This is a genomic window from Methylobacterium sp. CM6244, assembly GCF_054817885.1.
In genome coordinates this window covers 5,180,738-5,221,291 of sequence record NZ_CM139247.1, presented here as the reverse complement: position 1 = coordinate 5,221,291, position 40,554 = coordinate 5,180,738, and the positions used below count along the sequence as shown (strand labels likewise).

The 40,554-nt window shown below is 64.4% G+C and carries 36 protein-coding genes, 1 tRNA gene and 1 pseudogene (1 of these 38 running past the window's edge); 14 read left to right on the top strand and 24 right to left on the bottom strand.

What is annotated here, in order from left to right; all coding sequences use genetic code 11:
- Positions 1–199 precede the first annotated feature (199 nt).
- On the top strand, positions 200–910 hold the full coding sequence (locus ACYQML_RS24630) for a winged helix-turn-helix domain-containing protein (RefSeq protein WP_461235783.1): 711 nt from the start codon (positions 200–202) through the stop codon (positions 908–910).
- Positions 907–2,295, top strand: a complete 1,389-nt coding sequence (locus ACYQML_RS24625; RefSeq protein WP_461234334.1) for a HAMP domain-containing sensor histidine kinase — start codon at positions 907–909, stop codon at positions 2,293–2,295. The genes ACYQML_RS24630 and ACYQML_RS24625 overlap by 4 nt, the downstream gene beginning before the upstream one ends.
- A 330-nt stretch (positions 2,296–2,625) precedes the next feature.
- On the opposite strand, the gene ACYQML_RS24620 is transcribed toward ACYQML_RS24625, so the two are convergent.
- The gene (locus ACYQML_RS24620) at positions 2,626–3,585 is read right to left on the bottom strand and encodes a DMT family transporter (RefSeq protein WP_461234333.1); all 960 of its coding nucleotides are present in this window, start codon (positions 3,583–3,585) and stop codon (positions 2,626–2,628) included.
- Between the two features lie 406 nt (positions 3,586–3,991).
- Here ACYQML_RS24620 and ACYQML_RS24615 point away from each other — a divergent pair, with 406 nt between their 5' ends.
- A complete protein-coding gene (locus ACYQML_RS24615) occupies positions 3,992–6,850 on the top strand; it encodes a bifunctional [glutamine synthetase] adenylyltransferase/[glutamine synthetase]-adenylyl-L-tyrosine phosphorylase (protein ID WP_461235782.1) in 2,859 nt (952 codons plus the stop codon).
- A 111-nt stretch (positions 6,851–6,961) separates the two neighbouring features.
- Here ACYQML_RS24615 and ACYQML_RS24610 read toward each other — a convergent pair whose 3' ends face one another.
- The 3 genes from ACYQML_RS24610 to ACYQML_RS24600 form a co-directional block, all read right to left on the bottom strand.
- Positions 6,962–7,975 carry an adenosine kinase gene (locus ACYQML_RS24610; protein ID WP_461234332.1) on the bottom strand — a complete coding sequence of 338 codons (1,014 nt, stop codon included), beginning with the start codon at positions 7,973–7,975 and terminating at the stop codon, positions 6,962–6,964.
- A 97-nt stretch (positions 7,976–8,072) separates the two neighbouring features.
- The gene (locus ACYQML_RS24605; protein WP_461234331.1) at positions 8,073–8,393 is read right to left on the bottom strand and encodes a hypothetical protein; all 321 of its coding nucleotides are present in this window, start codon (positions 8,391–8,393) and stop codon (positions 8,073–8,075) included.
- 84 nt (positions 8,394–8,477) lie between these two features.
- Positions 8,478–9,371: a protein-methionine-sulfoxide reductase heme-binding subunit MsrQ gene (locus ACYQML_RS24600; RefSeq protein ID WP_461222435.1), complete on the bottom strand. Its 894-nt coding sequence runs from the start codon at positions 9,369–9,371 to the stop codon at positions 8,478–8,480.
- Between the two features lie 225 nt (positions 9,372–9,596).
- On the opposite strand from ACYQML_RS24600, the gene ligA reads away from it, so the two are divergent.
- Both ligA and ACYQML_RS24590 read left to right on the top strand, forming a co-directional pair.
- Positions 9,597–12,020, top strand: a complete 2,424-nt coding sequence (ligA, locus tag ACYQML_RS24595; protein WP_461234330.1) for an NAD-dependent DNA ligase LigA — start codon at positions 9,597–9,599, stop codon at positions 12,018–12,020.
- Complete coding sequence (locus ACYQML_RS24590) at positions 12,017–12,868, top strand: 3'-5' exonuclease (protein WP_461234329.1); 852 nt, start codon at positions 12,017–12,019, stop codon at positions 12,866–12,868. The genes ligA and ACYQML_RS24590 overlap by 4 nt, the downstream gene beginning before the upstream one ends.
- Positions 12,869–12,872: 4 nt before the next feature.
- Here the strand turns inward: ACYQML_RS24590 and ACYQML_RS24585 are convergent, their stop codons facing one another.
- Positions 12,873–13,355, bottom strand: a complete 483-nt coding sequence (locus ACYQML_RS24585; protein WP_056429647.1) for a peroxiredoxin — start codon at positions 13,353–13,355, stop codon at positions 12,873–12,875.
- A 532-nt stretch (positions 13,356–13,887) separates the two neighbouring features.
- Here ACYQML_RS24585 and ACYQML_RS24580 point away from each other — a divergent pair.
- Positions 13,888–14,484 (top strand): YqgE/AlgH family protein, encoded by a 597-nt coding sequence (locus ACYQML_RS24580; RefSeq protein WP_056429645.1) that lies wholly within the window; start codon positions 13,888–13,890, stop codon positions 14,482–14,484.
- Between the two features lie 20 nt (positions 14,485–14,504).
- On the opposite strand, the gene ACYQML_RS24575 is transcribed toward ACYQML_RS24580, so the two are convergent.
- On the bottom strand, positions 14,505–15,491 hold the full coding sequence (locus ACYQML_RS24575) for a hypothetical protein (protein WP_056429643.1): 987 nt from the start codon (positions 15,489–15,491) through the stop codon (positions 14,505–14,507).
- Positions 15,492–16,001: 510 nt separating this feature from the next.
- Between ACYQML_RS24575 and dnaK the strand changes: the two genes are divergently transcribed.
- The 3 genes from dnaK to ACYQML_RS24560 all read left to right on the top strand — a co-directional run bounded on the left by dnaK (position 16,002) and on the right by ACYQML_RS24560 (position 20,019).
- On the top strand, positions 16,002–17,918 hold the full coding sequence (gene dnaK, locus ACYQML_RS24570; RefSeq protein ID WP_056429641.1) for a molecular chaperone DnaK: 1,917 nt from the start codon (positions 16,002–16,004) through the stop codon (positions 17,916–17,918).
- Between the two features lie 117 nt (positions 17,919–18,035).
- Entirely contained in the window at positions 18,036–19,199 is a 1,164-nt protein-coding gene (gene dnaJ / locus ACYQML_RS24565) for a molecular chaperone DnaJ (RefSeq protein WP_056429639.1), read from the top strand.
- Positions 19,200–19,383: 184 nt separating this feature from the next.
- Positions 19,384–20,019, top strand: a complete 636-nt coding sequence (locus ACYQML_RS24560; protein WP_056429636.1) for a class I SAM-dependent methyltransferase — start codon at positions 19,384–19,386, stop codon at positions 20,017–20,019.
- A gap of 194 nt (positions 20,020–20,213) precedes the next feature.
- Here the strand turns inward: ACYQML_RS24560 and ACYQML_RS24555 are convergent, their stop codons facing one another.
- The 5 genes from ACYQML_RS24555 to ACYQML_RS24535 all read right to left on the bottom strand — a co-directional run bounded on the left by ACYQML_RS24555 (position 20,214) and on the right by ACYQML_RS24535 (position 23,998).
- Positions 20,214–20,411, bottom strand: coding sequence for a hypothetical protein (locus tag ACYQML_RS24555; protein WP_461234328.1), 198 nt, complete (start codon positions 20,409–20,411; stop codon positions 20,214–20,216).
- A 294-nt stretch (positions 20,412–20,705) separates the two neighbouring features.
- The gene (deoA, locus tag ACYQML_RS24550) at positions 20,706–22,007 is read right to left on the bottom strand and encodes a thymidine phosphorylase (RefSeq protein ID WP_461234327.1); all 1,302 of its coding nucleotides are present in this window, start codon (positions 22,005–22,007) and stop codon (positions 20,706–20,708) included.
- Entirely contained in the window at positions 22,004–22,750 is a 747-nt protein-coding gene (gene deoC, locus ACYQML_RS24545; RefSeq protein WP_461234326.1) for a deoxyribose-phosphate aldolase, read from the bottom strand. The genes deoA and deoC overlap by 4 nt, the downstream gene beginning before the upstream one ends.
- Before the next feature lie 8 nt (positions 22,751–22,758).
- The gene (locus ACYQML_RS24540) at positions 22,759–23,568 is read right to left on the bottom strand and encodes a purine-nucleoside phosphorylase (protein ID WP_461234325.1); all 810 of its coding nucleotides are present in this window, start codon (positions 23,566–23,568) and stop codon (positions 22,759–22,761) included.
- Positions 23,561–23,998 carry a cytidine deaminase gene (locus tag ACYQML_RS24535; RefSeq protein WP_461234324.1) on the bottom strand — a complete coding sequence of 146 codons (438 nt, stop codon included), beginning with the start codon at positions 23,996–23,998 and terminating at the stop codon, positions 23,561–23,563. The genes ACYQML_RS24540 and ACYQML_RS24535 overlap by 8 nt, the downstream gene beginning before the upstream one ends.
- Before the next feature lie 155 nt (positions 23,999–24,153).
- On the opposite strand from ACYQML_RS24535, the gene ACYQML_RS24530 reads away from it, so the two are divergent.
- Positions 24,154–24,378, top strand: coding sequence for a DUF2093 domain-containing protein (locus tag ACYQML_RS24530; protein WP_056429621.1), 225 nt, complete (start codon positions 24,154–24,156; stop codon positions 24,376–24,378).
- Here ACYQML_RS24530 and lpxK read toward each other — a convergent pair.
- From lpxK to ACYQML_RS24515, 3 genes are read right to left on the bottom strand one after another with little or no spacing between them, the layout of a single operon-like run.
- A complete protein-coding gene (lpxK, locus tag ACYQML_RS24525) occupies positions 24,323–25,354 on the bottom strand; it encodes a tetraacyldisaccharide 4'-kinase (RefSeq protein ID WP_461234323.1) in 1,032 nt (343 codons plus the stop codon). The genes ACYQML_RS24530 and lpxK overlap by 56 nt on opposite strands.
- Positions 25,354–26,658: a 3-deoxy-D-manno-octulosonic acid transferase gene (locus ACYQML_RS24520; protein ID WP_311276406.1), complete on the bottom strand. Its 1,305-nt coding sequence runs from the start codon at positions 26,656–26,658 to the stop codon at positions 25,354–25,356. Before ACYQML_RS24520 ends, lpxK begins: the two co-directional genes overlap by 1 nt.
- Positions 26,655–27,407 (bottom strand): lysophospholipid acyltransferase family protein, encoded by a 753-nt coding sequence (locus tag ACYQML_RS24515; RefSeq protein WP_461234322.1) that lies wholly within the window; start codon positions 27,405–27,407, stop codon positions 26,655–26,657. The genes ACYQML_RS24520 and ACYQML_RS24515 overlap by 4 nt, the downstream gene beginning before the upstream one ends.
- 369 nt (positions 27,408–27,776) lie before the next feature.
- Between ACYQML_RS24515 and ACYQML_RS24510 the strand changes: the two genes are divergently transcribed.
- Complete coding sequence (locus ACYQML_RS24510; protein ID WP_461234321.1) at positions 27,777–28,682, top strand: metallophosphoesterase family protein; 906 nt, start codon at positions 27,777–27,779, stop codon at positions 28,680–28,682.
- Positions 28,683–28,707: 25 nt separating this feature from the next.
- Here the strand turns inward: ACYQML_RS24510 and ACYQML_RS24505 are convergent, their stop codons facing one another.
- Positions 28,708–28,869 (bottom strand): hypothetical protein, encoded by a 162-nt coding sequence (locus ACYQML_RS24505; protein WP_200919205.1) that lies wholly within the window; start codon positions 28,867–28,869, stop codon positions 28,708–28,710.
- A 240-nt stretch (positions 28,870–29,109) separates the two neighbouring features.
- Between ACYQML_RS24505 and ACYQML_RS24500 the strand changes: the two genes are divergently transcribed.
- A complete protein-coding gene (locus ACYQML_RS24500) occupies positions 29,110–29,400 on the top strand; it encodes a hypothetical protein (RefSeq protein ID WP_461234320.1) in 291 nt (96 codons plus the stop codon).
- Here the strand turns inward: ACYQML_RS24500 and ACYQML_RS24495 are convergent.
- The 4 genes and pseudogenes from ACYQML_RS24495 to ACYQML_RS24480 form a co-directional block, all read right to left on the bottom strand.
- Complete coding sequence (locus ACYQML_RS24495) at positions 29,378–30,331, bottom strand: IS110 family RNA-guided transposase (RefSeq protein ID WP_461234319.1); 954 nt, start codon at positions 30,329–30,331, stop codon at positions 29,378–29,380. The two genes, ACYQML_RS24500 and ACYQML_RS24495, sit on opposite strands and share 23 nt — an antisense overlap.
- A 472-nt stretch (positions 30,332–30,803) precedes the next feature.
- A pseudogene (locus tag ACYQML_RS24490) lies at positions 30,804–30,980 on the bottom strand (IS630 family transposase); the annotation flags it as partial.
- Positions 30,981–31,123: 143 nt separating this feature from the next.
- Positions 31,124–31,798, bottom strand: coding sequence for a hypothetical protein (locus ACYQML_RS24485; protein WP_461234318.1), 675 nt, complete (start codon positions 31,796–31,798; stop codon positions 31,124–31,126).
- Positions 31,799–32,586: 788 nt separating this feature from the next.
- Positions 32,587–32,662 (bottom strand) — tRNA-Glu (locus ACYQML_RS24480).
- A 95-nt stretch (positions 32,663–32,757) separates the two neighbouring features.
- Here ACYQML_RS24480 and ACYQML_RS24475 point away from each other — a divergent pair.
- Complete coding sequence (locus ACYQML_RS24475) at positions 32,758–33,759, top strand: RluA family pseudouridine synthase (RefSeq protein ID WP_461234317.1); 1,002 nt, start codon at positions 32,758–32,760, stop codon at positions 33,757–33,759.
- Between the two features lie 297 nt (positions 33,760–34,056).
- Positions 34,057–34,947: an RNA polymerase sigma factor RpoH gene (rpoH, locus tag ACYQML_RS24470; RefSeq protein WP_056429316.1), complete on the top strand. Its 891-nt coding sequence runs from the start codon at positions 34,057–34,059 to the stop codon at positions 34,945–34,947.
- Between the two features lie 67 nt (positions 34,948–35,014).
- Here the strand turns inward: rpoH and ACYQML_RS24465 are convergent, their stop codons facing one another.
- The 5 genes from ACYQML_RS24465 to purB form a co-directional block, all read right to left on the bottom strand.
- Positions 35,015–36,583 carry a histidine kinase gene (locus tag ACYQML_RS24465; protein ID WP_461234316.1) on the bottom strand — a complete coding sequence of 523 codons (1,569 nt, stop codon included), beginning with the start codon at positions 36,581–36,583 and terminating at the stop codon, positions 35,015–35,017.
- A gap of 182 nt (positions 36,584–36,765) precedes the next feature.
- A complete protein-coding gene (locus ACYQML_RS24460; RefSeq protein ID WP_207411629.1) occupies positions 36,766–38,058 on the bottom strand; it encodes an adenylosuccinate synthase in 1,293 nt (430 codons plus the stop codon).
- Positions 38,059–38,195: 137 nt separating this feature from the next.
- Positions 38,196–38,534, bottom strand: a complete 339-nt coding sequence (locus tag ACYQML_RS24455) for a hypothetical protein (protein ID WP_461234315.1) — start codon at positions 38,532–38,534, stop codon at positions 38,196–38,198.
- Between the two features lie 91 nt (positions 38,535–38,625).
- On the bottom strand, positions 38,626–39,471 hold the full coding sequence (locus ACYQML_RS24450; RefSeq protein ID WP_461234314.1) for a D-amino-acid transaminase: 846 nt from the start codon (positions 39,469–39,471) through the stop codon (positions 38,626–38,628).
- 102 nt (positions 39,472–39,573) lie between these two features.
- Positions 39,574–40,554, bottom strand: the 3' portion of a protein-coding gene (gene purB / locus ACYQML_RS24445; protein ID WP_461234313.1) for an adenylosuccinate lyase. The gene runs 327 nt beyond the window's last position; 981 of the gene's 1,308 nt are visible here — the last part of the coding sequence; its start codon lies off the right edge, out of view — the gene reads right to left on this strand; the stop codon is at positions 39,574–39,576.

Here is a 40,554-nt window from a genome sequence, read left to right as displayed (position 1 = left end):
AAAACGCCCGCCTCATCCGAGGCGGGCGTTTTGCGTTCCAAAGTCGCTTTCCTTACCGGATGGTCATGATCCGGCCAAAGGGAGGTAAGGCGAGGCCCGGCACAGTCCCATCCTGTCTCAGAAGAGGGGAGGGGGCTTCGTGCCGATCCAAGCTCAAGCGGCTTTCCCGCGCATTCCCGACCACGTATCGTCCGGCCCCATGCGTCTTCTCATCATCGAGGACGACCGCGAGGCGGTCTCCTATCTCGTCAAGGCTTTCAAGGAAGCCGGTCACGTGCCGGACCATGCGGTCGATGGGCTGGATGGCTATGCAATGGCGCGGGAGGGCGATTACGATGTCCTCATCGTCGACCGCATGTTGCCGAAGCTCGACGGATTGTCGCTGGTTCGGTCCCTGCGCGAGCAGGAAGTCGCCACGCCGATCCTGATCCTCTCGGCGCTCGGGCAGGTCGACGACCGGGTGAAAGGCCTGCGGGCCGGTGGCGACGATTATCTGCCGAAACCCTATGCCTTCTCCGAGCTCCTCGCACGCGCCGAGGTGTTGGCACGGCGCCGTGCATCCACACCCGGCACCGCCGAGGCGACGTCCTATCATGTGGGGGACCTGCATCTCGATCGCCTGTCGCACCGCGTCACCCGCGGCGGTCATGAAATTCTGCTTCAACCCCGCGAATTTCGTCTGCTCGAATATCTCATGCGCCATGCCGGGCAGGTCGTGACCCGCACGATGCTGCTCGAACATGTCTGGGACTACCATTTCGACCCGCAGACCAACGTCATCGATGTCCATGTCTCACGCCTGCGGGCCAAGCTCGACAAGGATTTCGACACCGCCCTGATCCATACGATCCGCGGTGCCGGCTATATCCTGCGACCGGACGATTCCTCGCGCTCGTCCGACACGCCGTGAGCGAGGCCGACGGTCTGCCCGCGCGTATCCGGAACCTGTTCCGGACGACGGCCTTCAAGCTGTCCTTCGCCTATCTGGTCGTCTTCGCGACATTCGCCTTCCTGGCTTTGGGCTATGTCGCCTGGAATGCGAGCCGCGTGCTCGACGACCAGATGGTGTCGACCATCGAGGCCGAGATCAACGGCCTGTCCGAACAGTACAAGGCAGGAGGTTTGCGCCGGCTGATCTCCGTCGTCGAACGCCGGGCCGGCGAACCGGGAGCCTCCCTCTATCTGGTGACGACGGCGGCGGGAGAACGGGTCGTCGGCAATGTCGGAGCGCTCGCCGACGGAACCCTGGCCCAACCGGGCCAGACCGAGGCCGCCTATGCCCGAAGCGGTCAATCCGACGTGCTCGACCGCCACGCCATTCTGCAGGTCTTCGTTCTCCCCGGAGGGTTCCGTCTCGTCGTCGGACGCGACGTGGAGGAGCGTGACCGGCTGCGCTCCATCATCGCCACGACCTTCGGGTCCTCGGTGGCCCTGGTCGTCATCCTCGGGGTCGTCGGGGGATGGTTCGTGGCCAGCCGCGTTCTCCGGCGAGTCGATGCCATGACGGAGACGACGCGCCGGATCATGGCCGGCGACCTCGATGGGCGGCTCGCGGTGGCCGGAAATGGCGACGAACTCGATCGCTTGGCGAGCAATCTCAACGAGATGCTCGAGCGTATTGGCGAGTTGATGCGCGGCTTGCGCGAAGTCTCCGACAATATCGCCCACGATCTCAAGACCCCGCTCACCCGGCTGCGAAACCGCGCCGACGAAGCGCTTCACGGCGCCGATACGCCCGAGCAATTGCGTGCCGCCATGGAGGGCGTCATCGAGGAGAGCGACGGCCTGATCCGGGTCTTCAATGCCCTGCTGATGATCGCGCGGCTGGAGGCCGGAAACGCGCAGGAGATCATGGCCCGGTTCGATCTCGGCCTCGTGGCGCAGGGGGTGGGCGAACTCTATGAGGCACTGGCGTCCGAGCGGGGGATGGAACTGGCCATCGAGGCGCCCGAAGGGCTCATGATCCGTGGCAATCGCGAACTCGTGGGCCAGGCCCTCGCCAACCTCATCGACAATGCTGTGAAATATGGCGGCGCCGGCGGAACGGTGCGTGTCACCGCCGAAGAGCGCGGATCCGGCATTGCGGTCATCGTCTCCGACAATGGTCCGGGCATTCCCGAGGATGCGCGCGGGCGCGTCCTCGGCCGGTTCGTCCGCCTGGAGGAAGCGCGGTCGCTACCGGGATTCGGTCTAGGGCTCAGTCTCATCAATGCGGTGGTGCGCCTTCATCAGGGCACACTCGCGCTGGAAGACAATCAGCCGGGACTTCGCGTCGTCATGACCCTCCCGGCCTGAAACTGCCTTACAAAACTTACCGTCGCCGTCGTCTCTCGCTCACGGCACAACGGCGCAGCGGGAGTTGCTTTGAGAGATCCAAAGCAGGCCCGCGTTGGCGAGCCCATGCTCCATCTGGTGGTCGACATCCGACGGATGGAACCGACGGCCTGGGTCCGTCCCGACCCCCTTGTCGATTCTCGAAAGGTCGGCTCTCAGGCCGTCGAGGCAAAGGCCAACGACCGGGTCGAGGTGGGTTTGAAACGGCCTGCTTCCGGGCGACAGATGCATGAAAGCGGCCATCCCCCCCGCTCGCTTACGATCCTGAGAGGATGGTCCCGACCATGCCACTTAGATATCCCGCCCTTGATATACGTCGGGCGGAATGCGTCGCCGCCGCTGACTGAAGGTCAAGAGGCGGCCGTCGATGGCCGCAAGCCCGCAACCGATCAGCACCATGCCGATGAAGTGCTGCGGTTGCAGTCGCTCGCCCAGCACTGCTGCCCCCAGTATGATGGCTGATACTGGAATGAGGAAGGTGACGAGGAGTAGGTTCGTTGCCCCTGCCGTTGCTAGTATGCGGAAATACAGCACGTAGGCGAGCGCTGTAGACAAGGCGGCGATACCGAAGACCGCGCCCCACGCCGATGCATCCGGCAGCGGCAAGGTCCATGGTCGATCTACAACCATGGCGATGGGCACAAGCATGAGCGCGGACGCCGTCACTTGCCCTGTGGCTGTCGCGAGCGGTTGAACGCCCATCCGCAGGAAGCGCCGCCCAAAGATGCCAGCTAAGGCGTAGGACAAGGCCGCACTGAGTACAGCAAGCTGCGCCAGCAGGTCGGCCCCGAGGCCCGCCAGGACGGTTGGCCCGACCATCACCGCAACGCCAGCAAGACCTATGAACACGCCGACGAGCCGGTTGCCCGTCATCCTCTCGTCGGACGTGAAAACGTGGGCAGCAACGACGGTGAATAGTGGCGTGGCCGCATTCAGGATGGCAGCGAGCCCTGAAGCAATGTGGGTTTGGCCCCACACGATGAGGCAGAAGGGAACGGCGTTGTTGAGCAAGCCCATGCCGAGGAAGGCGGCCCAGATCCGCGCCTCGCGCGGCATTCTGAGGCCCGAGAGGGGCACGACGGTGTTGAGGATCAACGCTGCGAGCCCGACACGTAGGACGACGAGGGTGAACGGCGGCAGAGCGGAGAGCGCCACGCGCGTGAAGAAGAACGATCCACCCCAGAGCACCGAAAGGCTAAGCAACATCGCCCATTCGGGCGCAGACATTGTACGGTTCACGGCAGGGGGCATGACGGACCTCTCGCGGGTTCGCCTCTTGTTACGATCTCACCTGGGTGACGCGCGTCCGGTTTCTTGCGCTCGAATCCTCCGTTCCCTCACCACTCAGAGCCGGTTTACCGGCCGACGAATGGCCGCTTTTCGAAAACCTCGACGGCTTTCCATGCGGACCGACATGGGCCGAATACGGAACGTCCGATTCCGGGCGGAGAGCGAAAGCCCGCTTCTCACCCATCGCGGACGCCCAAGGCGGGTACCTTCCGTCAGATTTCCACCACGAGCTTGGGCTTTTGAAGTGTCGCGCGTTTTCTGACGTAGAACCAGTGCCCGCTTTTGCTGAACCCGCTGAGCCGGGAAAGGACAGCCCGTGACCGAGGAAGCGCCTTTGACCCAGCGCCTGACGAGGGCGCCCGTCCTGATGGATCCCGAGCGTGCGGCGGCACGGCTCAAGGAGGTCGAGGCCGCGTTCGCCCATCTCGATGAGGCGGGACGAGCGCTGCTTCTTGGCCTCGCCGACCATTCTCCCTTTCTATGGCAGCGTGTCGTCCGAGACCCCGGGCACGTCGCCGCGATGCTGGATCGATCGCCCGAACGCGTGGTGGCCGACCTCATCGCCCGGCAGCGCTCTGCCGCACGCCAGGAATCCGGAGAGGTCCGCGATCTCGACGCCGTCGCCGCCGAGCTTCGACGCAACCGCGGTGATCATGCCCTTCTGGTGGCCCTCGCCGATATCGGTGGGCTCTGGCCCCTGGCGACGGTGACCAAGGCGCTCTCCGATTTCGCCGATGCCTCCGTTCATGCGGCTGCCGAAGCTCTTTTGTTGCAGGCAGCCGAGGCCGGGCGGTTTTACCCCCATGACATCGCGAGCCCGCAGCTCAAATCCGGCCTCGTCATCCTCGGCCTTGGCAAGCTCGGGGCCGGCGAGCTCAACTATTCCAGCGACATCGACCTCGTCGTGTTCTTCGATCCCGATATCGCGCGGTTGAAGGAAGGACTGGCTCCGACGCCGTTCTTCTCCAAACTCGCGCAGGGGATCGCCAAGCTGCTGCAGGAGCGCACCGCCGAGGGTTACGTCCATCGCGTGGATTACCGCCTGCGCCCCGATCCCGGATCGACGCCGACGGCCATCTCGCTGAACTCGGCCTATCTCTACTACGAGAATCTCGGCCAGAACTGGGAGCGCGCCGCCTATATCAAGGCGCGCGCGATCGCCGGAGACATCGAGGCGGGCGAACACTTCCTGGCGGGCTTGCGGCCCTTCGTCTGGCGCAAGTATTTCGACTTCGCCTCCATCGCCGACGTCCATGCGATGAAGCGCCAGATCCATGCCGTGCGCGGGCACGACACGATCGCGGTCGCCGGGCACGACATCAAGCTCGGGCGCGGCGGCATCCGCGAGATCGAGTTCTTCGTCCAGACCCAGCAGCTCGTCTTCGGCGGGAGACGGCCGGACCTGCGCGGCCGCCGCACCATCGCGATGCTGGCGGCGCTCACCGAGGAAGGCTGGATCGACGGCACCGCGCGCGACGAGCTGGGCCAAGCCTACGATTTCCTGCGCACCATCGAGCACCGCCTGCAGATGGTGAATGACGAGCAGACGCAACGATTGCCGACCGAAGAGGCCGGCCTCGAGAGCTTCGCCCGTTTCGCCGGTTTCGCCGATGCCAAGGCCTTCGAGACGGAACTGCTCCATCACGCCCGGCGCGTGCAGGCGCATTATGCCCTGTTGTTCGAGGCGGAACCGGACCTGTCGGCTTCCGTGGGAAATCTCGTCTTCAGCGGGACGGACAACGATCCCGCGACCCTCGCCACCCTCCGGACCCTGGGCTTTGCCGATCCCGAGCGCGTGGCCGAGACGGTGCGCGGCTGGCATTTCGGTCGTCGCCCCGCTGTGCGCACGGCGCGTGCCCGCGAGGTTCTCACCGAGCTCGTCCCGGCCTTGATGCAGGCGCTCGGCGGCACGCCGAACCCCGATGTGGCCCTGGATACCCTCGACCGCGCCTTCGCGCGGATGCCGGCGGCGGTGGAACTCCTCACCATCCTGCGCTCGAACGATCGTCTGCGCCTGCTCTTCGCCGACCTGTTGGGAAGCGCTCCGCGCCTGGCCGAGACCGTCGCCTTCAGTCCCCATGTCCTCGACACGGTCATCGACCCGGCCTTCGTCGTGCCGAAGGTCGATGCCGAGGACATCGCCGCGCAGTATCACGGGCTGGTCGGCAAACCGGCGGCCTATGAGGATTTCCTCGACCGCAGCCGGGACGCCGCGCGGCAATTGCGCTTCGTCACCGGCGCGCGACTGCTCACGGGCATCCTCTCGCCGCAGGCGGCGGGGCGGGCCTATGCGGGCATCGCCGATGCCGTCGTGGCGGCAAGCCTCGATGCGGTCTCCCGCCAGTTCTTTGCCGAGCATGGGGAGGTGTCCGGCGGGCGCTGTGTCGTCCTCGGCCTCGGGCGGCTCGGGGCCAACCAGATGACGGCGGAATCCGACATCGACCTCGTCGTGCTCTACGATTTCGATGCGGAGAACCGGACGAGCCTCGGGCCGAAGTCCATCGATGCGGTCATGGCCTATAACCGGCTGACGCAACGCCTCGTCGCGGCGCTGACCGCACTGACCCGGCGCGGCGGTCTCTACGAGGTCGATCTTCGCCTGCGTCCCGGCGGCGGGCAGGGGCCCGTGGCGGTGCAGATGCGGAGTTTCCTCCCCTATCAGCAGGGGGAGGCCGATCTATGGGAGCACATGGCGCTCACCCGAGCCCGGGTCGTCGCCGGGGATCGAAGTCTCGGCGACGAGGTGATGGCGCAGGTCCAGATCATCGTCGGGCTGAAGCGCGAGACGGCGGAGGTCTTCCGCGCGGTTCGCGACATGCGCCAGATTGTGGCCAGTGAGAAAGGGTTTGCGGGGCCGCTCGATCTCAAGCTGGCGCCCGGAGGATTGCTCGATCTCGACTTCATGGCCCAGGCCCTGACCCTGGCCCATGCTGAGCGCCATCCCGGTCTCATCGGCCTCGATGCATCCTCCGTCTTCGCCGAGGCTGGTAATCGGGGCCTTCTGCCGGTGAACGAGGCGCGACGGCTCGGCGAGGCCTATCGCCTCTTCGACGACGTGCTCCATTGGCAACGTCTCATGGGCGAGGCGGAATCGAAGGCGGGCGCGTCGGTGGCGTTGACGCGGCTCGCCATCGCCATGGGCCTGCCGGATGCCGCGACCCTGGCGGCGGAACTCGATGAACGCCGCGCCGAGGTCAGATCGCTGTTTGAGCGCCTGCTCGGTTGAGCCTCGCAAGCCCGCTTTCGCGGGCCTCCCGCACCGGAATCGGACCCATCTACCGCTTCTTCGTAAATCGCGTCCGATGGCGGTCGAAAGGGGGGTGCTATGGCGGTGATTTCAGAGGAGGCCGCGCGCCTTGGCCAGGGCCACGAGGTCGTGCTGCGGCCGGGCGCCGATATGCTGGATCACCTCTGCCGCCGCCAAGGCTCCGAGCCGGGCGCTCGACACGTTGTCGAGGCCGCGGGCATGTCCGGCGAGGAAACCCGCCGCGAACAGGTCTCCGGCGCCGGTCGTATCCACCACTTCGGTCACCGGCGCGGCCTCGATGGCGCGGATCTCGCCGCCCTTGACCACGATCGCGCCCTCGGCGGAGCGGGTGACGAGGCCGAGGAGATGCATGCCGCGCTGGTTGCGCTCGTCGCGCAAAGCTTTGATGGCCGCTTCTTCGTTGTCCGTCTCGTAGAGGCTCTTCAGCTCGCCAATATTGGCGAACAGAATATCGATGCTGCCGTCACGGATGAGGCCCAGAAACTCCTCGCGGTAGCGGCCGACGCAGAACGCATCGGACAAAGTCATTGCGACGGCGTTGCCGGCATTGTGGGCGATCTTGGCGGCCTTGCGGAAAGCTTCCTTGGCCGCCGGCGGGTCCCACAGATAACCTTCGAGATAGACGGTGCGGGCACTCGCCACGGTGGCCTCGTCGACATCGGCCGGTGACAGACCCTGGCAGGCGCCGAGATAGGTGTTCATGGTGCGCTCGCCATCCGGCGTCACCAAAATGAAGCAGCGGGCGGTGGCGGGGCCTTCCGGAGCGGCCGGCACAGTGAAGGAGACGCCCGTCGCCTTGAGATCATGGGCGAAAAGGCCGCCGAGCTCGTCGTCGCGGACCTTGCCGATGAAGCCGGTCTTCGCGCCGAGGAGAGCCGCGCCCACCGCGGTGTTCGCGCCAGAACCGCCGGAAACGATGGTGGCCGGTCCCATCACCGAGAACAGGCTCTCCGCCCGGTCCTCGTCGATGAGCTGCATCGCGCCCTTGGCGACGCCCTGCTGTTCGAGAAATCCATCATCCGTCCGAGCGATCAGGTCGACGATGGCGTTGCCGAGGACGAGAAGGTCGAGGGGAGCGGACATCGGACATCCTGTCTGGCGCTGGCGATGCCGCAGGCTGTGGCATCGCACCCAAGGAGGGTCAAGCGAGGGAAGGCGTCACGGGTCCGCGAAGCCCCCACTATTGCAGCGATTTCACCTCACACTGCGCGTAGTCGCCGCTCGCTTTCACATAGGCATTCAGCGCCTTCACATAGGCCTCGGCCAGGGGACGATAGGCCGCGATCTGGAGATTGTAAGCCTTCACCGCGTCGTTGAACGTGTAGGCCTCCCAGCCGGGGCATCCTCCCTTGGCATCGAGGCAAGCCGGCTTGGCGGGGGCGGTCGGCTTCGTCGGGCGCGTCGCCGGGGCTGGCGGCACGGCCTTCGCGCATTCCGCCATGGCGAAGGACGGAAGAAGGACTGTCAGAACGAGAGCCGCTCCAAGAAGCCTGACACGCATCGCTGGAATTCCCTCACGTTCGAGACGCCCACTCACCCGGACGGTGCTGAGCTTGTGCGTGAGGGACTGCGCTGCAGCAAGCGCTCAGCTCGCCTGGACCGCTTCCCGCCCGGACTGGTGGGGGGCAGGTCTGCCCTTGCCGCCTCTAGTCATGGCGGGACGCATCACGTTGAGCAGGGGCAGCGCGATGCCGGTGACGAGCACCCACCAAGCCGGGCGCAGGCCATCGTAGAATTCGAGATTGGCTCCGAGCACCGCGCTGGCGGGTACGCCGCTCTTCACCCCATACCACGCCGCTTCCACCAGGGCGGTGACGAGGGAGGCCGCGATGGCGAGGCCGAGGAGGGTGATCGCGTTCATTGGCAGGCGGAAACGCTGCATTCCCCGCCATCCCATCAGCAGAAGAAACAGGCCCGTCCAGTAGACCGGCGCCGACACGTCGATCTTGGCCTGAAGGAAGTAGTGGAACAGGCCGAGCACCGCGATGACGTAGACGGTTTTATGCAGGCGCGGCCAGGCTTTGCCGAGACGGCGGATCATCCCGTCCGTGGAGGTGATCCCCAATACGGTGAGACCGAGCAGGGCCACGAAGCCGATCGTGAGATAGAACCGCGAGACGATCTCGCTCACCACCTTCGACAGGATGAAATTCTGGTCCACGACATAGAGACCTAGATGGACGACACCATAGGCGAGGACAGTGAGGCCGAGCATGCGTCGGACCAGGATCAGCTTCGGATAGTTCGCGATCCGCCGCAGCGGTGTCACTGCGAGCGACAGCAGCAGGAAGCGCACCGCCCACTCTCCTGTGCTGTGAATGAGGGCGGTGATCGGCTTCGGCCCAAGGGCGTCGAGCCCATAGGCGGCGGCGAGCCAGAGGCCGGGCGCCAGCGCGAACAGGAATGTCGCGAGTTTCAAGCCCGAGACACGGCCGGCGCGGTCACGCCAGGGAGCGGAGAAAGCGGGTGTGGCAGGCATGAAGGTCCGTCATCGGAAAAGTCTTCACCCTCAAATAGGCGAGCGTGGGGACGATATAGGGTGGCCAGTCACACGTTCGCGCGAGACTGCCTGTTCCATTCGTATGGCTTCCGCCGAAGGTTACCTCTCCACCGTGCCGCTGAGGCGCATCCGTGGGGCCTCCCGTCGCCGTGCCCGGTTGTGATAAACCCCGCGATGCCCCAGCCAAAGCCGCGAAACGTATTCATGCCAGCATCCGCCTTGTCCGACCCGATCGATGCCATGAGCGCCGAGGAGGCTCGGGCCGAGCACGCCGCATTGTCCGAGCAGATCGCGGAGGCAGACCGGCTCTATCACGGAGAGGACGCACCCGAGATCACGGATGCGGAATACGACGCCCTCCGGCGTCGCCTCGAGACGATCGAGACCCGCTTTCCGGATCTTGCCGGCACCGGACAGGCAAGCGCCTCCGTCGGCGCAAAGGCCTCGGAAAAATTCGCTAAAGTTCGGCATGCGGTGCCGATGCTGTCGCTGGGGAACGCCTTCGCGGATGAGGAGGTCCACGATTTCGTGGGCCGGGTCCGTCGCTTCCTTAACCTGCCCGATGAGCCGCTTGCCTTCACTGCCGAGCCCAAGATCGACGGCCTGTCCCTCTCCCTACGCTATGTCGAGGGTAAGCTTGTCACGGCGGCCACCCGCGGCGATGGCGAGGTCGGCGAGGATGTGACCGCGAATGCGAGAACCGTCTCGGGCATCCCGGAGGTGCTGGCTGGGACGGGTTGGCCGGAGATCTGCGAGGTACGTGGCGAGGTCTATCTCTCGCACGCGGATTTCGCCGCCATCAACGCTCGCCAGGAAGCGGCAGGGAAGGCGCTTTTCGCCAATCCGCGCAATGCGGCGGCTGGGTCCCTGCGCCAGCTCGATTCCCAGATCACCGCCTCGCGGCCGTTGAAATTCTTCGCCTATGCCTGGGGTGAGATGTCGGAGATGCCGGAGACGACGCAGCACCGCATGATCGCGGCCTTCGCCTCCTGGGGATTCGCGGTGAACGACCGCACTGTGCTCTGCACAGACGCGGAAGCCATGCTGGCGCATTACCGCACGATCGAGGAGGATCGCGCCGGCCTCGGCTACGACATCGACGGCATCGTCTACAAGGTCGACGATCTGGCTCTTCAGCGACGCCTCGGCTTCGTCTCGCGCAGCCCGCGCTGGGCGCTGGCGCATAAGTTTGCGGCGCAGAAGGCCTTCACGATCCTCGAGGCCATCGAGATCAATGTCGGCCGGACCGGGTCGTTGAATCCGCTGGCGCGGTTGAAGCCCGTAACGGTGGGCGGTGTCGTTGTTTCGAACGCGACGCTTCATAACGAAGGCTACGTCCAGGGCGTTGGCGGGGACGGCGAGCCGATCCGCGACGGTCGCGACATCCGCGTCGGCGATACGGTCATCGTGCAACGTGCCGGCGACGTGATCCCGAAGGTGATGGATGTCGATCTTGCGCGGCGGCCGCCGGAATCGAAGCCCTATGTCTTTCCGGAGACCTGCCCCGCCTGCGGCAGCCGCGCCGTCCGCGAGGTCAATCCACGCACCGGACAGCGCGACGCGGTACGCCGCTGCACTGGCGGGCTCATCTGCCCGGCGCAGGGACTGGAGCGCCTGAAGCATTTCGTCTCGCGCAACGCCTTCGATCTCGAAGGCTTCGGCCAGACCTATATCGAGGTGCTGTTCGAGGCCGGACTCATCAAGCAACCTGCTGACCTGTTCCGCCTGGAATTCGCGCCGTTGAAGGAGGCTATCGTCGCCCGTCGAGAAGCGCTTTCGGCCGAGCGTCGCGCCGAAGGTGAGCCGCCACCGAAAAAGGCGAAGAAGAAGGGGGACGACGAGGACAAGGCCATTAAGAACCTGCTCGCCTCCATCGATGAGCGCCGCAGCCTGGCCCTCAACCGGTTCCTGTTCGCCCTCGGGATTCGCCATATTGGCGAGTCCACCGCCAAAGCCCTGGCCAAACGCTTTCCGGATATGCCGAGCCTGATGCAGGCCCTCGCCGCCGCTGCCGCCGCTCAAGCTGGACCGGACTGGCTCGAACTCTCGGCGGTACCGAGGGTTGGGCCGACGACGCGGGACCGGTTGCTCGAATTCGGTTTCGTGGGCGAGGCGGAGGGCAGCGAGGTCGGGACGGGCCGGCGCCCGACTACGGCGCAGCGGGCTAACCTGATCGCCCATTACGGCGACGAGGCTGCCGTGGATGCAGCCGTCGCCCGCGCCCGTGACCAGCGTCCCGGCGATCCCTATCGGGTCTTCGCCGACGATGGCGAGATCGGCCCCGTGGCCACCGATTCCCTCATCGCGTTCTTTGCCGAACCTCACAATGCCGATGCGGTCAACGCCCTGCTCGGAGAAGTGAAGACCGAGCCGATGGCGGTGGCCGCCACTGCGACCGCTTTCGCCGGCAAGACCCTTGTCTTCACCGGCACCCTGGAGCGCATGACCCGAGGCGAGGCCAAGGCCACGGTTGAACGCCTCGGCGCCAAGGTCTCGGGCTCCGTCTCGGCCAAGACCGACCTTGTCGTCGCGGGGCCCGGCGCGGGCTCAAAGCTGAAAGATGCCGAGAAGCACAGGGTCAAAGTGGTGAGCGAGGAAGATTGGATCGCCATGGTGGAGACGGCGTGACGACGCTCGCCATCGATTTCGAGACGGCCAACGAACGGCGCGACAGCGCCTGCGCGGTCGGGCTCGCATGGATCGAAGGTGGTGCGGTGGTCCGGCGTGAATCACGCCTGATCCGGCCACGTGAGATTCGGTTCTCGCTGGGCAACATCCGGGTCCACGGTATCCTGCCGGCGGATGTCCGCAAGGAACCGGAATTCCCGGATGTGATGGCGGAGTTCCTGCCCGACCTCTCGTCCGGGCTGGTACTCGCTCACAATGCCGGCTTTGACATGGGTGTGCTCCGGGCTTCGCTCCACGCCTATGGCATGACCGTTCCAGCCTTCGCTTCGCTCTGCACACTTCAAATCGCGCGAAAAGTGTTTCCCGCACCGGAGGGATGCGGCCTCGGCAAGGTCGCCGCCCGGCTCGGTATCCGTTTCGAACATCACGATGCGGGTGAGGACGCCTATGCCTGCGCGGAGATCGCCCTCGCTGCGGCGAGGCAGCACGGAGCTCCTGACATCACTGCCCTGGCAAGGGCGATCCACCTGCCGGTTACGCGACTGCCAGCCGGATATGTCGAACGGGAAACAAGGTCGTTCGAGTCACCTGTCTCGCCGATCGGGGCGATGCGGTTCTCCGTGCGGGGTAGCAGCGGCAATCTCTACGCGGTGACCCTGGAGGACCGCCCGAGCGGCCCGCGTCTGCGATGCACCTGTATGGCAGGACGCTACGGTGTCGCCTGCCGCCATGCCAAGGCGCTTCTCGTCGGTGACATCACCGATCTCGTATCGGGCAACCACGCGGACGTGGTCGCCCTCAGCAGGATGTTCGACGAGGCCGCGATACCGCGACCCCGGGACATGTGACCGTTCAGATGACCTTGAGCAGGGCGTCGACGCCGGAAATCTCGGTCTTGGCCGGAGATTCTTCGACGTTCAGGACGCGCACCACGCCATCATCCACCAGCATGGAATAACGCTTAGAGCGCGGTCCGAGACCGAAGCCGGCCCCGTCCATGTCGAGGCCGATGGCCTTGGCGAACTCGGCATTGCCGTCGGCGAGGAACTCGATCCCGTCGGCATTGCTGGCCTTCTGCCAGGCTTCGAGGACGAACACGTCGTTGACGGAGGTCACCGCCACGGCATCGACGCCGCGTGCCTTGATCTCTTCCTGCTTCTCGACGAAGCCGGGCAAGTGGTTGCGGTGGCAGCTCGGCGTGAATGCGCCTGGTACGCCGATCAGCACGATACGGCGCCCTTTGAAGATATCGTCGGTGGTCTTAGCCTCGGGGCCCCCGGCGCCATTCACGCGAAAGGTCACCTGTGGAAGGTGGTCGCCAACCTGGATCGTCATCCGTCGTCGTCTCCTCAGATCGCCTGGAGCCCATGCCCGGTCTCGATGACCGAGTTCTGACACCACGACGCGCGAGAGCTCATGGGCCAATGGAGCCATGATGACCCCCGATAGGTGAGAAGGGTCTAGCCCGAGCCTCGGGGCGTGTCGAGGCGAGCCTCCGCGAAGGAGCCCCCGTCCACATTCCATTGATGGACGTCGACCGTATCGAGCGGGCACGGATAGGTCGTCGTCCTCAGCCCAGTCGGGTTCGAGCGAAAAGAGGAGGCGAAAGGCCGTTCCCGTTTCCCGAACTAGCAAGGGCTGAAAATCCGTGGGGAAGGATGATGATTCAGCCCTTCCCGACGCCGTGGACCTCCAACTTCCCGCTTCGATCCTTAGGTCATCGAAGCTTAGGAACTGCGAATTTTCCAGCGATGCATCATTCACGCGCCGCCGCTTCAGCAGGGACAGGGAGGTCGTCATCCTTCTTATCGATGGGCTGGATCGCATCCCTGCTGGACAAGCCATCACGCCCAGGTAGCATGATGCGATGCGACATGATCCGGTCTCCGCCTATCTCGACGGTCAGTTCCTCGTGGCAATGCCCGGCCTTACGGACGAGCGCTTCGCAAGGTCGGTGATCTATCTCTGCGCCCATTCCGCCGATGGTGCGATGGGGATTATCCTTAACAAGCCGGCCAGCGACCTGAACATGCCCGACCTCCTGGTCCAGTTGGACATCGCCAGTGAGGACGACGCGATCCGCCTGCGTGAGAAGGTGGGCCATATTCCGGTGCTCATGGGCGGTCCGGTGGATGCCAAGCGCGGCTTCGTGCTTCACACCGACGACTTCCACATCGATCAGTCGACACTCATCATTGATGATGGGATCTGCCTCACCGCGACCGTGGAGATTCTACGGGCCATCGCGAACGGGGCGGGGCCTGCCAGCGCAGTTCTCGCCCTCGGTTATGCAGGGTGGCAGGCAGGCCAGCTCGAGAGCGAGATTCTCGCTAATGGCTGGCTCAACTGCCCCGCAGACCCAGAAATGATCTTCAATGCCGCGCTCGAAACGAAGTACGAACGCACTCTGCGCAGCAACGGTATCGACCCGGCAATGCTATCCTTCAGCGCAGGGCGAGCCTGAACGGATCGACTCGTATCGCTTCATTCTCCGATCGGCGAACCGTCGCTGTCTGGGTTCATACCCTCCACCGGCGGCTTCGCCTTACGAGGCCTGGGCGTCGTGCTCGCGGTCGGTGTGCTCGTATTGGCGCCAAGCCTTGCCGCGAGGGAAAGTGCCCGCGCCTCGGTGAAACGCACGTTGCAGAAGCCGTGGGCGCCCTCCCGGGCATAGGTCCGGCACGTTTGCTCACGGTCGGAGGAGAAAGCCGCCTGTTCGGTGACGATGGTGCGGACGTCCTGCCCGCGGGCGCGCTGGGTCATCACCTTATAGTTATCACGCACAGCCTTGTCGGCGACGCCTCGTCCAGAGTCGAATTCGGCGGAGCGAGGGATTAGGGTCGCTGCTGCAGGACCCCATAGTCCGCCCGGATTGGTGGCGCAATCTGCCGATGCGAAGCTGCAGACACGGCCACCGCTAATCGGTGTCACCAAGACGCTGCCTTCGAGGATTTCGAACCGAAGCGGGCATTCACCGCCGGTGATCTCGTAGCGCGCCACGCCCTGGGGACGTCCCTCGGAGGAAAGAGAGATCGGCGAGCCCCCGGATAGCGGTACCTTGCAGGTCTCGCTCGGCTGCGAAATCTTGGTGCCGGGCAAGGTGATCCGCGCGGTGGCCGCATTGCCAGCCTTGTCGATCTTGAGGCTGCCAGTCAGGCCATTGAGCAGGAGTTCCTGGCCAAGGATGTTGTCGTCGCTCGGTGTTTTCAGGACGACGGGGCGCGGGGGCGCAGGGGCCGGCCTTGGAGCTTCAGGGGCTGTTTCTCCTGGTGCGCCCGGCGGCAGCAACGTCCCCGGCTGAGGCGCTCCGGCCGGAGGTACCCCGCGAGGTGGTACTGGAGGCTTAGCCGCCTTGCCGATGCCGAACAGCTCCTCGAAAAAGTTCTGCGCCCCGGCTTCGTTCGCCGGAAGGGCGACGAGAGGCAGGACGAGGAGTGCAGGGAGCAGGTGGAAGGCGCGGGATGGACGCATCAAGTCTTTCATGCCTTTGGAGCTCGCGGCACCGGACTGGTGAACGGTGAATGTGCGTCGGGCTCTCGTTCTTGCATCAACTGTTTCGAAACCCTGATGTCACATCCGGGGCTGATGCTTTCGCCGACAAACTGACTTTTGACCCGCTTTGACGGCCCGGAAGCCCGTCTTCCACGTTCCAGACTAGCATGTGATGGGTGGCGCGGACGTGGCGTCCCTGCAACATTTTTGAGATCCATGCTGCCGAATATCGATCATCCCTCGTGCAAACATCCCGATTCGCGAAGGAGATAGGATCGGCGTGGCAGTTCGGAACGCTTCGCCTTGCGGCTCCGCATCACCCTTCTTATATCCGGCGGGACGCGGGATTAAGACCTGGATTGGCGCGTTTCAGGCGCTCTGGCTGGTTCGAATTCCGCTCTCACAATCTTTCGTTCTTCACCGCCATGGGCCGGGCCGCTTCGGGGCTCGGCGGTCTGCTTGACCAAATGACATGAGAGGGATCCCGCCATGGGTAAAGTAATCGGCATCGATCTGGGCACCACCAATTCCTGCGTGGCCGTCATGGAAGGCACGCAGCCCAAGGTCATCGAAAACGCGGAAGGCGCGCGCACCACGCCGTCGATCGTCGCCTTCCTCGACGACGGTGAGCGTCTCGTCGGCCAACCGGCCAAGCGTCAGGCCGTCACCAATCCGGAACACACGTTCTTCGCCATCAAGCGTCTCGTGGGCCGTACCTACGACGACCCGATGACGCAGAAGGACAAGGGTCTCGTGCCCTACAAGATCGTCCGCGGCGACAATGGCGATGCCTGGGTCGAGGCCGACGGCAAGAAGTATTCTCCCTCGCAGATCTCGGCTTTCACGCTTCAGAAGATGAAGGAGACTGCTGAGGCACACCTCGGTCAGCCGGTGACGCAGGCCGTCATCACGGTCCCCGCCTATTTCAACGATGCACAGCGTCAGGCGACCAAGGATGCCGGCAAGATCGCCGGCCTCGAAGTCCTGCGCATCATCAACGAGCCGACAGCGGCCGCCCTGGCCTACGGCCTCGATAAGAAGAAGACCGGCACGATCGCAGTTTATGATCTCGGTGGCGGCACGTTCGATGTGTCGATCCTCGAGATCGGTGACGGTGTGTTCGAGGTGAAGTCCACGAACGGCGATACCTTCCTCGGCGGCGAGGATTTCGATAACCGAGTCGTCGAGTACCTGACCTCCGAGTTCAAAAAGGAGCAGGGGATCGATCTGACGAAGGACAAGCTCGCCCTTCAGCGCCTCAAGGAGGCCGCTGAGAAAGCGAAGATCGAGCTGTCTTCGGCTACTCAGACCGAGATCAACCTGCCCTACATCACGGCCGACGCCACGGGGCCTAAGCACCTCGCGCTGAAGCTCAGCCGCGCCAAGTTCGAGTCCCTGGTCGACGACCTCGTCCAGCGCACGATCGAGCCCTGTCGCAAGGCGCTCAAGGATGCCGGCGTCTCGGCCTCCGAGATCGACGAGGTGGTTCTGGTCGGCGGCATGATCCGCATGCCGAAGATCCAGGAAGTGGTGAAGTCCTTCTTCGGCAAGGAGCCCCACAAGGGCGTCAATCCGGATGAGGTCGTGGCCATCGGTGCGGCGGTCCAGGCCGGCGTGCTCCAGGGCGACGTCAAGGATGTGCTGCTTCTCGACGTGACCCCGCTGTCGCTTGGCATCGAGACGCTGGGCGGTGTCTTCACCCGTCTGATTGACCGCAACACCACGATCCCGACGAAGAAGTCGCAGACCTTCTCGACGGCCGAAGACAACCAGAACGCGGTCACCATCCGGGTCTTCCAGGGTGAGCGCGAGATGGCGGCTGACAACAAAATGCTCGGCCAGTTCGATCTGATGGGCATCCCGCCGGCCCCGCGCGGCATGCCGCAGATCGAGGTGACCTTCGACATCGACGCCAACGGCATCGTCAACGTGACGGCCAAGGACAAGGCGACGAACAAGGAGCACCAGATCCGCATTCAGGCTTCGGGTGGTCTGTCGGATGCCGATATCGACCGGATGGTGAAGGACGCCGAGGCCAATGCCGAGGCGGATAAGAAGCGTCGTGAGTTGGTCGAGGTGAAGAACCAGGGCGAAAGCCTGATCCACGCCACCGAGAAGTCGGTGAAGGAGTATGGCGACAAGGTCTCGGCCGACGACAAGGGCGCCATCGAGACCGCTATGACTGCCCTTCGCACGGCCCTCGAGGGTGATGATGCCGAGGTCATCAAGTCCCGCACCACGGATCTGATGCAAGCTTCCATGAAGCTCGGTGAGGCGATGTACGCCGCCAGCCAAACGCCGGAAGGCGGGGCGGATGCCGCTGCCGGTGAGGAGACTAAGAAAGACGATGTCATCGACGCCGACTTCCAGGAAGTCGATGACAAGGACCAGAAGAAGCGGGCATAAGGCGCACGCTGCATGCGGGGCCGGAGTGATCCGGCCCCGCATCACGTCTGGTTACCGACAATGGCGTGATTCCCGTGACGATGGGTGAGATCCGCCGGGGACTTTTGAGGACGGGGAATGTCGAAGCGGGACTACTACGAGATTCTTGGGGTCTCAAAGACCGCGACCGACGGCGAGATGAAGGTCGCCTTCCGCAAGCTGGCAATGACCTATCACCCGGATCGCAATCCGGGGAATGCGGAAGCAGAACTCAAATTCAAGGAAATCAACGAGGCCTACCAGACGCTCACCGATGGGCAGAAGCGAGCGGCCTACGATCGTTTCGGTCATGCTGCCTTCCAGCAGGGGGGAGCGGGTGGCCCCGGATTTGGAAACGAGTTCGGCGACTTCATGTCGGACATTTTCGATAATTTCTTCGGTGATGGTCGAGGGGGGGCAGCAGCCGGCGGCGCGCGAGGCGGTCGCGGTGGCGCGACCCGTGAGCGCGGCGCAGACCTGCGCTACAATCTAGAGATCTCTCTTGAGGATGCGTTCGCCGGCAAGACCGAAACCATCACGATGGCGACGGCGGTAACCTGCGAAGTCTGCTCCGGCAGCGGTGCGAAGGCCGGGTCCAAGCCGAAGCCCTGCCAGACCTGCGGCGGCTACGGCCGCGTGCGGGCGGCCCAGGGGTTCTTTGCCATTGAGCGTACCTGCCCGGCTTGTCATGGGCGCGGAGAGATCATCGACAATCCGTGCGGAAATTGCTCCGGCGCGGGTCGCGTCACGCGAGAACGCACGCTGTCCATCAACGTCCCGGCGGGGGTGGATGACGGTCTGCGCATCCGTCTGGCTGGAGAGGGCGAGACGGGACTGCGAGGCGGGCCGGCAGGCGATCTCTACGTCTTCCTGTCGATCAAGCCGCATACTTTCTTCCAGCGCGATGGTGCCGATCTTTTCTGTCGCGTCCCGATCTCCATGGTGACAGCCGCCTTGTCGGGCGAAATCACTGTGCCGGTCATCGATGGTTCGCAGACGGAAGTCCGCATCCCCGCGGGGACGCAGACCGCTAAGCAGTTTCGCATAAAGGGTCGTGGCATGCCGGTCCTGCGGTCGCGGGATGTCGGCGACCTTTATATTCAGGTCTTCGTAGAGACCCCGCAGAACCTATCGAAGCGTCAGCGCGAGCTCCTCCAAGAATTTAATAGTACGGCCTCCGAAGAGAACCACCCTGAGAGCGCAGGCTTCTTTTCGAAGGTGCGGGACTTCTTCGACGGTCTCAGCGGGGCAGCCCGCTCGTGACGGGCGTCCTCATCCGCGACGGCGGATCGAAACCGGCTCTTTGCCGTTGTAGCTGTGGCGGTGTTGCATCGCCGCCGCGAGCACGCTCCGCCCTTCCTGATGATACGAGGCTTGTGTCTTGACGGACATCGCTCTTTTGTCGTCTAGCCTTAGCCTCCCACGCGTGATCTGAGGATAGTGGATCTTGTTGCCGCTACGCCGACCCAGCGCCAAAGCCTACGCCGCTACCGGTTCTGTCCGTGAACGGCGGGAGCCGCTGGAGGATGAAGCTCGCTTCCTGCGCTCTTGGTTCGAGAGGCCGCTCGTTACCGGTTCGGTGACGCCGTCGGGCAAGATGCTCGCGCGGATGATGGCATCCTATGTCGATCCTCGTACGCCGGGCCCCGTGATCGAACTCGGACCCGGTACCGGTCCGGTGACCGAGGCACTCATCCGCCGGGGCATCGAGCAGGAACGTCTCGTGCTCGTGGAGTACAATCCGGATTTCTGCAAATTGCTGCAGAAGCGTTTTCCTCGCGCTACGATCCTGCGCGGCGACGCCTACAACATGAAACAGACGATCGGTGAGTTACTCACTTCAAAGGCCGCTGCAACCGTCTCCAGCCTGCCGCTGTTCACCAAACCTCTTGAGCAACGTCTCGATCTTCTCAATGCCGCGCATACGATGATGCATCCGGGTTCGCCCTTCGTGCAGTTCACTTATGCGGTGGTGCCGCCGATCCCCGAACGCTGCGATGCCGGGAGCTATACAGCCAGCCGCTCGAGCCGTGTTTGGCTCAACCTTCCGCCAGCACGGGTCTGGGTTTACCGCCGTCCCTGAGTCATTGCTGGCGAACGTTGGCTGAAGAGCCGGCTCATGCACGGTTCAGCCCATTGCTCCTACGGTCTGGCTACAGCGCCGGGATCGCCCTGGCGTAGCAATCGACGGAGGCTGACATGGCGTTTCGCGCATTCGCACATCGGATGAGAGGTTGGTTTGCCGCTGCGGCCCTCGCCATCGGCGTTGTTGGCATGTCACCGGGCATCGTTCAGGCAGCACCCCTTTCCCCTTCCGTAGCCTTGGCCGATCCGGCACAGGCCAGTATCGTTCCTGTTCAGTACGGTTGGGGCGGGCACCATCACCATCACCATCACCATCGTAGGCACCATGGCTGGGGTGGACATCATCGCCATGGCTGGGGCGGGCACCGTGGGCACGGCTGGGGCGGTCATGGTCATCATGGATGGCGCCCGCGCCATCACGGTTGGGGCCACCATCACCATCACGGGCATCGCCACGGCGGTTACTATCGCTTCTAGTAAAAAAAGCCCCAGCGGGCTCGTCCGCTGGGGCTTCTTCTTGGTTTCCTATAGGACCAATCCATCCCTTTCCAGGGCTTAAAGAATCTCGCCTTCGGCATGGGCATCGGTGCCATTCACGACACTCGCGTTCTCTGGCGAGGCCGGCCAGTTTTTGAACTAAAACGGCGCGGGCCGTTCCTCTTTCAGCGCCAGCTGTCGTGCTCCTCAAGCGATCCGTTGGGCAATGTCCGGAGGCGGTTGAGGGGCATAGGGGGCGATCCGGTAGGCAGCACGGAGGGCTACTTCAGCGGCATCGGCCTGGGGTTCTGTCCGCGCATGAATGATGCCGAGGAGATCGGCTGTATCTCCTGGGCGGGCGAGTGACGAGAAGCCGACTGCCGGGTCGATATCGTCTTGTGGCCGGGTACGGCCGCCGCCGAGTGAAATGACGGCAAGCCCGAGTTTGCGAGTCTCTACCCGAGCGACTGTACCGGTCGTGGTCATCTTCACCCGGCGGATCACCGGTGCGACGGAGCAATATTGGTCGGTTTTTTCGATGAAATCCGCAGGCCCCCCCAACTCAGCCAGCATCCGTCCGAAGATTTCGAGCGCCCGTCCGGAGTCGCGCGCCTGCTCGACCCTGCGGGATGCGTCGTCGAAATCCTTGGCAAGGCCACCCAGCATCAGCATCTCGGCACAGAGCGCCACGGTTACGGCATGGAAGGCTGGTTCACAGGAGCGACAGGCGAGGTAATCCACCGCATAGGAGACTTCGAGGGCGTTGCCGGCGGAGGAGGCCAGGGGAGCGTCCATGTTAGTGATAAGCGCGACGGTTTTCAGCCCAGCGCCCTTGGCGACGGTAACGATGCTTTCCGCGAGAACCTGTGCCTCCTTCGTCTCCGCCATGAACGCTCCGGAGCCCGTCTTCACATCCATCACGAGACCGTCGAGCCCGGCCGCGAGCTTCTTCGACAGGATCGATGCCGTAATTAAGTCGAGAGATTCCACCGTGCCGGTGACGTCGCGGATGGCGTAGAGCCGCCGGTCCGCTGGAGCTAGGTCGGCCGTCTGTCCGATGATGGCGCAACCGACGGAGCGGGTGACGCTGCGGAAACGATCGAGGCCGGGTGTCGCGTCGTAGCCGGGAATGCTCGCGAGCTTATCGAGGGTGCCGCCGGTATGGCCCAGGCCGCGGCCGGAGATCATCGGTACGTAACCACCGCAGGCAGCCACCATGGGTGCCAGAGCGAGGCTGACCGTATCGCCGACGCCGCCGGTGGAGTGCTTGTCGAGCACCGGGCCGGGCAAATCCCAATTCAGCACTGAACCCGAATGGGTCATCGCCCGCGTTAGGGCCACGCGCTCGGCCAGTGACAGGCCACGGAAAAACACAGCCATGGCGAAGGCAGCGGCCTGCCCCTCGGTCACCCGCCCATCGGCGAGACCGGAGATGAAGTTGGCGATCTCGGCATCTGCGAGAATGCGTCCATCCCGCTTGGCCCGGATCAGCTCCTGCGGCAGCATCAAGCGCGGCCTCCAAGGCTCGCAGTCAACGCGTCATGCAGGCTGCTCGCCCCGATGCGGAAAGTCTGCGGCTCGACCCAGCCCGGCCCCATGATCCGGTTGGCGATGGCGAGATACAGGGCGGCATCGGCCACGGTTCGCAATCCGCCCGAGACCTTAAATCCGACAGGGCGATCACTGTCCCGGATAGCGGCGAGCATCGCCTCCGCGGCCTCCGGCGTTGCGGAGATGACGCTCTTGCCCGTTGAGGTCTTGAGGAAATCCGCCCCCGCGGCGATGGCGAGGCGGCTTGCCTCGGTGACTTGGCCGATCCCCGGCATCGCTCCGGATTCGAGGATCACCTTGAGAATGGCGCGCCCTGCAATCTCCCGCACGGCCTCAATCATCCCTGCCGTAGTCCTCGTGTCACCGGCAAGGTACGCCCGATAGGGTAGGACGAGATCGATCTCATGCGCGCCGTCATGCAGCGCTTCGGCAGTATCCTCCACCGCGCGCTCGATATCCGTGCCTCCGGCTGGGAAGTTGATCACCGTGGCGATACGCACCGGAGTCCCGGCCAGCAACTCGACGCAGCGCCCGATATGCTGGGGCCAGACGCAGACTGCGGCAACACGGCTTGCCCGGGCCTTGCCGCAAAGCGTCGCTATGGCCTGATCCGAACAAGAATCGCCGAGATCGGTGAGATCGAGAAGGGGCAGCGCGCGTCGCGCAACGGCGGTTTCGGAATGATGGGGATCGTCGCTCATGCTCTTTCCTACAGCCGTGCGACGAACGCATCGATGAGACGGGCGAGGTCGAACGCGGCAGCGGCGGCCGCGCGCTTGGTCTCGTCGTGGTGCGGATCGCCGTCTCCGATCCCGGCGGCAAGGTTCGTAACCACCGAGATGGCCGCGACCCGCAGGCCGAAGAAGCGGGCGAGGATCACCTCCGGAACTGTCGACATGCCCACCAGATCGGCGCCGAGGCGCCCCGCCATACGGATCTCGGCCGGAGTCTCGAAGCTTGGCCCCGAGAACCATGCATAGACTCCGTGATGCAAGGGAATCCCGCATTCCCTTGCCGCTTCGTGGAGGGTTTCGCGCGCAGCCGAATCATAGGCGCTGACAAGGGGGACGAAACGACCATCACCCGTCTCGCCGATCAGCGGATTGAGGCCCGACAAATTGATGTGGTCTGCGACAGCCACAAGGCTGCCCGGGCCCGCCTGCGCCATCAACGATCCAGCCGCATTGGTGAGGAGTAGGAGCGGGACGCCAAGCGCCTTTGCAACCCCCAGAGGCACCTTCATGACGGCGGCGTTGCCGGTTTCGTAGGCGTGGCTCCGTCCTTCGAAAACCAGCACCCGTCGCCCGGAGAGGCGCCCAGCATGGAGGGTGCCGCCGTGACCGGTCACGCCAGGGGAGGGAAAGCCTGGAATCCCCGAATAGGCAAGGGAGATGCTGTCTTCGAGCTTGCCGGCGACCAGCCCGAGGCCCGTGCCGGTGACGATGGCGGCATCGTAGGGCCCGCCGAAACCGTGGCGACGCACCGTGTCGGCGGCGAGGGAGATGGCTGTGTCAGACATCGGCGCACGGCTTGGTACGGTGCAGATTGTCCGGTCCGAAAGACTGAGGGAGTAGTGCCTCCAGGGTGAAGCTGTGTCGGATACCCTCCGGGCCGGCGATGTGGATCGGCGTTCCGGGCTCCGCGAACTCCCTGATGCGCTGGCGGCAGGCGCCGCATGGCGTCACCAGAATTGGGCCGTTGCCTGTGATGAGGATGGTGGCGATGGCGCGTCCGCCGGCCGCGATCATCGCGGCGATGGCGCCCGCCTCGGCGCAGGTGCCGACGGGATAGGCCGCGTTCTCCACGTTGCATCCGGCATGCAGGCGGCCGTGCTCGTCCCTCAGGGCGGCGCCGACGGGAAAGCTCGAATAAGGCGCGTAAGCGCGGGCTTTCGCCGCGCCGGCGGCATCGAACAGAGCAGCGAGATCCGCGTCGATCGTGTCCGCCATCGCATGGGGTCCGGTAGGAGGATTCGACGGCTGTTAGAACAGGAACGCGACCGGCCTGTCGAGCGCCATCGGACCGTCATCAAGCGCCATCGACACGGCGTCGGCGCGATCCTAGAACGCTCCTTCGATGGTCGCAGTTGAGAAGCGGGCGAGACATGCTGGGTCGGTTCGAACGCAAGGCCTCCGGCGAGGCGACGGTGGAGTACGGCGACGGCACCATGCGCGTCGTCAAGCCCGGAAGCTTCGTGCGCTGCGCGGTCACCGGCGAGCCGATCGCCCTCGACAATCTTCGTTACTGGAGTGCCGAGCTCCAGGAGGCCTACATCACGCCCGAAGCGGTAATGAAGCGTCTGGCCGAACTCGGTCGTTCGGCGGGCTGAACGTCTCGACGACGCGGCTCACCTGCGCAAGCAGTAGGCTCTCGTCGACGAACCGAAGGGTCACACCGAGCGCCGTCACCCCCGCGGCGAAATCCGCGGGCAGGCGCACCATGTCCTTCTCCGTCGTTACCAGCATCGCGCCCAAAGCCTGGGCCCAAGCCGCGAGGCCGGCGACATCCGCGGCGCGATAGGGGTGGTGATCCGGGAAGGACCGGGTCTCGACTAGGGTCGCTCCGGCCTCCGTCAGCGTATCGAAGAATTTCCGCGGCCGCCCGATCCCGGCGAAGGCGAGCACGGGCTTTCCCGCAACCGCAGCCGGCACTGTCGGGACCAGCTTGGCCCGATGGACCGGCAAGCCTCGCGACGCCGCCTCCGTCGCGAGGTCCTCGCCCCGGCCACCATCGCCGATAACGACGAGGCCGTGGAGGTGATGCCATTGGCGCGAGAGCGGTGCGCGGAGAGGACCTGCCGGAAAAGCGAGGCCGTTGCCGATTCCGCTGACGGCGTCGACCACGGCAAGGGAAAGGTCCTTGGCGAGGCTCGGATTCTGGAGCCCGTCATCCATCACCACCACGCCGGCACCGAGCGCGCGGCAGAGTTCCACCCCGGCAGGCCGGTCGCGGGCCAGGATCGTTAAAGCGCTGTGGGCTAGCAGGAGCGGCTCGTCGCCGACATCCGCCGATCCATGCCGAGAGGGATCGACGGCGATCGGCCCGGTCAGACGTCCGCCGTAGCCGCGGGTAAGGAAGGCGGGCTCCAGGCCGATCTTCCGCAGCATCGCTGCCAGGGCGACAGCGGTCGGGGTCTTGCCCGCGCCACCGAGGGTGAAGTTGCCGACGCAGATGACGGGGCAGGCCGCCTTGTTGCCGGCGCGGTCCATGCGGGCGGCGACGCGCGATCCGTAGATTTCCCCGAGCGGCGCCAGCAAACGGCCGAGGGGATGGCCGGGCAAGTCCCAGAAAACCGGGGCTCGCATTAGGAGGCGATCAGGGCGGAGAGTTTCATCTGGGCGATGAATGGATCGAGGATCGCAAGGGTGCGCTCCACCGCCCCTTCGAACGGACGCAAGGCGGCGTTTCCGGCATCGGCCATGGCGCGGGACCGTCGGGGGTCGAGGAGGAGTGCGCCGACAGCCGCTGCCAGCTCCCCGGCATCCGCCACCATCAGGGCCCCGCCGGCCTCGTCCAGGGCGTGGTAGACCTGTGCGAAGTTCTGCACGTTCGGCCCATGCAGGATCGCCGCATCGAGACGGGTCGGTTCGATCGGATTCTGGCCGCCGCGTTGCGTCATGGAACCTCCAAGGAAGACCAGCGGCGCGAGGCGATAAAACAGACCCAATTCCCCGAGCGTATCGGCGACATAGACGTCGACGTTGCCGTGGGGGCGACCGCCGCGGGAGCGAAGCGTGCTTCTAAGCCCGAGGGCGGAGGCGCACGCCGCCACGTCCTCGCCGCGCTGGGGGTGACGCGGCACCACCACGGTAAGAAGATTCGGCACTCTCTCCTGCAAGGCGGCGTGAGCTTCGGCGATCGTGGCATCCTCGCCAGGATGCGTGCTGGCCGCGACCCAGACCGGACGGTCGCCGATGACGTCGCGCAGATAGGCGAGCTGCTGATCGTCTGCAGGGGGCACGGCCGAATCGTATTTCAGGTTGCCGGCGATGCTCACGCGCGGTGCGCCGAGCCTTTCGAAACGCTCGGCATCGTCCCTGGTCTGCGCGAGGCAGATGGCGATGCGCGAGAGCAGGGCTTCGGCGGTGCGCGGCGAGCGAACCCAGCCCTTGAACGACCGCTCCGACATGCGGCCGTTGACGAGGAGCAGCGGGATGCCGCGCCGGTGCAGGGCGATGACGGTGTTCGGCCAGATCTCCGATTCCGCCACCAGCGCCAGGTCCGGCTGCCAGTGATCGAGGAACCGTTCGATCCAGCGCGGCGCGTCGAGGGGCATGTACTGATGGACCGCGCCCGCGGGCAGGCGCCGCCCGATCAGTTCGGCGGCGCTGCGTGTCCCCGTCGTGACGAGGACGCTGAAGCCCCGGGCGATCATGCCGTCGACCAATCCGACGAGCGAGAGGGCCTCGCCCACGCTCGCTCCGTGCATCCAGACCAGGGAACCGCTCGGGCGGGCTCGTCCGGCAAGGCCGCGACGCTCAGGCAGGCGCCCGGGATCCTCCTTGCCCTGGCGGGAGCGCCAGGCCAGAAGGCCCGCCACCGCCGGTTCACCGACATAGAGGCCGAAGCGATAAGCCCGTAGAGCGATGGTGAGCGGGGGAGCCTTCACGAAAACGGCCCGAGGGCCAGGGACCCGGCCACCGGATCGACGACCCGGTCCGGGCGGCCGACGAGGGTGTAGGCCCGGTCGTGAACCCGGTTCATCTCGTTCTCCAGGCGCTGACGCAAGCGCTCCAATTCCTCCGGATCGACGTCGCGCGGGACGAGGACCGGTTCACCGAAGACCATGGCACCCCTGCCGAAGGGCAGCCCGAAACAGGCCTTGTCCCAGCTGTTGAAGCGCAGATGCCGGCTCGTGACGACCGCGACGGGAATGACCGGCCGACCGGAGAACCGCGCCAGTGTCAGGATGCCGAGATCGCAGCGGCGCGACACCTTCGGCACGTCGGCGCTGAAGGCGACGCTCTCGCCATCCTTCAGGGCACGGATCATGGCGCGCAGGCCTTCCGCGCCGCCTTTCGCCTTCGCATCGCGCACGGTGCGTCCGCGCGCCCCGGAGGCCCGAATGACGCGGACACCCATCCGGGTGAGGGCGATGGTGTTGATGTTGCCATCCGCCGACCGCGAGATGATCGTCGCGATCCTGTCCTGCGGACGGCGCATGAACGAGATCATCGTATGCTGGCCGTGCCACATACCGGCGATGAATGGTGATTTCCCGTCGAGCCAGCGGTGCGGCTCGGCCGGCTCGACCGTGAAGCGGTTCGTCGCGCGTACCAAGCGCAGGTAGTGGAAGGCGACGAAGCCGAGGCTTTTTTGAACCGGTGGCGACCGGCCGACGCGTTTGAGAAGGCTCATACACTCGGTTCCGCGGGCCGGACGTTCGGCCCTTCGTCCGGTCGGCCCTCAGGGCGCACGTGCGGCAGGTTGCGTCGTCTGCGCATCCGCCGAACGGCGCTCGCTGGGGAGCATGGCCGGTCCGGGGTGGTCTAGCGCCGTTCGAATTGCCGGCGCAACCTCGCCAGGGCGGGCCCGACCTCATCCGTCCGGCGGAACGGCCATCATGCAAGGGAGGAAGCACCGTATCGGAGCGCCGACGCGGTCCTCTATGATGTGTGAGCTTACGCCGTCGCGATCCTGGATTCGAACGCGCGAGCGACGATTTGCGAGGCTTGACGCGGCAGCCGTCAGTGGCGAAGGCGAGCTCCTCATCCGAAACGGAGACCGATGTTTCGCCTCGCCCATCTCACCGATCCGCATGTCGGCCCTATCGCACGTCCTCGCTTGCGCCAGCTTCTGGGCAAGCGCGCCACCGGCTATGTGAATTGGCGCCGCGGGCGCAGCCGACACCACGACATGGAGATCCTCGCGGCGCTGGTGGCCGACTTGCGGACGCAGCCTCACGACCACATCGCCTGCACCGGCGACCTGTGTAACATCGGTCTGCCGAGTGAGTGGTCGACGGCTAGGGTCTTCCTCGAAGCACTCGGCGCTCCGGACGATGTGAGCTTCGTTCCGGGCAATCACGACGCCTATGTGCGCGGCTCACTCGAAGGGCTGTTGAAGGCGTGCCGCGCCTGGACCTCCGGTGACGATGGCACCGACGGCATCTTCCCCTATCTCCGGCGCCGTGGACCGCTTGCCCTGATCGGGGTCTCGTCCGCGATTCCCACCAAGCCCTTCGTCGCCAGTGGGCGCCTCGGCCCGTCGCAGATCGAGGCTGTCGAGACCATTCTGAAACGGCTGGGCGCCGAGCCCGAACCACCGTTTCGCGTGGCGATGATCCATCATCCGCCGCAGCCAGGGGGGGCGTCGCCCGGGCGCGAATTGAAGGACGCGGATGCGTTTACGGCGATGATCGCGCGTGCCGGCGCGGACCTGATCCTGCACGGGCACAACCATGTGGGGAGCATCGCCTTCGTCGAAGGCCCCGGTGGTGCCGCCGTCCCGGTGGTCGGAGCGCCTTCGGCCTCGGCGGTGTCGCACGGCGGCACCTTGCACCGCCGCGCGAGCTATCATGTCTATACGGTCAGAAAGGCCGACGACCGCTACGTGATCGAAGCCAAGGAACGCGGGTTGACGGAAGCCGGGGCGATTGCCGACCTCCGGGTGTTGCAGCTGACGCGAAGATGACCGTTCACACGCCGGCCATCCCGGATCAGGCCGTCAATCCCACCAGGGGGCGCTGGGCCTGGCGGGAGATGCTGGCCTGATACAGCTCTGCCTGAAGCCGCGTGAGGCCGCTCACGAGGGCCGTCGGACCCCGATAGACCGTATAGGTGCCGTCATGGGTCGGTTTGACGTGAATCGTCTGGGACATGGACTGTCTCCCGGCCTCGAGGAATCGGTCGATTCATTCTTTCGGAGTAGGTAGTGTTAATCGGGCGTTCATCCGCCGCAAGTGTGGCAGATGCCAATTTGACCTACTTTTATTATTGCGCCGTACCTACGCGCCAAGAGTCCTGCTAACGCCTTCGGCAAAATACCAATTTATAATCGATTTCGGGACAACACGCGGTCGGCGCGCATCCCTTCGCCGGGGCAGGAGGTGGCGGCGCGCGTGGTGGCTCTGAAGCAAGGAGATCCGCTCGGCGGGACCACGCATTTAACGGCCGCCGCCATAAGCAAGGTCGCCGCTATCAGCATCTCGTCGGTGCAGCGGATCTGGCAGGAACACCGACTGCAGCGGCATCGGGGGCGTACCTTCAAGCTTTCCACCGACTCGGCCTTCGCCGCCAAACTACGCGATGTCGTCGGGCTCTACGTCGACTCGCCCGCCCACGCCGTCGTGATGTCCATCGACGATCCTTCGACAGGCTCAGCAACCATTATAGAAGTGGCTCTGTCGTAGTCCACGGTGTCCCGCGCTGGAGGAGGGCGTTGGCATAGGTGAGCAGCTTCCGGGCGCAGGCGGTCAGCGCCTTTTTGTGCGGCTTCCCGGCGGCGACCAGACGCTGGTAGAGTTCGCACAGCGCCACGTTCCAGCGGAAGCTGGCCGGCAGGGCTGCCACGTAGAGGGCACGCCGCACGCTGGCGCGTCCACCACCGATGCGGCGTAGGCCCTTGTGCGTGCCCGAGTCGTGATCGAACGGCGCGAGGCCTGCCAAGCAGGCGGCTTGCTGGCGTGAGAGCTGCCCCAGCTCCGGCATGTCGATCAGCAGGGTCAGGGCGGTGCGCCGGCCGATGCCCTGGCCGCTCTCGATCAAGGATAGTCGAGCGGCCAGTGCGGGCGCGGCATCGACCTCGGCCACGAGCCGCTTCGTCTCGGCCTTGAGGAGGCGCTGCAGCCGCTCGATCTCGCGGGTCTGCGCCTTGCGGAGCCGCACGTCGTGGAAGCTCTCCCGTCGCGTCTTGGCCCGCACGATGTCGGCTTCGATCTGCTCGATCCGGCGCAGGGCTTCGCCCAACAGGTCGAGATGGGGGTCGAACCCCGCCCGACAGGCTGTGAGACCTGCGACACACTCGGCGATCAGGCCGGCATCGAGCCGGTCGTTCTTGGCGCGTCGCCGCTTGTACTGGGCGAACGCCCGGACCTGCCGGGGCTGGAGCAGGACCACATGCAAGCCCGCCGCACACAGAGCGGCCAAGACCGTCCGCTCGTAGCCGCCCGACGCCTCGATCCCGACCGTTGAGACCCGGTGTTGCGTCAGGAAGGCCAGGAGATCGCGATGGCCAGCGCGCGTAGTGTCGACCTGCACGGTCTCGCCGCCGGGGCGAAGGGCGACGTCGAGCTTGGCTTTGCCGGTGTCTATCCCGGCAATGATCGTGGCATCGTCTGTCATCTTCGTCGATCCTGCCTCGTCTACGAACCTTGGCTGTTCAGGCAACCATCCGGATCTGATGAAGGGGGCCGTCCGCGATCCTGCTGAGCCTCATCCCCGAACGGGATCCGATGAGGTCGATCCGACGGACGGCCGCCCGGTCCTGGATGGCCATCCAGGACCGGGCATCGCTCACGCGACGCCAGCAGATTAGCAAAAACGCCTAAAACGAGGATGAGGAGAGCCACATCCAGGCTCCGGAGCGAACCCGGCCCATTGGTCCGAGCCGTCCTACCGCTCAGACGCATGACTACACCCGGGACGGTACCATGACGTTGTTTGCCTCACTCGACGTCCTGGAAGGCACCGTGCTCGGCCGCTGAGTGCAGCGCAATCGCCACGGTGAGTTCATCCGTTTGCCGGGGCGCCGTCGAGGTTGCGGTCCCCGCAGGCAAAGTGATCCATGTCGTGCTCGACAACTACGGCAGCCACACACGGAGCGCAGTGCGATGCTGGTCGTCTCGGCCACCGCACGCCCAGTCCAATGGGTGACCTCGCCAGGCGGCTCGGAGCAGGTCAGGGCCAACACCTGCGCTACAGTGCTGGAGGGCAGCGGCTCCTTGCCGGGCGGCTGGGTCCTGTCGTGCAGCAGCCCCTCGACGCCTTCTTCGCCGTTTGAGCCTTCGTCAACGCGATGCCTACATAATATAAAGCATTATTTGTAAGGTTTGTATAATCAGTATCGTCTGCTAATTCAAGCAATTCATTGCTGCAGTCAACACGATAGAATGAGATCGCACGTTTTGAAGCCTCTCAATCGACTATTATTTTTACGTCTTTATATACATTGCCTGTATTTACTTTGCTATGACTTACTATTTCCTGCATAATTATAGCGGCGTACCGCGCGTACATCGGAGAAAGAAAATGTTGCGGTTCAGGGCTGCGTTCGTGCATTGGAACATCTAGGCATGATACCACGACAGCATGTTCGCTTGAAAAACCCGCCTCAAAACTCTTAGTGCGCTTTATCCTTTCCGGAGCGGCTACATAAGTTACATAAGGAAAGTTTATGAATATGATAGTTGCCTTCGGAGCGCTGTCATGCATCCAAGATAAAAGGCGCCTCATGGATTGTATGCTTTTACTTATTTCCAGCCGTTCTCTTAACTCCCAATCCGAATTTTTTGGAGTTCCGCCCTGCACCAAGAATATGCCGGCCTTATCATCTCCTTTTCGGGCAAGCAGACGAGCGCCTAAATCGACGTGGTTATCAACGACGATTAGATCTGGACCAGACTTAACCGCATCTATGAAGGATACATATGTGTTTAGGGCGTGCGATCCAATCCAGGGCAAATATTGGTTTCGCAGAATAACGGCAGGATTCTTCTCGATCGAGACACCCTCAATACTGGCGAGTCTGAATATTGATACGAATTCATTATAAGGATAGTCAGTCCAGTCTTTATCAATGAATCTACCCATAAACGCATCGGACCGGTTGTGGTATACGCTCGAAATAAGCGTTCCGCCATACATGCGTTTAAACTCATTTACAGCGAATCAGCTCAGGCACGAGCCAAATGTAACAATACGCATCTAGAATTCCACAGCATGGTCGATTCAGGCTGGCATCTAGCGATACCCCGAAATCAAATCAACAAAAACTATGTCATAAATACGTGCTTGACCCGAGGCAGACTTAGAGTTAATGTGGGAAGTTTGAAGCACTGGATTCGGCTTATTTTCGCAGTTAACAAAGCTATAGCGGGATGTTAAGCGTTCGGGTGTCTGGTACGGTCGCGCTATTAATTCAAATACAACAATCCGTGAAATGAAGAATCGAAATGCCAAGTGCTCACTTTTTCCAAGCCGGTTCTGCCGCCCATGTGAGGTAGTGTTGCGGGCAGACATTGCCCCCGTGTGCTGCCGCTCTAACTCGGCCCAGCTGGTAACCGGCGTCCGCTGGGTCTTAGGTGTTGAGCCAGATTCGGACTTCGAACGCAGGGTGGGGCGCGGGGGGGTAAGACGGGCGAAGGTGCCTTCAACGGCGAGCTTCCCGAGGCTGTATACGGCCCTGGGGGGCTGCTGTGGGGCATTCTACGACGGTGGGGCGTTTTACGAGGGACTAATGCACAAAAAGGCGCTGGTTCCTCACGTGCGCCAGAGCAATTGACCAGTGATTTCTACGTTGTCCCATCTGAAACAACCTCGGTCGTGGAACATAAACTGAGCGCTGAGTCACGCTCATCAAGCTAAGTGCTTGAACCCGCTGGCGCTCCCAAGGGGAATCGAACCCCTGTTTTCGCCGTGAGAGGGCGACGTCCTAGACCGCTAGACGATGGGAGCTTTCCGGGCGGCTGGCGATCGTATAGCGACGGTCGAGCGGGGGAGCAAGGCCTCCCGAGCGCTTAAATTTCATCGGCATCGAAAGAGATCATATCGTGCAAGAACCGCAGGACCGCCGTGTCGTCCTCGACGTGGACGCACAGGCGGAGCGCATCGACAGGGCGCTCGCCCGCGCGCTGCCGGACGTGTCGCGTTCGCGGTTGCAGGAACTGATCCGTACCGGTCAGGTGAGCAAGGATGGAATCGTCGTTCTGGACCTCTCCCTGAAGGTCAGCGGAGGTGCCGTCCTCGACGTGACGATTCCTGCGCCGGTAGATGCGACGCCAATGGCGGAAGCCCTCGATCTCGTCATCGTTCACGAGGACGACGACCTGATCGTCATCGACAAGCCGGCGGGGCTGGTGGTTCACCCGGCGCCCGGTCACGATGCTGGAACCCTTGTGAATGGCCTCATCGCTCATTGCGGCGAGAGCCTGTCGGGGATCGGCGGTGTACGGAGGCCTGGTATCGTGCACCGGCTCGACAAGGACACGAGCGGTCTCCTCGTCGTCGCCAAGAACGATCTGGCCCATAAGGGGCTCACGGCGCAGTTTGCCGACCATGGCCGTAACGGACCGCTGGAGCGTGCGTATCTCGCCCTGACCTGGGGAGCGCCGGAGCCCCGGCTGGGCACGATCGACGTCGAGCTCGCGCGCAGCCATCGCAATCGCGAGAAGATCGCCGTCATGCGCCCGGGGGAGGGCCGTACAGCCATCACCCATTACGTCGTCGAGGAGATCCTAAACGCTGGCGCCGAAGTCGCCCTCGTCCGTTGCCGGCTCGAGACCGGACGGACGCATCAGATCCGCGTCCATCTCAGTCATCGCGGCCATCCGCTTCTCGGCGATACGGTCTATGGCAACGCCTTCAAGACCAAGGCCGGCCGACTCGGCGAAGCGGCGCGGGCCAAGCTCGAAGCTTTGGGTCGGCAGGCGCTTCACGCTGCCATATTGGGTTTCGAGCACCCACGCACCGGCGAGGTGCTGCGGTTCGAAAGCCCGATCCCGCCGGATATGGCTGCCCTCATCGCTGCCTTGCGGGGACCATCGAAGCCTTGAGGAGCCGAGCAGCGACCCCAGGTACTCGAACGGAATCGTCGATTCCCGTCACTGTTGCGGAGTTGCGCCTGTCAAGGATGGCCGGCAAACAGGTGTGCGGGCGCACCCCGGCCCGCGGCCTTTCGTGTCACCTTCGAGCCATCGGCTCACTGGCGCGTTGTTAGCCACGTTCGAGTCACGGACCGCTACCGCACCGTTTTCTTTCCGGGTAGGCTCGGGGAGTGGGACGGTCGGCTCATAGAGTGGCGGTTCGTTTCTGGTCTGCCCGGATGGGGGACCTTGTAGGGAGAGATGACTATGGCAGGCGCACTACCCGTGCTCGCCACCGAAGGTGGACTTTCGCGCTACCTCGATGAGATCCGCAAGTTTCCGATGCTTGAGCCGAACGAGGAGTTCACGCTTGCCAAGAGCTGGCGTGAAAAGGGCGACCGCGATGCGGCGCACCGGCTCGTGACATCGCATCTCCGGCTCGTGGCCAAGATCGCCATGGGTTACCGTGGTTATGGCCTTCCCATCGGCGAAGTCGTGTCCGAAGGGAATGTCGGCCTCATGCAAGCGGTCAAGCGGTTCGAGCCGGACAAGGGCTTCCGACTCGCCACCTATGCTATGTGGTGGATCAAGGCTGCGATCCAAGAGTACATTCTACGCTCTTGGTCGCTGGTGAAGATGGGCACCACCGCAAACCAGAAGAAGCTGTTCTTCAACCTCCGTAAGGCCAAGGGCAAGATCTCAGCCCTGGATGAAGGGGATCTGAAACCCGACCAGGTGGCTCAGATCGCGGTCAAGCTCGGCGTGCCCGAGCAGGACGTGATCGACATGAATCGCCGTCTGTCCGGCGATACCTCCCTCAACGCTCCCCTCCGCGAGGAAGGTGAGGGCGAGTGGCAGGATTGGCTGGTGGACAACAGCCCGAGTCAGGAAACCGTGCTCGCCCGCGAGGAAGAGGGCCAGAACCGGCTGACCGCCTTGCGCGATGCGCTGTCGGTCCTGAACCCGCGTGAGCGTCGCATCTTCGAGGCGCGCCGACTGGCAGACGACCCGATCACTCTCGAAGACCTGTCAGGCGAGTTTGGAGTCTCGCGCGAGCGCGTCCGACAGATCGAGGTCCGAGCCTTCGAGAAGATCCAGGAGGCGGTGAAACGCAACCTCGCTACCCGCGAGTCTCCGCGGGCGGCAGCTCACGCCTGAAGCTTCCTCCGAGAGGCACTGAGAGAGAAGGCCGGTTTCGCTGATGCGGAACCGGCCTTTTTTTCGCCTATCGACGCCATTGCTCGAAGGCCGAGCGGATGACCTGATTGCCCGAAGTGCCCTTCTCGAAAGTCAGGACGCCACGAGGGCCCGAGACGAACTTCATTGGTAGGTCGAACCAGTTGCGATGCTCCAACAGGTCGGTGTTCCGGTCTACATCGGCCTGAAGCGAGGACAGGCCGATCAGGAACAGGTTCTCCTTGACGCGTACCGGCAGGCCCGAGACAGGCGATCCCCGGCCCCCTTCTTCATCCTTCGCACTCAGAAGGCCGACATCCTGCACCGCATGCGTATCCCCGGCGGGGCTGGTGGTGGTGAAGGCAAGTTCGATGGTGTGGGACGCAGGAAAGGTGGGATCGAGGTTCCGTCGGATCGTCATCACCAGCGACAGGCCAGCATCGGCAAAGGTCACACGCCCCCGGATCACGGTCTCCAGTGGCTGGCCCTGTTCGCCATTCATCGCCTCGAGACGCCAGACCACCATGCCCTGGAAGGTGATCGGCTGTGCATTTCCGCCCGCTGTATTCTCTTCGAAAAGAACGGCCCGCTGTGCGACCGCCACATCGGGCTGGGTCGGTGCCTTGCCGGCATCCGGCGTTGCCGTCGTCGGGCGGGCGGGAGCCTGACGAGAGGTCTGGTCGCGTCGCTCCGGGAGGGCGGGAGCGTCACCGCCGATCCGATCTGCATATTTCGATGCCGCCGGATCGGAACCCTCCTCTTGTGTCTCCGTGATTCCAGGCTGCAGGTCCGAAGGTTTGTCGCGAAGCATGAAGGCCGCTACCGCGATGAGCCCGACGACGACCAGGAGAACGCTTCCCACGAAGACATTCCGGAGAAGGCGAGGGCGGCCCTTACGCGGGGCGACGACGTCGATCCGTGGACGATGCCGCGCATTCGAGGAATCGACAGGTATGCCCGCCGCGTCACGCTCGGCGGGCGGCGCGTCGATCGATGGTTCTATGGGTGATTCCGACTCCGTGGATTGACCAGATGGCGTCTCAGCGCCCGAGGGTATCTTCGCAGCGTCTCGCGCAGCCTTCCGGTCGGCGACCCTGTCGGCAGATTTCGCCTTCCGCGGCTTGATCGGCAAGACCGTAGCAGGGCCGTCTGAGACAGGCACCTGTTCCGCTGCCGGGGGAAGAGACTTGGGTGGCGACGCGTCTGCGTTTGCAACACGCGAGCGATCCGGCCGCGAGGGCCGAATGCCCAAGTTTGGCTCAGGTGCGGGCGGCAGGGTCGGTTCGGCGAAGTCGCGCTTGGTCGGTTCCGGTAATCGATCCGGAGCCGCCGCTTCCGGCAGAGTGTCGCGCTCCTCGGGGGCAACGAAGATCGGCGGCACGACATCGTTGGCCGCGGCGGCCGGCGGCTCGCCAAATTCGTTCTCGACCCGTTCGATGGCGGTTTCGAGGGCTTTGCTCTCGAGGTCGATGTCGGCTTCGGATAGCGGTGGTTCGAGCGACCGGAGCTGTCCGATCAGAGCGCCGCGCGCCCGGTCATAGACCGCCTTACGCAGGGCGGGAGACCGATCCGGCATCGCTTGAAGCGCTCGTGCCAGCAAAGGGTAATAATCGGCCATCGAACCTCGGTCCGCCCTGTTCTCACCGTCCAGATATGCGCGCCCGGCGGGGCGCGACTGCATGATCCGCGATGCCTGTCCCTCGAACGAGGCACCCACCAGCCCTACAGCGCTTGATCACTCGGGAAATTGCCACCGGTCGCCTTGTCGCTACCCCAAGTGCTGAAGCCTCAGCCGGACGCTCAATCCTCGAAGGGATTGTGCATCAGGATGGTGTCGTTGCGCTCCGGCGACGTCGAGAGCAACGCCACGGGTGCCCCGATCAGTTCTTCGATCCGCCGTACATACTTGATTGCCTGGGCGGGAAGATCGGCCCATGAGCGCGCACCCGCGGTGGTGCCGGACCAGCCTTCGATGATCTCGTAGATCGGCTCGACCTTAGCCTGTGCCGCTTGATTGGCGGGCAAATGGTCAAGAACCTGGCCATCGAGGCGGTACCCGGTGCAGACCTTGATCTCCTCGAACCCGTCGAGGATGTCGAGCTTGGTCAAGGCGATGCCGTCGATGCCTGAGGTTCGGACGGTCTGGCGCACCAGAACGGCGTCGAACCAGCCGCACCGACGTTTGCGCCCCGTATTGACGCCAAATTCGCGGCCCTTGGCCCCGATCGTTTCGCCGATTTCATCGAACAGCTCGGTCGGGAACGGGCCTTCGCCCACGCGCGTCGTATAGGCCTTGGCGATACCCAGCACGTAGCCGATCGCCGAAGGTCCCATGCCCGAACCGGTGGCGGCCTGGGCGGCGACGATGTTCGAGGAGGTGACGAACGGGTAGGTGCCGTGATCGACGTCGAGGAGGGCACCCTGCGCGCCCTCGAACAGGATGCGCTTGCCCGCCCGGCGCTCGTCGTCGAGGAGCTTCCACACGGTGGTGGCGTAGGGGAGGATCGTCGGCGCGATCGCCTTCAGTTCGGCGAGGAGTGCGCCGGCATCGACCTCGTCGATCCCAAGGCCGCGGCGGAGGGCATTGTGGTGGGTGAGAACCCGCTCGATCTTCGATTCCAGCGTGCTTTCGTCGGCCAAGTCGACCACGCGGATGGCCCGACGGCCGACCTTGTCCTCGTAGGCTGGGCCGATACCGCGCTTCGTCGTGCCGATCTTGAGACCGGCATTTGACGTCTCGCGGAAATGGTCGAGTTCCCGGTGAAGCGGAAGGATCAGCGTCGCGTTGTCGGCGATGCGGAGGCTCTCGGGCGAGATCTCGACGCCCTGCGCCTGAAGCCGGGCGATCTCGTCCACGAGGTGCCACGGATCGACCACGACGCCATTGCCGATCACCGAGAGCTTTCCGCCCCGGACAACGCCGGAGGGGAGAAGCGCCAGCTTGTAGGTCACACCGTCGATGACCAGCGTATGCCCGGCATTGTGGCCGCCCTGAAAGCGAACCACGACGTCGGCCTGCTCCGAGAGCCAGTCGACGATCTTACCCTTGCCTTCGTCGCCCCATTGGGCGCCCACGACGACGACGTTCGCCATTCACTTCAACCTGTCCGGTGCCCGCGTGGAAACGCCCCGCCGCGAAGGCGGGCCGACACGCATCTCCGGGGTCTTTCCGCGATCCCAGGCCGGAAATCAAGCAAACCGCGCCCGAAGGCTTGGGGCGCGCCCAATTCCTAGCGCGCTTCCGTCCCCGGTTCGCGGCCCGGCAACTGGCCCGGCTTGATCACCGGCATGCCGCTGTTCTCGGACTCGGGAGGCTTAACCACCAGGCCCGGGGCGGAATTACCGGGCGGCGTGATGACGCCGTCGTTCTTCTCGAGCTTGTCGCTCAAGGTCGAGCCGCCGGTCCCTTCCTCGGACGGACGAACCTTCTCCGGCACCGTCTCCGTGGAGGGCGGGATGTTCGGGGAGGTGTCGCGCCCTTTCAGCGGTGCATCGGGCGACTGGGCATAGGCGCCCGACGCCGTCAGGGCAAAAGCAAGCAGTGCGGAGTGACGAAACAGTCTCGGCATCGATGTCCCCCAGAAAGTCGGGAGACAAACCGCTCCGGCGGCGATGCAGTTCCTATGGCGGCGCCGGATGACGGATGAGACCGGCCCGCCCTTATGTCCCGGCCATCTCCAGATAAAGTGCGCGCAGCCGCTTCGTCAGCGCGCCCGGCTTGCCGTCGCCCAGTTCGTGCCCGTCGATGTCGATGACGGGCATCACGAAGGCGGAAGCGCTCGTGTAGAAGGCCTCCTGCGCCGCGAACGCCTCCTCCACGGAAAACAGCCGCTCCTCGATCGTCAGGCCTGCTTCCTCGGCAAGGCGCATGACGGCGAGGCGCGTGATGCCGGGCAGCAGGGCGGTGGAGAGCGGGCGGGTGACCACCTTTCCGCCGGTGATGATGAAGGCGGTCGACGAGGAGCCCTCGGTGACGAAACCGTCCTCCACCATCCAGGCCTCCGCGACGCCGGCCTTGGCCGCGTCCTGCTTGGCCAGAACCTGGGCGAGGAGCGCCACGGACTTGATGTCGCGCCGCTTCCAGCGGATGTCGGGGACGGTAATGACCTTGGCGCCCCGCTCCGCCAGCGGGTTCCTGGCCACGGTCTTGGCCTGCGTGAACATCACCACGGTGGGTTCGGTCTCGGCCGGCGGGAAGGCGAAATCCCGCTCGTAGGCGCCCCGTGTCACCTGCATGTAAACGAGACCCTCGTCGACGCCGTTGCGGCGCACCAGTTCGGTCTCGAGCCGGATCCACTCTTCGGTCGGGTAGGGATTGCGAATGCCGATCTCGCCCAGCGACCGGTCGAGCCGGGCCAGATGCGCCGCGTTGTCCACGAGACGGCCGCCGAGGACGGCCGACACTTCATAAATGCCGTCCGCGAACAGGAAGCCTCGGTCCATGATCGACACGGTCGCCGCCTCGAAAGGCACGAACTCGCCGTTGACGTAGACGATGCGCGACATCGAACTTCCTTTTCTCCGGGCAGAAACGGCGGCTACGCCGCTACGCGATCCACGAAGCACGAAATGTGCTCCGCGGATCGCCGCGTCGGGTACGATTGACGATCAGGCCGTACCGAAAACGCGCGAAAAAATCGTGTCCACGTGCTTGAAATGGTAGCCGAGGTCGAAGCACTCCTCGATCTGCTCCGGGCTCAGCGACGCGGTGACGTCCGCATCGGCCTTCAGCAGGGTGAGGAAGTCGCCTTCGCCGCGCCAGACCGGCATGGCGTTACGCTGAACCAGGCGATACGCGTCCTCGCGGGATACGCCCGCCTGCGTCAGGGCCAGCAGCACCCGCTGCGAGTGGACGAGGCCGCCGAGCTTGTCGAGATTTCGCTGCATCTGCTCGGGATAGATCAGCAGCTTGTCGATCACGCCGGTCAGTCGCGCCAGAGCGAAATCGAGAGTTACCGTCGCGTCGGGGCCGATCATGCGCTCCACCGAGGAATGCGAGATGTCGCGCTCGTGCCAGAGCGCCACGTTCTCCATGGCGGGGAGGGCGAACGAGCGCACCATGCGGGCGAGACCCGTCAGATTCTCGGTGAGGACGGGATTGCGCTTGTGCGGCATGGCCGACGAGCCCTTCTGGCCCTCGGAGAAGAACTCTTCCGCTTCCAGAACTTCCGTGCGCTGCAGGTGGCGTACCTCGATGGAGAGACGCTCCACCGAACTCGCGACGACGCCCAGGGTGGCGAAGAACATGGCGTGGCGGTCGCGGGGGATGACCTGCGTGGAGACCGGCTCGGGGGTGAGGCCCATCGCCTTGGCGACATACTCCTCCACGCGCGGGTCGATGTTGGCGAAGGTGCCGACGGCGCCAGAGATCGCGCAGGTGGCGACTTCCTCGCGGGCGGCGACGAGACGGGCGCGGGTGCGCTCGAACTCGGCATAGGCCTGGGCGAGCTTCAGGCCGAAGGTCACCGGCTCGGCATGGATGCCGTGCGAGCGACCGATGGTCGGGGTCAGCTTGTGCTCGAATGCCCGGCGCTTGATCGCGGCGAGAAGCGCATCAACATCTTTGATCAGGATGTCGGCGGCCCGGAC

Excerpts from the sequence above, each read along its gene's own strand:
- ACYQML_RS24630 (WP_461235783.1), top strand. The coding sequence starts at position 200 with ATGCGTCTTCTCATCATCGAGGACGACCGCGAGGCGGTCTCCTATCTC.
- ACYQML_RS24620 (WP_461234333.1), bottom strand. The coding sequence starts at position 3,585 with ATGCCCCCTGCCGTGAACCGTACAATGTCTGCGCCCGAATGGGCGATG.
- ACYQML_RS24615 (WP_461235782.1), top strand. The coding sequence starts at position 3,992 with ATGGATCCCGAGCGTGCGGCGGCACGGCTCAAGGAGGTCGAGGCCGCG.
- ACYQML_RS24610 (WP_461234332.1), bottom strand. The coding sequence starts at position 7,975 with ATGTCCGCTCCCCTCGACCTTCTCGTCCTCGGCAACGCCATCGTCGAC.
- ACYQML_RS24605 (WP_461234331.1), bottom strand. The coding sequence starts at position 8,393 with ATGCGTGTCAGGCTTCTTGGAGCGGCTCTCGTTCTGACAGTCCTTCTT.
- ACYQML_RS24600 (WP_461222435.1), bottom strand. The coding sequence starts at position 9,371 with ATGCCTGCCACACCCGCTTTCTCCGCTCCCTGGCGTGACCGCGCCGGC.
- ligA (WP_461234330.1), top strand. The coding sequence starts at position 9,597 with ATGCCAGCATCCGCCTTGTCCGACCCGATCGATGCCATGAGCGCCGAG.
- ACYQML_RS24585 (WP_056429647.1), bottom strand. The coding sequence starts at position 13,355 with ATGACGATCCAGGTTGGCGACCACCTTCCACAGGTGACCTTTCGCGTG.
- ACYQML_RS24580 (WP_056429645.1), top strand. The coding sequence starts at position 13,888 with ATGCGACATGATCCGGTCTCCGCCTATCTCGACGGTCAGTTCCTCGTG.
- ACYQML_RS24575 (WP_056429643.1), bottom strand. The coding sequence starts at position 15,491 with ATGCGTCCATCCCGCGCCTTCCACCTGCTCCCTGCACTCCTCGTCCTG.
- dnaK (WP_056429641.1), top strand. The coding sequence starts at position 16,002 with ATGGGTAAAGTAATCGGCATCGATCTGGGCACCACCAATTCCTGCGTG.
- dnaJ (WP_056429639.1), top strand. The coding sequence starts at position 18,036 with ATGTCGAAGCGGGACTACTACGAGATTCTTGGGGTCTCAAAGACCGCG.
- ACYQML_RS24555 (WP_461234328.1), bottom strand. The coding sequence starts at position 20,411 with ATGACCGCCCCAGCCGTGCCCACGGTGCCCGCCCCAGCCATGGCGATG.
- deoC (WP_461234326.1), bottom strand. The coding sequence starts at position 22,750 with ATGAGCGACGATCCCCATCATTCCGAAACCGCCGTTGCGCGACGCGCG.
- ACYQML_RS24540 (WP_461234325.1), bottom strand. The coding sequence starts at position 23,568 with ATGTCTGACACAGCCATCTCCCTCGCCGCCGACACGGTGCGTCGCCAC.
- ACYQML_RS24535 (WP_461234324.1), bottom strand. The coding sequence starts at position 23,998 with ATGGCGGACACGATCGACGCGGATCTCGCTGCTCTGTTCGATGCCGCC.
- ACYQML_RS24530 (WP_056429621.1), top strand. The coding sequence starts at position 24,154 with ATGCTGGGTCGGTTCGAACGCAAGGCCTCCGGCGAGGCGACGGTGGAG.
- lpxK (WP_461234323.1), bottom strand. The coding sequence starts at position 25,354 with ATGCGAGCCCCGGTTTTCTGGGACTTGCCCGGCCATCCCCTCGGCCGT.
- ACYQML_RS24515 (WP_461234322.1), bottom strand. The coding sequence starts at position 27,407 with ATGAGCCTTCTCAAACGCGTCGGCCGGTCGCCACCGGTTCAAAAAAGC.
- ACYQML_RS24510 (WP_461234321.1), top strand. The coding sequence starts at position 27,777 with ATGTTTCGCCTCGCCCATCTCACCGATCCGCATGTCGGCCCTATCGCA.
- ACYQML_RS24505 (WP_200919205.1), bottom strand. The coding sequence starts at position 28,869 with ATGTCCCAGACGATTCACGTCAAACCGACCCATGACGGCACCTATACG.
- ACYQML_RS24495 (WP_461234319.1), bottom strand. The coding sequence starts at position 30,331 with ATGACAGACGATGCCACGATCATTGCCGGGATAGACACCGGCAAAGCC.
- ACYQML_RS24485 (WP_461234318.1), bottom strand. The coding sequence starts at position 31,798 with ATGGGTAGATTCATTGATAAAGACTGGACTGACTATCCTTATAATGAA.
- rpoH (WP_056429316.1), top strand. The coding sequence starts at position 34,057 with ATGGCAGGCGCACTACCCGTGCTCGCCACCGAAGGTGGACTTTCGCGC.
- ACYQML_RS24465 (WP_461234316.1), bottom strand. The coding sequence starts at position 36,583 with ATGGCCGATTATTACCCTTTGCTGGCACGAGCGCTTCAAGCGATGCCG.
- ACYQML_RS24460 (WP_207411629.1), bottom strand. The coding sequence starts at position 38,058 with ATGGCGAACGTCGTCGTCGTGGGCGCCCAATGGGGCGACGAAGGCAAG.
- ACYQML_RS24455 (WP_461234315.1), bottom strand. The coding sequence starts at position 38,534 with ATGCCGAGACTGTTTCGTCACTCCGCACTGCTTGCTTTTGCCCTGACG.
- ACYQML_RS24450 (WP_461234314.1), bottom strand. The coding sequence starts at position 39,471 with ATGTCGCGCATCGTCTACGTCAACGGCGAGTTCGTGCCTTTCGAGGCG.